The organism is Psychrobacter sp. APC 3279 (assembly GCF_030407795.1).
Classification (GTDB): domain Bacteria; phylum Pseudomonadota; class Gammaproteobacteria; order Pseudomonadales; family Moraxellaceae; genus Psychrobacter.
Map to the genome: position 1 here is coordinate 1 of NZ_JASDCR010000025.1, position 52,272 is coordinate 52,272.

Sequence of the window (52,272 nt, forward strand, 5' to 3'; positions counted from 1 at the left end):
TGACTAAGCTGATAGCTTCAAGTTTGAATTCTCGGGTGTATTCTCTGCGTTTGGTAGTCATACTAGTTTTCCTCTTTGAGTTAGTATAACCCCTTATAGACTGTCCAATTTTATTATGCCACTACAATTCAGCCCATATAGGTCCCAAAAAACTTTAGAGCAAGTAAGTTACGCAACTCTAGGAGATGCTAGAAGTACGAATTATTCAGTCACAATAGCTCTTGATATTAAACAATCATGATTTACCGATGTCTAAATCACTAATACAATTAAATCAGCCGAATAAGACATAGCAATGAGAGAAAGATTGTCTAGATAGAAGACTATCTGACTTGCTGAACAATTTTATTACTACTGATAGGAGCTAGTATGGAAGATTCTAAATTTGAAGCATCGATTACCGATGATCGTCCTATCCTCGTTAGCAAACAAGAAATAGAAAAGCGCCGCCGCATTAACTTTGATACTTTGGGCAGCTTCGCAGTCGATAATATTCCTATTAACCCAGATACTCAGCACATCTTTCAAGACTTTGAGGAAGGTAAAATTGCAACTAGCAAGGAAGTAAAAGCTTTGCTACATGCTCACTATACTAAGATAGCGCTCGAAGATAATTAGCTCTTATAGTTTGAGCCCGACGTTGCTAAGCTATTATAGTATTGCTTTTCACAGCCAGTATCGAAAGATGAAACATAATTAATTGTGCTATTCAATCATATTTATCAAATCATTTCACCTATGTAAGATTACTAGTCCAGTATCACTAACTCTCGTCCAGCCATCTCCGAAATAAAGAATAACTATTCTGCCCACAAACATAATAATGCTATAGCTAGTCAGCTTATTCGCTTAGTGAATAGATAAGCATTAAGACCTAATATCACCGTGGTGAATTACATCCTTGGGTCTGCTTCTATCTACACTCGCGTGCTTTAATATTACCATCATTATATCCGTGTTCATATGATTCGATATCTTGCAACTGACAATACTATGTGCAAAGACGTTAATGATAAACATGAATAGCAGAAAACTACTTTTACTTCTACCTATCTGACATAGATAAAATCTACTGGATTAGAGGATGGTACGATTGATCAAAAGTAACCATTAATAGATAGACGTAGCGAAGCGCATCATGTCCGCGTTTATAGCTTAGATAGGATGATATTAGAAAGAATGCTTCTGAAGATGTGAAAGATACCTGAAAAACTTAATTGTTATGATACCTAATTGATAGAACGACCATTATCTTTTGGATAGGTAAAAGTGATTTGTTCTGATAGGTTGTAATAATCACCGAAGTGATAGTTTTAATTTAGATGCCTACAAATAATATAGCGATGTACACTATTAGAATAAGAGGTTTCTAGCATGTCAACCTATAAGGAGATGTGTGAATTTCATGTAAAGCACTGGCGAAAAAGCCATGAGCGAACTCAATTCTGGCAGGTTTATCATTTTGAGCTGGAAAATACTCGGGTTCTCCATCACTACGAACCAATATAACTTGCTGATCAACGAATAAAGTATTAAATAAATGTATGAGCCAATCGGTAGCTAGTCGTTCGCTATCAATTATCAATTCTGCTGTGTGAGTATTATCAAATTGAGTAATAGACAACTCTTGCCACTGACTTCTGCATTCATTTAAATACTTATCTTTATCAAGATGCAGTTTGTTATTGGCTGAATTTTCAGTATGACTCCCTAACTGAGTAAGCTGTTGCAGCAAAGAACTTGCTTCAGCAGGAGGAAGTAAGTCAGAAAAATTAATTTTGTTATCGGATAGATTCATAGAGAAGACATTGACTTAATAAATACTAAAGACAAAAAACTTTAGGTAAAAAGGTAAGTAGTAAAAGAGCTTAAACAAATTTACTATCAAAAAATCTTAACATACTAGCGCTAGCAGAATATGGCACTTTCCGTTAGTATGGCAGGCAATATTATACACCGTTTTTATGAATGAGGCCGCGCATGTCAAGCACTCCAGAAACTAAACCGTCAACACCTCACGCTGACAATAAAAAAGCGCCTGTATCTACTGGCATGCCTGAGCATATTTCTTTAGATAAGTGGGCAGACACTGGTTATGAATGGTCAGGAGAGGTAAAACCAAGCTCGTTTGATCGTCTTGCTACTACTCTGAGCACTGAACATGAGCAGTCAGATATACAGCTCAACGCTAACTTGTATCGTCGTAACAACGTCTTGCATTTAGCATTTACTTTGACAGGTGATGTTTGGCTAACTTGTCAGCGCTGTTTACAACCAATCGCTATAGACTTGTCTGATGATTATGACATCGCGCTACTCGAAAACGATAGCCAGGTTCGCCTAGTCAAAGATGAACAAGATTATTTATTACTGGATGAAATCGTCACCGAGCAATCTCCAGAGCGTCTTCTACCATTTAAGAAATTGGTAGAAGACGAGATCTTGCTCAAAACACCAATGGCACCAAAGCACGACGATTGTGAGATGTCTGTTGAGCAGTTTGGTGAAATACCAGAAGAAGAGGAAGGTGAAAATCCTTTTGCTGCTTTAGCTTCGCTAAAAGGCAAACTATAAGCGCCAAAACTATCTACTCGATGCATTTAAAAAACCTTTTATCAGCTTTGTACAGAAGAGTGCGAGGCAGGGCTTTATTAATTTAATAAACATGCGTATAATGTCCGGTTTATTGCATTCGAGCAACCTGTTGCTTGCTGATAGAAACTGACTGGGTAAATTTTTTATAAAATTCAGCCTTGGTCAGTGCTTTATGTGAGTGGCAATCTATTTAACTAATGATGCTTAAGACTTAGGTTGTTGTGATTATATAGCCTCTGTCAGTATCGACTTAAGCTGAATTTCAAGCTTATCCCTTTTAAGTATAGGAGCTATATCATGGCTGTTCAAAAAAGTCGTAAAAGCCGTTCTCGTCGTGACATGCGCCGTTCACATCACCGTATGGAAATTGCTGAACTAAGCGTAGATGCTACTACTGGTGAAAAACATCGTCGTCATCACATGACTAAAGATGGTTTCTACCGTGGTCGTCAACTGTTCAAAGTCAGCCAAGACGCCTAAGACATTGGCTCTATGATAGCTTAGGCGAAGATGATAATAGTACTGGTGACTATTATTGTTTTTGCCTAGTTATTATTAGTCAATAAGCTTTGAGCTAAAAAAAGCCAAGTTATTTCGCTATCATATATTATGTGGCTGGATAACTTGGCTTTTTGTTATTTATAACTAGACTTATTGCTTAATTCGCTTGTTATTTTTAGTAGATTTAAAAATGTGCTGATATAATCTGCTCGTTTAATTTGGGCAGCGTTACTCTTGCTGTTTGGTTTGCGTCCGCTATGATAATCGTGTCTGTCAGTGTATAGTTTACTGACAATCCGTTTTCTTGCATAAATATTTGAAGTAGCGGATTTGTATAACATCTAATAATATAATACACCCCATTGTTTTTAGGGATATTTCTAATCAGATAAGGAATATTGGTTATGGCTTCTGTACCCGATATGGTAAAAAAGCAACCCGCTCGTATCGCGGTTATTTTTCCTGGACAAGGATCTCAAGCAGTCGCAATGACGAGTGAGCTTGCCGAAATCTATCCAGAGATACGTGATACATTTACCGAAGCGAGTGATGCGCTTGGCGAGGATTTGTGGGCAATCTGTCAGGACGAAGAAAAACTCAATCAAACCCAATATACTCAGCCTGCGCTTTTGACAGCTAGTATTGCTATTTGGCGTGTCCTACAACAAAAAATAGAAGAGACGCCTTGTTATTTAGCTGGTCACTCTCTGGGCGAGTACAGTGCCCTGTGTGCTGCCAATGTGATATCGCTGGGTGATGCAGTCACTTTAGTACATAAGCGCGGTCAGTTGATGCAAGAGGCCGTTGTAGGTGTTGATACTGCTATGGCTGCAGTATTAGGACTAGAAGATAACCGAGTCGAAAACCTGTGTGAGCAAGCAACCGAACACGTCGAAGATGCGGTAGTCGGTGCAGCCAATTTCAATAGTCCAGGACAAGTGGTTATCTCGGGTAACGCTGCTGGTGTTAATGCTGTTATTGATAAAGTCAAAAACACGGGCAAAAAATCTGTTCCTCTAAAAGTGAGTGTGCCATCTCATTGCGCACTTATGGAACCTGCCAGCAATGCATTGGCTGAGATACTAGCGGGTATCAAGTTTGATCAGGCAACCATTCCTGTTATACAAAATCGCTATGCACGCGTTGAAACCAGTGCGGTCGGTATTAAGCAAGCATTGACTGAACAGCTGAGCGAGCCAGTACTGTGGTCAAAAACCATGCAAGAGTTAGCTGACAAGCAAATCAATATCTTAATCGAATGTGGCAGTGGTAATGTACTGAGCAATTTGGCGAAGCGTCAGGCGCAGCCAATCGCCAGCTATCCTACTGACAAGCCTGCCCGTCTAGAAAAATTATTGGAGGTGTTATCATGAGCCGTACGATTACATTAGTGACTGGCGCTAGCCGAGGTATCGGCAAGGCAGTGGCCAAGCGTTTTGCTAAAGAAGGACATTTTGTCATTGGAACTGCGACCACTGAAAAAGGCGCTGAGCTTATCGATGACTACCTTCATGATACTGGTGGTATTGGTCGTGTTTTAGACGTACGTGATACTGCTCAAATTGACAAACTGTTTGAAGAGATTGAAAGCGTCTATGGTGCGGTACAAGTATTGGTTAACAATGCAGGTATCACCCAAGATGGTTTATTGATGCGCATGAAAGATGAAGATTGGGAAAATGTTATCGATACCAATCTGACATCAGTATATCGTATGAGTAAACGTGCCGTACGCGGTATGATGAAAGCACGCCGCGGCCGTATTATTAATATTACCTCTGTCGTCGCTCAAATGGGCAATGCAGGCCAATCTAACTATGCGGCGACCAAAGCTGGCGTAGAAGGGTTTAGCCGTACGCTTGCACGTGAGATTGGTTCACGCCAAGTGACCATCAACTGCGTGGCACCAGGTTTGATCGAAACGGATATGACAGATGAGCTTGATGAGCGCCTATTGAACTCTATGTTAGATGCTGTACCTATCAGTCGTCTTGGTCAGCCAGAGGACATCGCTGCAGCTGTACATTTCCTAGCTAGCGATGAGGCCAGTTATATCACAGGTGCTGTCATTCCTGTCAATGGTGGGATGTATATGTAGTCAATATACGAGCGTTACATAGTTATAATAAAAAACTGTGTGAACGAGTGTAAACTATAATAAAGGGTGCTATAATGACGGATACTTTTGAGTCAAAGCCCTGTATGATAACAGGGCTTTATTAGACATCAGACAGACTGTATAACATGTCATAGAGTACTCAGACAGCATTGCTGGTCTGGCAAACGCATTTTATATACCATGCTATAGCGTTAAATAAGGCGATATAGCAGTTTATTAAAAATAATAGATGATAACGGAGTGATCTACATGAGTAATGATATCGAGCTAAGAGTAAAAGCAGCAGTAGCTGAGCAACTAGGTATGAATGTTGAAGACATCAACAACGATGCTTCATTCATGGAAGACCTAGGTGCAGATTCTTTAGACCTAGTTGAATTGGTTATGTCATTTGAAAGTGATTTTGGTATCACTATTCCTGATGAAGATTCTGCAGAATTGACTACTGTTCAAAAAGCAATCGATTACGTACAAGCCCAACTATAATCTGCTACTTATTTAGCAGATTTATAATGCCGCTTATCTGATTAGATAGGCGGTTTTTTTATGGGCGCGTGATTACTATCTTTAAACGCAGCAATCGAATTTAACATTGACTACGTCAATTCAACATTATTCAACATACTATTACTATCTACATCGACTCCTTTTATCTATACTCATAATAGTAAGTCGTAGAAAAAGATGCCAGTTAGATTTTCAGTATATTGTCTGACTATGTGTTTTATTAAAAGAATGATAAATAATAATATTTCAAGGAGTAGATATATGGGTATGTTTAGCTTTGCAAAAGATATCGGTGATAAGATTTTTAACCGTGATGACGAAAAGCATGATGCTAAGACAGAAACGAAAGCAGATGCTAATACACCAGTACAAAGCAGTGAGCCGAGTGCACAATCAGTGGCTAATATTTTGTTGCGCCGTATTCAGCAGCAGAACCTCAATATCAGTAACCTAAAAATCAAATATAATGGTTCTACAGATACTGCAGAAATCAGTGGTAATGCTAAAACTCAAGCTGATCGTGAAAAAGCAATTATCGCTATCGGTAACGTGCAAAACGTTGCCAAAGTTATTGATAACATTGATATCGAAGAAGATGCACCTGAATCTACGATGTATACGGTAAAGTCTGGTGACAGTTTGTCTAAAATTGCTAAAGAAGTTTATGGTTCATCTGGCGATTATATGAAGATATTCGAAGCGAACAAGCCAATGTTATCTGATCCAGATAAAATCTATCCAGGTCAAGTATTACGCATTCCTAAGCCATAGCTCTAGAAGAAGCGTATAGAAAAATAGTATTTTAAATATGAAATTCTAATAAAAAAAGCCTCTTATTATTAAGAGGCTTTTTTTATTTTTTACACTTCAAATAAACACTTTATCTCAGGGATATTTGATAGTTATAAAGTGATTGGTTGATTGGTTGATTGGTTGATTGGTTGATTGGTTGATTGGTTGAGTCTAGCTTATTGTGCTGCTCAGCTAGAGCCCATTCGATATGCTCATCTAGCATGTCATTATGTAAGGTCAATTTAGATTTTAATTGTTCGACTACTTCTAAGTTGGCATTAGCGTTGCCAAGTCCGATAGCGATATTACGTAAAAAATTCACATAGCCGGTACGTCTAAGCGGGCTACCTTGAGTGTTATTCATAAAGTCGGCTTCTTGCCACTGCCATAGTTCAAGCAAGCTACTATTATCTAATCCATGCCTTGGTGCGAAGTCATCAACAGTAGTTAGATTGGCATAACGATTCCATGGACAGATTAACTGGCAATCATCACAGCCAAAAACCCGATTGCCTATAGCGCGTCTATATTTGGTATCGATGACGCCATCATGCTCGATAGTCAAATAAGAGATACAAGCAGAAGCGTTGAGCTCATGGGGCGCTACAATTGCTTGAGTAGGGCATATGTCAATACAAGCGCTACAACTACCGCAATGCTCCTTGACTGGTTTGTCATCGGGTAGCTCAAGGCTCAAAAATAGCTCACCGAGTACAAAAAATGAGCCAGCTTGCTTATTTATAAGTAGTGTATGTTTACCTGTCCAACCGAGACCTGCTGCATCTGCAATCGGCCGCTCAAAGATGGGCGCCGAATCGCTAAAAGGTCTAAACACAAATTCTTTCTCTGAACCGATATCCAAATGTTGCCATTCAGGAAGCATTGTTTCTATCTTCAAAGCCAATTGCTTTAAACGGCTACGCATTATCTTATGGTAGTCGCGCCCTCTTGCATAACGCGCGATGATGCCTTTATTAGGATGATCGTTATCAGTGACAGCACGCGGCGTCGGTGATTGAGTTAGATAATCCATACGTACGCTGATGATGGTCTTTGCGCCTTCGACTAGCTGATCAGGATGAGCGCGCAGATCATGATTATTATGCATAAACTGCAGTTGACCCTCATAACCTTTATCTAGCCACTTTTTTAGCTGTTCAATCTGCTGAGTAAACAAAGGATGATGCACAGATAAAAAACCACAATCAGCAAATCCTAGTGCCTGTGCTTGTGCTTTGATCCATTGCTTAACATCAGCTGTGGTTGCAAATACAGTTGGGTTCGTAATGGTAATTCTGTTTTTATCAGTAGGCATAGAGAGTAGGTACTTATTAGATGGTTTTCTCATTTGTTTTAATCAGATTATTCATATCTGACAATCAGAGATAATGTAAATACGGCTATGATAAGCCAGTGAGCAATGAGTGCAAGTATAAAAGAAAATAAACTCACATTCATATTGATACATAAGTCGAGGTAAGCTTTTGCTAAGCTGATATGAGAGATGAGCAACCAAATTTAGATAAAATAAAAAATGAGTAGAAACACCAAGGATAAGTTATGAGAAATAATATCAATCTATCACCTATAAAAAATACAAAACCTATTGCGCTATATAATAGTGAGCAGGTTTATGCGATGGAACAGGCTTGGTTTGCAGAGGGGTACGACAGTTTTGGTTTGATGAAACAAGCCGCTTGGCAAATGACACAGCAAATAGAGCAGATTTATGAGCAAAGAAACGTCAGTGCTAGCCATTCTGCCAATACTAACGTTTATCACCGTAGTGCTCATCCACGTCGAGCAAGTATCTGGGTAGGGAAAGGTAACAATGGTGGTGATGGCTGGCTTATCGCTCATTATTTACAGCAAGCTGGCTGGCAGGTAGAAGTAATAACAGTTGGCTTTAGTGAAAATGATTTTGTTATCGATGATCAATCAGTAACTTCTAAAACTCTTAGCGATAAAGGTAGCGACAGTGAAAATATAGCGGACGCGACAAAGGCATTACAGATAGCTTTAGCTAGCAGTTGTCACTATCAACGATTTGAAGATATTATTGATGACGATGATGTAAATAAAAGAAACTTGCTAGCTGATGTTTATATCGATGCATTATTTGGTATTGGCTTAGATCGCGCACCAGAAGGCGTTTATGAATTAGCTATCAATACCTTCAATAGTCTTACTCAGAAAAATAACGCACTGGCAATAGCAGTTGATATTCCGAGTGGGTTAGTGGCCTCTACTGGTGAAGTGTTCGAGCGCATAGCAATACAAGCTGACGTGACTCTATGTTTGATTGCGCGTAAGTTTGGTCTGCATACCAAAGATGGTACAGACTATAGCGGAGACATAGTCGATATACCGTTGATACCTCATCAAGAGGTGTGTCAGCAAACAGCTAGCCATCATATGATAGCTCAGAAAAATGCCAGTCAAGCATTTGAGCCAGTTGCTACGCTGCTGACGGCTGCACATAGTATGAAGCCGCGTCGCCAAAACAGCTATAAAGGTAGCTATGGTCATGTGCTAGTCGTTGGCGGAAATCGTGTTGATGGCTCTCAAGGTATGGGCGGTGCTGCCATACTGTCTGCGGCCAGTACGATGGCGACAGGTGCCGGTAAAATAACAGTTGCCTGTCATGAGGCTTTTCATGGGTCACTATTGACCTCATTGCCAGATGCGATGACTATTAGTTTACATGACGCAAGTGGCGTAAAAGGTCTGATTAAGCAGGCCAGTGTCATTGCTATTGGGATGGGGCTTGGCCGTGATAAAAAAGCCAAAGCATTATTTATTGATTATGTACAGGCTGCTATAGAGAATAAAAAATCAATTGTGATCGATGCTGATGGTCTTTATCACTTGGCATCGCTGCACATGGATAATCATGAGCTAATAACAGAGCTACGAGAATACAGTACTAATCATAGGGTTTGCTTGACGCCACATAGTGGGGAAGCAGCTAGACTACTTGATCAAAAGATAAGTAAGATTGAGTCAAATAGACTACAAGCTATAAAACAGTGTGCTGCAACATATGGTGGTAACTGGGTATTAAAAGGGGCAGGATCGCTAGTGCTAGAACAAGAAGAGAGAAAAGAGCAAGTATACGTCTGTGATGTAGGGAATGCTGGCATGGCAACCGCTGGCATGGGTGATGTGTTATCTGGAGTGACCGCTGGACTATTGGCACAGCAAGATTTATCAGTAGAGGCGCGTAGCTTGCATCAAGCGGTTCTTATACATGGGTTTGCAGGAGATGTATTAGTCAATCAAGCGAATAGCAACACCAATACATTGCTAGTAGGGCAACGAGGGCTACAAGCTCAAGATATGCCAGCAGCCATTCGTCACGTAATGCAGCTTATGATAATTTGATATTTGCTTTCAGTAGGTCTGACTAGGTAGAAGGGTTGGAGCAATACTGAGTAATCGCTTGCTGAACGCGCTCGCGCTTAAGCTCAATCTCACGACCATCTAGATACTGACGTTTACCGTTAGCATCCATCTCATAGATACGGCCGCCTACATTTAGGTTGGTCAAGTTATTACGTAATGATTGGCAGCGCTGAGCATTAGCCTGAGCTTCTTGTTCTTTAATACGTGCTTCAAGTGCTGCTACTCGTTGTTCTTCTGCCGTTTGAGAATTGCTGCTTTGGTTAGGATCTGTTTTCCCTGCCATTTGTCCTGCGTTGTTCTGTCTACCGTCACTACGAAACTCAATCAGTTCAATATTTTTACCGACTTGGGGCGCATGTTGGCTATATTTTACTTCACCATGTGCACCAATAGATTTATAAACTTGAATGGCCTGACTGGCATTCATGGACAGCATTAGCATACACGCGGTACTCATCAACAGTTTGGCAGCGGTATATATCTTAGACGCATATGCCATAGTAGCAATCCTCTTATTTAATAAAAATCAAATGTATATGGGTGTAAATATAACACTTGAACATTTTATTGGTAGTAATAATGTATCGACTATCGATTCTAGCAAATAATACTTATCAATGTGTATTATTTAATAACTATTAGTTTGGGATAGGCTTTAGAAGTTTTTCTTGACAATAACTCGTAAACCATCGAATATAATAGCAGTTGATTGGTCAGTGAGCGGCTTTTACGATGTTGCCGTGGCACTTGAGAAAGAGAACTACAAGTTACTTATCGGTAGCTTACGCAGTTTTATTTCCTTTGTGATAATGATATAGCAAGCATAGTGGCATAACGACCACTATTGATAGCGTTACATTGTCTCCGGACTTATCTGTCTACAATGACTAAGATAAACTTATTATTTGGAATGTGCTAAATGTGTTTTTAGCAGTTGTATCAAACGCGATATAGTATGCTGTTAAGAGATTTCCCCAAAGCCTATTGTAAGTTTTAAAAATCTTATAATTTAGCATTGGCTATGAAGTTTTTTTGCTTGTGTATATCGATGCATCTGTACAAATAAAGTCACAATAGGTACTTGCTAGTATCGAACTTCAATAATAAGCGCCTTCTTTTATAGATGCACTCGCATTTTGTCACTGTATATCGATAAACATCCATCACAAAGCTGACCTAAAATACACTGCTATGTTTGATTAGTATTGTCCTATGAGACAGTTTTAATTAAACCTACTAGGCAGATATTCTTGATATGGACAAGGATTAGCGATGATTCAGTAAGTGAAAATAACGACAGCAAGTAATTATTTTTACTCATAGAATCCCGCAAATTCTCGCCGCAAAAAAAGGTGATGACAGTGACGCAAACCACGCAAAGTCCGAACATGACGGGACATACCCAAACGGGTAATGCCGCCAAAAATTTTGAACAAAAGCAACAACGTCTTGCAGAAGGTAGCGCACAGCCTGTGATGCTATCGGGCGCTGAAATGCTGGTGCAAGCACTGACTGACGAAGGTGTCGAATACATCTTTGGTTATCCAGGTGGCGCGGTCTTACACATTTATGATGCGCTGTTTCAGCAAGAAGATATTGAGCACATCTTAGTACGTCACGAGCAAGCAGCTGGCCACATGGCCGATGCTTATTCGCGAGTGACTGGTAATACTGGCGTCGTGTTGGCCACATCAGGCCCTGGTGCGACCAATACCGTGACAGCTATTGCTACTGCCTTTATGGACTCTGTACCAATGGTTGTAATCGCAGGACAGGTGCCAAGCAGCCTAATCGGCGAAGATGCTTTCCAAGAAACAGATATGGTAGGCGTATCACGTCCTATCGTTAAGCATAGCTTCCAAGTACGCCATGCTAGCGAAATTCCAATGATTGTAAAAAAGGCATTTTATATTGCCCAGACTGGTCGCCCAGGCCCTGTTGTCATTGATGTGCCAAAAGACATGACTGCGCCTAGCGAAAAATTCGCTTACGAATATCCAGAAGAAGTTTTTATACGCTCGTATCAGCCATCACTCAAAGGCCATAGCGGTCAAATCAAAAAAGCTATTGAAACGCTGTTAGCAGCGCAGCGTCCTGTTGTATATGCAGGCGGCGGTGTGATTTGGAGCAATGCGCACGAAGAGTTAACAGATCTTGCACATCGTCTGAATTTACCAGTGACCAATACCTTGATGGGTCTTGGTACATTCCCTGGCTCTGATCGTCAGTTTTTAGGTATGCTTGGCATGCACGGTACTTACGAAGCCAATATGAGCATGCATCATGCTGATGTGATTTTGGCTGTCGGCGCGCGTTTCGATGATCGTGTGACTAACAACGTTAAAAAATTCTGCCCTAATGCAACCATCATTCATATCGATATCGATCCTGCGTCAATTTCAAAAACGATTCTTGCGCACATTCCTATCGTAGGCGATGTGAAGTCGGTCTTAACGGACATGCTAGAGATTGTTGGTCAAGACAAGCAGTTAGAGCAGCACGCACTGCTCGATTGGTGGTCACAAATTAATGAGTGGCGTAAGCGTCATGGTTTGCGCTATGACACCAGCACAGATAATGGGATTAAGCCACAAAGTGTCGTACAAGCTCTAGATAAAGTGACTAACAGTAACGCTATTATCACAAGTGACGTCGGTCAGCATCAGATGTTTGCGGCACTTTACTACACTTACAATGAGCCACGTCAATGGCTGAATTCAGGTGGTCTTGGTACCATGGGTGTTGGTCTGCCGTATGCAATGGCTGCCAAACTTGCCAATCCTGAGCGTGATGTGGTTTGTATCACGGGTGAAGGCTCTATTCAGATGAATATCCAAGAGCTATCAACCTGCTTGCAATATAACTTACCAGTTAAAATTCTGAACATTAACAATGCGCAGCTAGGTATGGTGAAGCAGTGGCAAGATATGCTGTATGAAGGTCGTCATGCCCAGTCTTATATGAATTCCTTACCAGACTTTGTCAAATTGGCTGAAAGCTATGGTCATGTCGGTATCAAAATTACTGACCCTGCGACTATGGAAGCACAATTGGCTGAAGCAATGGCTATGAAAGACAAACTGGTATTTATCGATGTTTACGTCGATCGTAATGAGCATGTATATCCAATGCAAATCGCTGGACAGGCCATGCGTGATATGTGGTTAACAAAAGGGGAGCGTACCTAATGCAACAACAACATCTGATTTCGGTATTGATGGAAAACGAAGCGGGTTCGTTGTCGCGGTTAGTCGGCTTGTTCTCACAACGTGGCTACAATATCGAAACTTTGAACGTCGCACCTACTGATGACCCAAGTATTTCACGTCTAACGGTTACGACCATTACGTCACCTGAAAGAATTGAGCAGATCACCAAACAATTGCATAAATTGATTGAAGTGGTTAAAGTGCTTAATCTGACAGAGAACGTACACGTTGAGCGTGAATTGATGCTCATTAAAGTCCGTGCAACAGGCGGTGTTCGTGAAGAGATCAAACGTAGCGCAGATATTTTCCGCGCACAAATCGTCGATGTAAATTCGAACTTATATACGATTCAAATCGTGGGTGACAAAGCCAAACTTGATGGTTTTATCGATGTGATTGGCCGTGAGCGCATTATGGAAGTGGTTCGCTCAGGTGTGATTGGTATTGCCCGCGGTGAAAAGACTCTAAGCATTTAATTATTTATCAAACCAGTTTAAACCAATATTTATTTATATAATCAACAAAGCGCTTATCTTAGTTATTATATTGACTACAGCATAAGCGTTTACTATCCATGGCAAGCCATGATTGAGAACAAGGACTCTATTTATGAACGTTTATTATGACAAAGATTGTGACCTATCTATTATCCAAGGTAAAAAAGTTGCCATTATCGGTTATGGTTCACAAGGCCATGCACACGCGCTTAACCTACAAGATTCAGACGTCGATGTAACTGTTGGTCTACGTGCAAACTCAAGCTCATGGAAAAAAGCTGAAAATGCTGGCCTAAAAGTCGCTGAAGTGGAAGAAGCGGTAAAAGCTGCTGACGTTATCATGATTTTGACGCCTGATGAGTTCCAAAAAGAGCTTTATAATGATGTGATCGAGCCAAACATCAAAGAAGGCGCTACACTAGCTTTTGCTCACGGTTTTGCAATCCATTACAACCAAGTGGTACCACGTGGCGATCTTGATGTCATCATGGTTGCACCAAAAGCACCAGGTCATACTGTACGTTCAGAGTTCGCTAAAGGCGGTGGTATCCCTGATCTTATCGCTATCTATCAAGACGCTTCTGGTCAAGCCAAACAGTTAGCATTATCGTATGCTGCTGGCGTTGGTGGTGGTCGTTCAGGCATCATTGAAACAACGTTCAAAGATGAGACTGAAACGGATCTATTCGGTGAGCAAGCCGTACTTTGTGGTGGTGCAGTAGAGCTAGTTAAAATGGGCTTTGAGACGCTAACAGAAGCGGGCTATGCACCAGAAATGGCTTATTTCGAATGCCTACATGAGCTAAAGCTTATTGTTGACTTGATGTATGAAGGCGGCATCGCTGACATGAACTACTCAATCAGTAACAACGCTGAATACGGCGAATATGTTACTGGCCCTGAGGTTATCAATGAGCAGTCACGTGAAGCCATGCGTAATGCACTAAAACGCATCCAGTCTGGTGAATACGCGAAGATGTTCATCTCTGAAGGCGCAACCAACTACCCATCAATGACTGCGCGTCGTCGTAACAACGCTGATCATCAAATCGAAATCACTGGTGCTAAGCTACGTGGCATGATGCCATGGATCGGTGGTAACAAAATCATCGATAAAGACAAAAACTAAATCTTATTCAGATAAAAGTTTTATTCAGATAAAAATCTGATTTAGATGCAGTAGCCCGTGTTATCACTTGATAGCATGGGTTTTTTTATGCAAAGTATTTGATAGATGCTTTTCGCTTTTATTTGAATCAGGGTTATCGGTTGAAAACCATTAATTGCTACCCAATATAAGCAGGCACCTTAACATTGGCAAAAGTGCCTTTACGATCAAAATTCATCGTTGTTCTTACCCGTTTCTAATTATTCGAAGCGGGCGGATGCTTTATTCTCACTTTCTATAGATAATAGGTTGTATGCTGTGCAAATATCTTATTCAGACTGGCTAACGCCGCAATTCGTATATATTACTCTTAGCGCTGTGGTAGCAGTTTTAATTTGGATAGAAGGGGAGATGCTCAAACAGACCGACGGTAAACTGCCTCAATCTAAATTCTTCAAAGTCAGTTCATTGTTAGATACCCTATGGTTCTTCATATCAGTGGTAATTTTATACATTATTGATTTGACCCCATTAGCTATTGCAGTACCTGCTGCATATGGCATATACACGACCTTTGGTTGGATATATGGTACCAAGCTACTTAAGCGCAAAGGCATCCCTGACTCTCCTAAAGACTTAGTCATTCCATCAAAATATATTGCCTATAGTCAGTCATTTTCATTGGTGTTTTTTGCGTTATGTTTGCTCGTATTGAGTTCAGCATGGCTACCGACATCACCATTGCAATGATTGATATTCCAACCTACTATCATCTATGTCGACTTATTTCATTAGTGGTTTGCTGATGAAGTTGTAGTAAATCTATAAATAAAAACTATTTTATATCAATAGGATATGGAACTGATTACTATCGATGTTAGCTTGTAACAATGGTTAGTATTTATTTACAAAAATCAGCAATTTAGACTGTTCCTACCATGGAAAACTGTTATAATCAGACTGTACTCAAAATATTTGAGGTAAAAAATACAGATTTTCTTTAAGATTATCTAGCGTTTTTGGCCGCCGCATTTAGCAGAAAATATTAGGGTATATATCAATTAATCGGTGATGACACAAGTCTCGCCAACAGTTAAAGAGTCAGGAAAATTTATGTCAGATAAAGTTGAAGGCACTGTAAAGTGGTTTAATGAAGCTAAAGGTTTTGGTTTTATCGCTCAAGACAACGGCGGACAAGACGTATTCGCTCACTACAGCGCTATCCAAGGTAACGGTTTCAAAACTCTAGCCGAAGGCCAAAAAGTGTCTTTCATCTTAGGTGATGGCAAAAAAGGCCCACAAGCTGAGCAAATCGAAGCTATCTAATCTCATTTATTATTAGGTTAACTGCTTGTCAGTAAACTTAATGACAATAAGATTATCAATATGCATTGATTACTTTGTTTGTTAAAACAATAAAAATACTGTATCGACTTTAAAAAGAAGCAACCTCTTATCAGGTTGCTTTTTTTATGGGACTTGTTTGGTATGACAAAGTGTTGCTAATGTAAAGTGCTATTGATTTTGACGGTTAACATCATCAGGTAATAACGAACAATAATTTAATAAAGATGTAATAGATAAGGTTGTATTATGAAGTGGGAAAACTGGCTTTCAATTGACTGGCAACAGGTGCTCGGGATTTCCTTATCCGCTATAGGCTTTTATGTAGGGCTGATGTTGTTTACTCGATTGATGGGTTTACGCAGTTTTTCCAAGTTATCAAGCCATGATTTTGCAATGACGGTGGGTATTGGTAGTATATTGGCGTCGACGGTATTGTCAGATAAGCCCTCTCTATTTCAAGGGTTATTTGCTGTCGCAGTATTATTCTTGATTCAGGGCGTTATCTCAGTTATCAGACGCAAAATAAAACCGCTAAAAGCTTTGATAGATAATCAAGCTATTATCCTAATGGCTCATGGTGAATATTTAGAAAATAACTTAAAAGAGGCTAATCTTAGCACTAGTGATGTTCAGGAAGTGCTACGTAAAAATGGTATCAAAGCGAAAACAGAAGTGTTTGCAGTGATTATGGAGACGACAGGTGATATGAGTGTCATCAAGAATAACGACGTTGAACCTGATTGGTCTTTATTTGACGATATACGTGATAGCGAATTATTGCTTGGTGCTAGTAAGAATGGTAAGCCGCAGGTCTGACTCGATTAACTATTCTTATCCGTTAACTTTGAAGAGATAAATAATAACAAAATATTAAGTAAACCTAAGGTTTAGAATGCTATAAAGGTACAAGCATTTTGAGCTGTTGAACCATGAAAATCATGAAATGATGCGCTTATAGACTATTTATTATAGAGTGTTGACAAATTTATGACGCATTATTCACGGCGTTGTCTTGACCTTATCTGCCTGCTGACGCAAGATACATAGGTCTGATAATAACGGTTGGCTTAGCTTTAGCAGATTTCATTAGTAAGAGATACAATGCTAATATGCTCTTAGATATTGGCTTATCTTTCTTAGTTAACAATATTCTGTTGATGTAGTAATAACCTTGAGCAGTATTTTGAACGACAATTTGAACCACAACGAACCTTTGGTTCTTAACTGACAATTTTTAACTCATAACATTAATAAACGAGGAACGTATGAAAGCATTAGTAGCGGTCAAGCGTGTCATTGATTATAACGTAAAAGTTCGTGTAAAAGCCGACAACTCTGGTGTTGACTTATCAAACACTAAAATGTCAATCAACCCTTTTGATGAAATCGCAGTAGAAGAAGCGGTTCGTCTGAAAGAAGCTGGCGTCATTGATGAGATCATTGTTGCTTCAATCGGTCCAAAAGAGTCACAAGAGCAGATTCGTGCAGCCCTAGCGCTAGGTGCAGACCGTGGTGTGTTAGTCGTAAGTGACGAAAAACCATATCCACTACAAGTTGCTAAGATTCTAAAAAGTATTGCTGAAGCTGAAAGCACTGATATTATCTTATTAGGTAAGCAAGCGATTGATGATGACAACAACCAAACTGGTCAGATGCTAGCGGCATTGATGGGTATCGGTCAGGGCACATTTGCATCAGAAGTAAAAGTTGAAGGCGACAAAGTAAACGTAACGCGTGAAATCGATGGCGGCCTACAAACAGTTGCTCTTGATTTGCCAGCAGTCATCACGACTGACCTCCGTTTGAATGAGCCACGTTATGCTAAATTGCCTAACATCATGAAAGCAAAGAAAAAGCCACTTGATGAGAAAACGCCAGCTGATTTCGGTGTTGATATGACATCTAAGCAAGAGATTATTAAAGTCGTGCCACCTGCTGACCGTAAAGCTGGTATTACAGTAGGGTCAGTTGATGAGTTGGTCGATAAGCTAAGAAACGAAGCAAAAGTCATTTAATGTTTTAATGATTGGATACTTCGCTACGGCATATCCTGTACAAGGTTAAGAATTTGAAGGCTATAAGTTTGACTGCTTTATTTCATATTAAACGATAGTTGCTTAAATAGCTTTGTACACAAACAACCGCATGAATAGATAATACGAATATATAAAGGACTAAAACCATGGCAATTTTGGTATATGCAGAACATGACAATGCCAGTCTCAAAAAGGCAACTTTAAACACCATCGCTGCTGCTAAACAAATGGGTGATGATATCCATGTATTGGTTGCTGGTAGTGGTAGCCAAGCTGTTGCGGATGAAGCGGCAAAAGCAGAAGGCGTGACTAAAGTACTATTGGCTGACAATGCTGCTTATGAGCATCAATTGGCAGGTAACGTGGCGCTATTAGTTGCTGATATCGCTGGTGATTACAGCCATATCCTAGCGGCTGCGACCACGACTGGCAAAAACTTTATGCCACGCGTTGCTGCGTTACTTGACGTCAGCATGTTGTCTGAAATCTCAGGTGTAGTAGATGCGCAAACGTTTGAGCGTCCTATCTATGCAGGTAATGCAACGGCGACAGTAAAAACCACAGAAGACAAAGTGGTACTAACAGTACGTACCACTGCGTTTGACCCAGTGGCAAGCGAAGGCGGTTCAGCTACTGTTGAAACTATCGACAATGTACAAGAAACTGGTAAAGCTAGCTTCGTTAACGAAGAAATGGCTAAGTCTGATCGTCCAGAATTGACGTCAGCTGGTATCGTTGTTTCTGGTGGTCGTGCATTGGCAAACGGTGAAAACTTTACCAAGTACATTGAGCCATTGGCTGACAAGCTAGGCGCTGCTGTTGGTGCATCACGTGCCGCTGTTGACGCAGGCTATGTACCAAATGATATGCAGGTCGGTCAAACGGGTAAAATCGTTGCACCGCAGCTATATATCGCAGCTGGTATCTCAGGCGCGATTCAGCATTTGGCTGGTATGAAAGATTCTAAAGTCATCGTTGCTATCAACAATGACCCAGAAGCACCTATTGCTAGCGTTGCTGATTACTTCTTAGAAGCTGATCTATTCGAAGCATTACCTGAGCTAACTAGTAAGGTTTAATATATAGTCACAGAACTACTAAACGGCTATGGCGTTACCCTCCTTAGATGTACTACTTGTACAATCTGCAGTCGGCTGCCTTGTATCCGTTTTAGACTTCTTTGACTATATCAGTAGTAGACAGATAATAAAAAACCCACTATCAATTGGTAGTGGGTTTTTTTATGCTTGATAGATTGGGTTCTGATAGTAGTTATAAATGCAGGCTAAGAGTATTGTCTTTGGCGTAAGGTCTCATACAGGCATAAAGACCCTGCAATCGCTACATTTAAGCTCTCTTGACCATTTGGCTGCGGTAAGGCTATCGGCGTGGCACATTGCATTAGCTCATCGCTAACGCCTTGACCTTCATGACCCATAATCCAAGCCACAGGCGCAGATAAGTCGTGCTCGTAAATGATAGTATCTGTATGTGAGCTAGTCGCCAAAAGCGGCACTTGTACTTGATCCAAAATATCTTGCGTACTCAAGCCCTCATAGATAGTCAGGGCAAACTGTGCACCCATACCTGCTCGTAGCGTCTTGGGAGACCAAGCTTGAGCAGTCGCACTGGTACATAAGATATTGCGGATACCAACGGCTGCAGCTGTGCGTAGTAGCGTACCAACATTCCCACTATCCTGCACGTCGTTCAAGATTAAGCAGTCCTCATCGATCATCGATAGGCTAGGCGTTGGTACTTTGATTATCGCCATGATATCGATGCCAGTACCCAAGCTACGAATACTCTCATAAAGTGCGTCTGACAAAGTAAGAATAGGCGTATAAGTGGGCAGGCGAGTCAATACCTGCTGAACTTCAGGGTGGCTACGCGCTGACTCAGACAGTAGTATCTGGACGAAAGGATAGTCACTACGCAGCGCAGCATCTATCAAATGGACGCCTTCTATGACTGTCTGACCGTTCTTTTTACGCTGGCGTGCTTGGGACAACAGTGCTTTTACAAGCTTCACAGTTGTGTTCTTATCTGAGGTAATCAGCTCGGTGGGATTTAATACCATAGTGGATCGCTTAGAGAAGGGTAAAGGAGTCGTTTAAATAACCAGCACAATGCTTATTAATTTAGTATTCTGCTGGCTGTTCTTAACAGGTGCGCTAATCAATTATTTTTCACAATAATTGACGTGTAAGTCTTTCACGTAATTGACTTCGTTTTTGCTACCGAGTACCACAGGAACACGTTGATGGATATCAGTCGGTTCGATATCTAAGATACGATTGACAGCGTCTGTCGCACCGCCACCCGCGCGCTCAATCAATAAGCTCATTGGGTTAGCTTCATACATCAAGCGTAGTTTACCCGCTTTATGAGCGTATTTGGTATCAAACGGATAAGTGAACAGACCACCGCGGCATAAAATACGATGGACGTCACCAACCATGGCGGCTACCCAACGCGTATTAAAATCGCGTCCACGTACACCTGTTTCACCAGCGATAAGTTCATCAATATATTGCTGCATCGGTGCACGCCAGTAGCGATAATTTGAGCTATTGATCGCATATTCGCTCGTATCGGCAGCGATTTGCACGTTATCTTCTATCAGCACATAGTCTTCAGTCTCTGGATCTAGGCTAAACATCACGACTTTGTCTGCGATGGTTAATGCCAGTACCGTAGAGGTGCCATACAGCAGATAACCGGCTGCTAACTGTTTGTTACCTGCCTGTAGATAGTCGCTATTTTCACTGGTTTGACCTTGGCGCTCATACGGTAGAACAGAAAAAATCGTACCTACTGCCATATTGATGTCGATATTTGATGAGCCATCTAGTGGGTCAAATAACACCAGTAGGCTACCATCATCATTAGCAGGAGTCGCGTCATCGAGCTCTTCTGAAGCGACACCAGCGCAATGGGTATTCTTTGCCAATGCATCTAGCAGTAAGTCATTGGCCAGTACGTCTAGTTTTTTCTGATCTTCGCCTTGGACGTTTTGGTTACCGGCTTCGCCCAAAATGTCTGCTAAAGCGCCCTTTCTGAGCAGTTGTGAGATGGTTTTACCAACATCAGTGACAGTGGTAATCACGTCGTTAAGTGCAGGGCTAGTGGCATGTTGGTTTAGATAGTCTGCTAAGGTCGTCATAAGGCTTCCTAATAAAGGGTATGGAAAGTGAAAGAACGGATAGGTATCAAAGTAAAGAAGTAGGTGGCATTTAGCACACCTGAAATAGGTAAATTCTTAAATAGCTAATACGGCATCTTTGTCCCGACCACAAAATCGGCTACACTATATCTATTGTTATTCATTTATAGTTTTGTCAGAATTATTCTCTATGAGAATAAAGCATGTCTACTCACGCTTTCTGAGTGTCTGCTGATGCTATTTTTTGGTCGAATTTGATTACGGTAAATTGTAGCAAATAAGCGTCAAAATGTCCTTTGTATCTATGCCTATCAGTGATAAATGATCGAACAAAGATGAATAAGTGATTACTATAGACTCATATAAACCCACAATAAAGACTCGCCATTATGTCAAATTCTATCGATAGTAGCGCTACACAACCAGTCTCACCGACTGATTATGCAAAATTTGATCCCAATACGATTCATCAAAGGCTCAATACCTCATTGAGTCGTCCGCAGCTCAACACCGATGGCAGTATCAGGCATTTCTTAGGTGTTGAAGGTCTTAATAAAGCACAGCTCAAAGCTATTATCGCAAAAGCAGAGACTTTCTTTGATGAAAACGGACAGCTAATCAATCGTCCTGAGTTAGACGGTTATACGGTCATGAATTTGTTTTTTGAACCATCGACGCGTACACGGACGACATTCGAGGTGGCAGAAAAACGCTTGGGTGCCAATGTACTCAATATCGATATCGAACGTTCTAGTACCAAAAAAGGCGAGAGTCTGCGTGATACGCTGTGGAATCTACAGGCAATGACCGCAGATATCTTTGTAGTACGCCATTCAGCATCAGGTGCTGCGCATTTTATGGCAACAGAAGTGACGCCTGATATCGCTATCATTAACGGCGGTGATGGCTGGCATGCGCATCCTACTCAAGGAATGCTCGACATGTTGACTATTCACCGTGAAGCGCCGCGCCCATTCGAAGAGCTGTCTATCGCAATCGTTGGTGATATTAAGCATTCACGCGTGGCACGCTCTGATATCAGTGCACTACAAACGCTAGGTGTGACAGATATCCGTGTTTGTGCGCCGCGTACTCTACTGCCAAAAGGTATTGAGCGTTTCGGTGTGCAGGTATACGAAAACATGGACGAGTGTGTCACCGACTGTGATGTGATTATGGGATTAAGAATACAAAATGAGCGTATTGGTTCGCCGCTATTGGCATCCTCAAGTGAATACTATAAGCATTATGGGATCACGCCAGAGCGGGTAGCTCTCGCTAAGCCTGATGCATTGGTAATGCATCCGGGGCCGATGAATCGCGGTGTTGAAATTGCCTCTAGTGTGGCTGATGGCGCACAATCCGTTATCTTAAAGCAGGTAAATAACGGCATTGCCATTCGCATGGCGGTCTTGTCGCTTGCAATGGAAGGTCAGCGTGCTCATCAAGCGGCTGGCAAATAATAGCCTGCCGCGCGACTTATTCTTATTTATTTCATTTTATTGATACGGTAATAACGTTATGTCTACCACGCTTAATACGGATGCACCCATTCTTGACCATTTACCAAAAGCATTTAAAGATGCATTGCCACAAACTGCAACAGAAAGACTATCTACACTTGAATCTGGCCGTGAGATGTGGTTGCTACCACCTTTGGTAGATCTGTGCGCGCGCTTGCGTGAACCAGGCCAACAGCAACACGGTACGCTAAAATCAGAAGGCAGCGCAGCTCGTGGTAATGGATTCTTGCATGTAGTCACACCGCCTGACACCAATCCTATTTTAGAAAATGGCTCACTATTAAAAGGTTTACGTGAGCGAGCCTTGAGTGATGGCGGGATTTACTTGCATATTTTGGGTGCATTGACCACAGGGTTAGAGGGTGAACGACCGTCTAATATCGCAGGGCTTAAAAAGGGTGGCTGTATCGCAGTATCCAATGCGCGTAGACCTTTTCGCAATGACTTAGTATTGCTGCGTACACTAGAATACGCGGCGACTTTTGGTATGAAAGTATTCTTTTATCCTGATGAGCCAAGTCTGTCTGGAGACGGCGTTGCACATGAGGGCTATATTGCTTCTTATCATGGTCTACAAGGGATTCCTTGGATTGCAGAAACTGTTGCATTGTCTACGCAGCTACTGATGGTTGAAGAGACCGGAATCGCTGCTCATTTTAGCCAGCTATCATGTAAGTCTTCCATTGAGCTCATGCGTTGGGCAAAAGACAAAGGCTTGCCTGTTACGTGTGATGTTGCGATGCATCAGCTATATTTAACCGATGACAACCTTGAAGGCTTTAATGCTCAGGCATATGTGTTGCCACCGCTACGTAGTAATACGGATCAGCAGGCAATCCGCCGTGGGTTAAAGGATGGCACTATCGATGCTATCTGTAGTCATCACGAGCCACTAAATAGTACCGCCAAAAAAGCACCATTTGCTGAAAGTACGCCAGGTATCTCAAACTTTGATACGTTTATGGCGCTGGCTTGTCAGCTAGTAAATGACGAGGTGTTAACACTCTCGCAACTGGTAGATAAAATTTGCCTGAATCCTGCAAAAATCGCAGGTATTAGTGAGCAGTATGAAGCTATCGGCGGTGCAGTATTGGTCGATCCTAATCTTGAGTGGCAAGTAACCGCGCAATCTATGTTATCGAATGGTAAGAACACGCCGTTTTTCAATCAGCAGTTGCAAGGACGTGTTGTGGAGACATTCTTTGGCTAATTTGCCCCGACAGGATGACCGTCTGCCGCCATCCTCGAAGGATAAAGGGGTTACCATGAATGGTCAGCAAGAAAAATCGCGCAGTACGGCGAGTGAGTCTATCAAAGCAGTGGCCATTTATGAGGTAGTGAAAGGTGTTGGTGCGTTACTAGGAGCAGGGGCATTATGGTGGTGGCATACCAATCTTGAGCATTGGCTGACGACGGCAACCGTTACTTGGCAGCGCAGCTTCGGCCATATGCTTGCCCCGCAAATCGATAGTGCTGTACGTATTGCTCAGCAAGCAAGTAAGAACTGGCCGATGTTTTTATTATTGATATTTGCTTACGCTAGCCTGCGCTTCCTCGAAGCCTATGGCTTATGGCATGACAAAACATGGGCGTATTGGTTTGGGGTGCTGGGCTACGGGGTATTTATTCCTATAGAAATCTACTATTTGATCGTTAGCCCATTTGACTGGTTTAAGCTTGGAATATTGGTTTCTAATCTGCTCATTATTATTGTGGTTTATCGCAATATGAAACGTAAGGGCTTAATATAACGTTTAAATTTAAGTTAAAAAATCCAGCATAAGACAAGTATCTGATGCTGGATTTTTTGTGCCTGCTATATTTTTAGCTTATACGTCTACTGTTTTTTCATCCTTACGAATGCTTTTAGCGACTTTTCCAACGCTCAGACCTTGTACCAAGATGGAGAATATCACCACTGCATAAGTGAGTGCCAATAAAATCTCTCGTTCAGCCCCGATTGGTAACTGTAATACTAGCGCGACTGAGATACCACCGCGTAAGCCGCCCCATGTCAGGACCTTCCACGCGCCCGTAGGTAAATCAAGCTGACGGTGAAATGTTTTGGTCGTCATGCCTACCACGATAAATCGAGCAATCAGCGCAATCAAAATCGTCAAACCACTCGCAATAAATAAATTGCCTGAATAAGCAATCATCACCACTTCTAGACCGATGAGCACAAACAAAATGGCATTTAAAATCTCATCAATCAATTCCCAGAACAAATCAATATAGTGCCGTGTCTTATCACTCATGGCTAGCTCGCGACCACGATTGCCAACCATTAGGCCCATCATCACCATGGCAAGTGGCCCTGATAAATGCCAATGGCTGGCCAGCGCATAGCCACCGATGACGCCTGCTAATGTTAATAGTACTTCTTCTTGATAGCTATCGATGCTTTTGAGCAAGTAGTACAAAATTGCGCCAAGTACCAGTCCGAATACAACGCCGCCACCAGCTTCAACCGCCAAAGTATGTGCGACGTAGTTGGCAGTAGGAATATCACCGCTAGATAAAATCCCTAGCAATAAGACGAAGATGACCACGCCGATACCATCATTGAACAATGACTCGCCAGCGATCACAGTCTCGATACTCTTTGGAGCGCCTGCTGACGACAAAATACCCATGACAGCAATAGGATCGGTAGGGGAGATAAGCGCCCCAAACAACAGACACCAGAGAAATGGCAGGCCGAAACCAAACAACGGCAGCATAAAATAAATCGCGGTCGCAATGAGCATCGCCGATATGACCGTGCCAAGACCCGCAAGGATGCCGATAGGTAGCTTGTAGCGTCTTAAGTCACCAATATTGACGTGTAATGCGCCTGCGAATAGCAACATCGATAGCATACCGTCTAAGAGCACTTCGGTAAAATCAAGTTGCTCCAATAAACTGACTTCGTAATCAATCAGCTGATCAAACCCTAAGAAACCCAAAAATATCGCACCGATTGACAATAAGATAGAGATGACCATGACACCGATAGTGGTCGGCAAACCGATAAAGCGGTGGTTAATATAAGTTAGTGAAGCAGTAATCGACAAAAATATGGCGCTGATTTCTAGGATGGTAAGGCTGGTTGCAGATGCCATAAAAAGTAGGTCTCATATGAATATAAAAAGTATCTAAAGCGCAGGGCTTATAGGGATGTTATAAGTGTTGTTGGCTATAGGGGTTGTGATTATAAGTAATGTGTTTATAAAGACTGATATTGCCATCTATTTAAACAGTTAATTGGTCATATCATTAACTAGACTGTGTCTGTAACGCTTGACGAATATCCGCTTCAAACTCACTGACATAATTAAAATGCTTGTGCTGAGCATCCTTATCAAGGATAAATTGCTGGGCTTGTTCGCACATAGCGACCAAATCATTGACCAGCTCTTGATAATTTAAATTCTCTTCTCCGGCGCGCTGAATCAGATGCAATTCATGTAATAGCGTTTGCTGCTGTGCACGGTTTACCCGTGCATAATTTAAATTTACCATTGCCTGACACAGTGCTTTTAATACCATCAAGTCAGCCGCTGCATAACGACGTATCTCACCAAGTGATACATTGATAAAATCAGATATTTGGGGAGTATGAGTGACTAGTGCTAATATGGCCAGTCGCTTCTGTTTGATAGTAGTTTCAGAGCTATCGTTAGTCTCTGATTGCGGTATATGGAAATGATAAGGGCTCGGTGGCTGACGACGCATCATAATACTCAGGCAGCTAGTTAGAGACTGGACGCAATTGACCGCAGTCTTTGGATCATTGATACCAGGGGATAGTGCGCGCACAGCAATCTCCGTCATCTGACCTAAGCTATAGGCGATGTCGTTGGAGTGCGCCAATCGTTGCTCAAGTCGCAGGCAACTTGCCAGTCGTTGCCAAAACAGTCCATCAGGCGCTCTCGGAATTACTGCCAGATGCGGGGTTGCTGTCTTCTGTTGATTATTTGGATGAGATGCAGGTCGCTGATAAAAGTAACCAATGACGTTTTTGTCAGTGACGTAATTACCGAGGTTGACATGCATCTGTACCACGCCACCATAATCTTGTGACAGCGCAATCAATGACTCAAGATAAATCTGCTGTAGATAACCGGAATTTGGTGAATAAATTGGCATAGCAGGCCAGTTTTGGAACTGCTCGATATCATGGTGCTCAGCATCGCGTTGATGTTGAATGTCACATCGATCGTTATACCAGTAGTAAATGTTTACAATTGCATCGTTGCTAGCATTTTGAATGACGTGTGACGCTTGAATGGCATGTACCATATGCTGTACAAAATAAACTAAAAGCAGCGCACAGATAATTGCCATGATAATGGCAAAGGTCACTGCCAATTGCGGTACGCCAAAAGCTACGTCAGACTTATGGATAGACTTCAATACCAGTAAGCTATAGCTAAATGTACCGATAAAAGCGCCAAGGACAAACTGATTTGGAGTATCAGTCAAAAAGTTACGTAGCAGTCTTGGACCAAACTGTGAAGATGCCATCGACAGGACGGCGATTGTAATCGAAAACGTCGTACCTGCCACGCCCAGTACCGCACCAGCGATGGCAGTCATAATCGCGCGCGCAGCCTCGTTATCACCAGTAAAGGCGAAGGAGATCTCTTTTACCGTTTCACGATCAAAATGTTGATCAATCGCGACTAGCAAAGGAGCAAGTAAAATACCGACGATGACACAAGCGGTTGGAATAAACCAATAAGAGCCAATCAGCCATTGCCACAAATTATTTAAGCGATCAGGCAAGTCGGTCAGCGTTTGTATCGACCACAACTTAGTGAACTGCTTGAGCCTGTTTTGACCTGCATTGATCGTACGTGTCCAGACACTGTCTCCATCATTTTTATTCACTGTGATGAGCCTTAGGGTTATCTGCTTCTGTAATAATAGCGTTTTTATGCGCACGTCTGGTCATATCTGTCTTAGTATGACTCTCACTAGTCCCTAGAGGTATGATGGCCTCATTGTCGTGATCGTCATATTCAATATCACTGTCTTTGTCATAAGCCATCGGTTCTAGGTGCGGTGATGCTTCTAGATGTGGATCATTACCGTTGTAAGCACTCTCACCATGTCTATCTAGATTATCATGTCGTTGTACGTTTTCAGTGGCGGCAGAGGTTTTTCTAAATAATTTATGGTCATCGCCATGCTTACTATTAGATTGTTTACGAGGTTCACTATTGGCAAAGATAGCATTTAGCGGCAGATGCAGTTGCTGTTTGGCGTACGCTTCAGTATTCTCAAAACGTTTGACCAATAAACTCAGCCAAGGCTTTTGACCTTCCAATTTCATCTCATCCAACTCGTCCTTGATAGGAAGTGGATAGGGCAAGGTACGATAAAAGTCCCATAACGTCATCCTACTCAGGTCTCTTTTGAGTACATAGTCGTCATCATCTGTCATGGTAATCAGATTGCTGTCTTGTAGGTAGTTGATATAGGTATACCATTTTGGCAGCTCTTTGCGACCTAAGACATTACGCAGTGCTTGCTCGCTAACAGCTTCACCTTTTAAGTGGTGGGTATAAACCAAATTCAACATGTCTAACAAGCTGAGTAACGGGTGACGAGGGTAGACTTCTTCTGTCTCAAAAATCGTCAAGGTATAACTGATTTCAACGCCTAATAAAATCAAATTCCACGACAGATAAATCCATAGTAGAAAGATAGGCAGTGCAGCAAAGGCACCGTAAATCGCTTCGTAGCTGGTAAAGTTAGCCATTACTGTACCAAACAGATGCTTCATTAATTCAAAGACAATGGCCACAAACACGCCAGCGATGGCTGCATTTTTTGCCGGTACGCGCGCCTTTGGAATAAACCAGTACATACCGATAAAGCCCGCCATCGTAATACCAATCGATGCCATTTGTACCCAAAAGCTCCAGTCGATACCGTAGCCTGCAATTTGACGATTGAGAAAGCTCAGACTCTGTACAGTACTGGAAGCGATAAAAGCGGTACCCAATACCAAAGGTCCCAAAGTAACGATAGTCCAATAGCGCAGCATGCTTTTGATACCACCCGAGCGGTCTTCTACTCGCCAAATCTGGTTAAACGCGCGCTCAATAGTGGTCAAGGTCATGATAGTCGTAAAGAATAAAATCATGGCACCGATGATGGTTAGATTGGATGACTTTTCGGCGAAGCTATTAATATACTCACTAACTTGCATGCTCGATTGCGGTAACAGATTGCTATAGATGACGTCATAAATCTGCGCTCTAACCGATGCGAGTGCTGGTACGGATGACAAAATCATCAGTAATACCGTCAATACAGGCACGATCGACAGCATAGTAGTGTATGTCAGTGAAGCTGCCTTTTGCTGGCAATTATCTTCAAAAAAATGCCGAGTCAAAAACCGTAAAAACTGAAACCAGCGCTGTTGTAAAAACGGGAGTTTTTGAGATAATTTTTCCATGTCGACCATTAAGCAAAAGTAAGAGTGACAATAGTGTAACAAAGATGAACGGTTATCATCTGCGGTTTAATTGTGTCAAAATGCACCGCGTAGCACATCAGATACAATATAAGTCAGGTTATCAATCATGGTTATTTGCATGACAGTGAATGACTCGGGCATAATGTGCACATATTCTACAATGCCAGTTAGTCGTATATTTCGCCGCATTTTTGGTGACTAGTATGGCTAACGATTTTATAAGGAAGCTTTGCTAATGAGTCAGACCGACCCTTATGTTTTGGTGCTTTATTATTCTAATTACGGTACGACTAAGACATTAGCATATGCTATCGCTCAAGGTATTGAAGATGCTGGCATGACCGCGCGTATCCGTACGGTACCGACAGTGGCACCTGAAACCACGTCAAGTAAGCCTGCGATACCTGATGAGGGTGACTTGTACTGTACGATGGATGATCTCAAGGACTGTAGCGGTCTAGTGCTTGGTAGCCCAACGCACTTTGGTAATATGGCCGCACCCATGAAGTATTTTTGGGACAATACCGTGACCTTATGGCTGGCAGGGAACCTACAAAACAAGCCTGCATCAGTGTTTACCGCGACAGGCTCTATGCATGGTGGCCAAGAAACGACATTGTTGACGATGATGTTGCCACTGATGCATCACGGTATGGTCATCGTAGGTGTGCCCTATGCAGAGCCAGCACTGAACCGTACTCATCGCGGCGGTACACCTTATGGTGCCAGCCATGTCAGCGGTGCATCGCATGATCAGCCAATATCTGCTGACGAGCGAGATTTGGGTATTGCGCAGGGACGCCGTTTAGCGATTACGGCAGCTGCATTAGCACAGGCTAATTGGGGTTGATAAGTAACTTTTATAAACCTGCTGTCTATAAGCGTCTGAGTCTCAAAATCTATGGTTGAATGGTTATAACCAAGTGGTTATAACAACGAGCTACTTATTCATCTTCAGCAGTATATTATTCATTTAGGAAATCAAAATATCTAATGGCCACAACCCGCTCTCATACAAAGCCTCTTAAAACGGTTAAGCCTATCGCACCTATTGCACAGCGCTTGAAGGTTACGTGGTTAATTTGGCTCGTTTATAGACTGCTCGGATTGCCTATCTTTATTAGTATCTTTAATCCTAGTAGCCCTGATATCGTTGGCGGTATTGCTTGGCAGGCATTATGGCTCGTGCCCGCGTTAATTCTGACGCCATGGATATTACGCGGTCGTTCACCTTATGCATTGTTAATAAGCAGTATGTTTACCCTAGTATATTTGGGCGCGAGTGGCGTGGTGCTGTTTACTCGTATATATGGCAGTAGCTGGGCAGAAATCGCCGTATACTTAGCGGATTTCTTACTATTGCTTGCTATCAATGTTTGGCTATTTATTTTGCTCAAACGTTTGCCTTCGATGAACAATGTTGTGAAGAAACCTCGTCAATAATTGAAGTTATCTAAAGCCTAATAAATTCTATCTATCAATCTAAAACCATAAAAAAAGCGGCACTCCATCTGGGGCGCCGCTTTTTTGTTTATAACTTTCAAGATAAGTAGATTAGTTAATCTTAGTTAATTCTAAATCCATTTTCTTACCATCGTTAATTTGGCTAACTTTAACTGGCATATAGTCCAAGCTTGGGGCTAACCAAAAGCTGGTAGAACGGCTATCGTCATCGTGGACACGGTCAACACGTACCGTATCAAAGGTACCTGCTGGTACGGTAATTTTAGTGCTGCCTGATTTTTTAAATGGCGTCTTCTCGATTTTGTCTTTTTTCGCCATGTAGTAGTTACCAGAGAACTTACCGTTTAATAAATCTTGACGAATCTGTACCTCAAGGCTCAAGTCATCAAAGGCTTGTTGCGACATATTCATAGTCGTCGACTTGCCCTTATAGCTACTGGTGACTTTTTTGCTGCTTGGGTTAAAGTCTAGTTTGTGTGTGCGCCCCATGCCAAGCAGTTTGTACGTGGTGCTCGCCTGCGTGGGGCTAACGTTGTTGCCATTAAGCGTAAAAGTGCTGTTTTGCGAGGCACTCGCCACACCAGCGACGCGAGCCTTAACGTTATATTTCCACGTATTACCAGATTTGCTTAGCGTACGAGTTGCTGTGCCTTTGTACTTGTCCTCAACGGTAAAACTATAATCGGCAGTTGATGGTTGGACGGTTTTTGCGCTGGCAAGGGTAGGTGCGGTCATACTCAAAGCTCCAACGGTAGAGATACTGATGCCTGTCACTAAGGCAGATAAAAATTTAGATGGACTGCGTTTTGCGTTATTAGCATTATCAACATTGTCGCTTGATGACTTCTTGTGCATTGATGAAAAACTCATAGATACCCCTTCATTAATTTATTGCCGATATGGCAATTTTTTTCGTTCGTTCTTATTATGTTTACCAGACCTATAATGGTCATACGCTGTTACATTTTCAAGCGTGATGTCATACCGCTTCGTGTAGAGCTTGTAGCAAATGTTTCTATAGTTGATTTGGTATTGGTCAAAATATAAATTTAGCTCGCTAATATTTTTAAATATTCTTACTTCTCGTCCTTTGTCTAACTAGCATATTGGCTTTACTAAACCTCATTCATTTATATGAAACGTTGATTGAGAAATTTTTGCAAAATAATCTTGTAAATTTTTGGACTTTACACTTGAACCGAACTCACCTTGCCCCCACTTTTTGTTACAAGCTCAAGGCTTATCTATAAAGCGTTGTTTTCGGCAGTGTTCCCTATAGATACTGGTATTGAGACCATTAATTCAAATAAACCCTTAATTTTATTAACCAACTTTTGGAGTCATATCGATGAACATTCGTCCTTTACATGACCGTATTGTCGTCCGCCGCATAGAAGAAGAAACAAAGACAGCTGGTGGTATCTTGCTTCCTGGTTCAGCACAAGAGAAACCTTCACAAGGTGAAGTGCTTGCAGTTGGTAATGGTCAAGTTCGTGACAACGGTGAAACTCGTGCGTTAGATGTAAAAGCTGGCGACAAAGTTTTGTTCGGTCAATATGCTGGTCAAACCGTAAAGGTTGACGGTGAAGAACTATTGATTATGAAAGAGTCTGATGTATTGGGTGTGCTAGAAGGCTAGTCCTTTTGAGTATTATTTTATACTCAGCACATTTTGATAGCAGTTTCTGATAATCGCTTTTGATAAGCAACTATCAAATCAATCAATTGTATTCTCATACTTATAATAGTGGAGTAATTTAACATGGCAAAAGACGTAAAATTCGGCATTGATGCCCGTAAACAAATGATGGACGGCGTAAACGTTCTAGCAAACGCAGTACGTGTAACACTAGGCCCTAAAGGTCGTAACGTTGTTATCGACAAATCATTTGGCGCACCTACCATCACTAAAGATGGTGTTTCAGTTGCCAAAGAAATCGAGCTAGAAAACAAATTTGAAAACATGGGTGCACAGTTGGTACGTGAAGTAGCTAGTCGCACTAATGATGTCGCTGGTGATGGTACAACCACTGCGACTGTATTGGCTCAGTCAATCTTGCAAGAAGGCATGAAGTCAGTTGCTGCTGGCATGAACCCAATGGATCTTAAGCGCGGTATCGACAAAGCGGTACGTGAAGCGGTTAAAGAAATCCATAAATTATCAACGCCAGCTGACGATCACAAAGCAATCGCTCAAGTTGGTTCTATCTCTGCAAACTCAGACACCAAAATCGGTGAGCTGATCTCGCAAGCGATGGAAAAAGTAGGCAAGCAAGGCGTTATTACTGTTGAAGAAGGTTCAAGCTTCGAAGATACCCTAGAAGTTGTAGAAGGTATGCAGTTTGACCGTGGTTATATCAGCCCATACTTTGCCAACAAGCAAGACAGCCTAACTGCTGAATTTGAAAACCCATATATCTTGCTAGTTGACAAAAAAATCAGCAACATCCGTGAGATCGTGCCATTACTTGAGCAAGTAATGCAGCAGAGCAAGCCGTTGCTAATCATCGCTGAAGATGTAGAAAACGAAGCACTAGCGACACTAGTTGTAAACAACATGCGTGGCGGCTTGAAAACTTGTGCTGTTAAGGCACCAGGTTTCGGCGATCGTCGTAAAGCAATGCTAGAAGACATCGCAACGCTAACTGGCGGTACTGTAATCTCTGAAGAGATTGGCCTAAGCTTAGAGACTGCTACTCTAGAGCAACTTGGTACTGCTAAGAAAGTGACTGTCGGTAAAGAAAACACCGTTATCGTTGATGGCGCTGGCAACAAAGCTGACATCGAAAACCGTGTTGAGTCTATCAACCGTCAAATCGAAGAATCTACTTCTGACTATGACAAAGAAAAGCTACAAGAGCGTGTTGCTAAACTAGCAGGCGGCGTAGCAGTGATCAAAGTCGGCGCAGCAACTGAAACTGAAATGAAAGAGAAGAAAGACCGTGTTGACGATGCGCTACATGCAACTCGTGCAGCGGTTGAAGAAGGTGTTGTACCTGGCGGCGGTGTTGCCTTAGTTCGTGCGATGAATGCATTGTCTGAACTACGCGGTGATAACGATGATCAAAACGCTGGTATGAACATCCTACGTCGCGCGATGGAAGCACCACTACGTCAAATCGTAACCAACGCTGGCGAAGAAGCTTCAGTTGTGGTTAACGAAGTGAAGAGTGGCAGTGGTAACTACGGTTACAACGCAGCGACTGGCGAATATGGCGATATGCTAGAGATGGGTATTCTTGATCCAGCTAAAGTTGCTCGTTCAGCACTAGAAAATGCTGCATCTGTTGCAGGCTTAATGCTAACGACTGAAGTTATGATCACTGACTTACCGCAAGGTGATGACGGTATGGCTGCTATGGGCGGTGGTGCTGGAATGGGCGGTATGGGTGGAATGGGCGGCATGATGTAATTTTACTTCTGCTGCAAAGCGATTTATCTTTGTCAGATACGCTCAATGTACAACAAGTACTATTTTTGCCTACCTTCCTTGATAAATCACTTTTCGCTAAAAGTATGATTTTGTCATAAAGTCTATTTGACTATTAAAGGCTCTGTTATCGAAAGATAGCAGGGCTTTTTTGTGTTTGATTTAAAGTAATAATTGGCATTGTGCAGAAAATCAGAATAGGGATAACTGACTAAAATTACCCATTACTTAACAAGATTAGTATTACTAATATTAATTTAAATTTTCAATTAATAATTTATTAGGATATAGTTGATATAGCGAATATATTCGCTAACAGTGTTTTAACTTAGAAGGAATAAATTAACTCAAAAGGAATCCAAAATGAAGATTTTATCGATTGCGATGGTAGCATCAGTCCTAGTGTTAGCTTCTGCTAGTAGTTCAGCTGATCCTAGTTTAGATAGGTTTAAAATGCAAAAACCGATGGAGATGTCTAGCGTCGCCTATTCTAAAGTTATGCAGTTATCATTCAACAATAAAGAGCGCTACACAAGCGAAAAAGAAATTTATGAAAAAGTGATGAGAGGTGCCAAAGCAAACGGCTTTGAGCTTAAAGAAGTAGAAGCAATGAAAATCGCTCACATCGTTGACGGTGCTTTAGACAATGAGCCACCAGAAGCGGCTTCTATTAATATAACAGTTACTATCCATTTAAAACGACCAATCAAAATAGAAGTTGAGATTTCCCTATAATACGGTGAATACAAATCTATTGTTAATAAGCTACTTACTATGAATGACTTACTTATCCCTCTAAAATAAAGTCCTAGTAATATTTTCTATATTAGGACTTTGTAGTTAAAGCTCACCAAATTCTCTATTAATCTGCTGTATCACGTCTAAACGTCCACGTCTTATCAACAGATGCTTCTTTGTAATAGCAATATTCTGTCAAATTCAAATGAACTCATTGTGGATCTTGCTACTCACAAATGATCGAGCGAGACATTTTTCTCCTAATCTGTATAAAAGAGTCTCAAACAAAAATAGGTAGAGTCGTCTTATTGATTACCTTTCTCACCGATAAATGAGTGTGTATGTCTTTTACGCTAGCAAGCTTGTGTAGCTTACGTGTGAACCGCTCATAACCATCGAGATTGGGGCTCACTACTTCTAATAAATAATCATAAGAACCCGATACCACATGTCCATTAATCACCTCGTCCATATTGGAAAGGGCACGTTCGAAAGCTGCGATAGATTCTTCTTGGTGGCTGTTGAGACTGACCTCCACAAAGAAACTCATCGCAATACCCGCTTTGGCTTTATTTACGTTTGCTTGATAGTTCTCTATATAACCTTCATCTTCCAAACGTTTTAGGCGTCGCGCGCAAGGAGAAGGCGACAGCCCTATACGTTCGGACAATTCCGCCGTAGATAAGCGCGCTTCTTTTTGGAGCACTTCCAAGATATGGCGATCGATTTTGTCCATAATTTACCTTTTGGCTTTTTATGCCAATAATTTTTATTTAGTTAGCATTATCCACCAAATATTCGCAAAATTGCAATGAATAAATAGAGATAAAAGCGCGTATTTTAATCGATAATTGGTCTTTGTATACCAGCATAAGACACGACTATGAATACGATATTCCATCCCTCATCGCGCAAAAATCCTTTGTTTGTAATGTCGCCACTAACCAAAGGCTATGTGGCGATGAGCGTCGTATTATTGATTTGGTCAGGCTTTGCGTTGACTGTACGAGCGGTTGGAGCATCGTCGCTAACTATTGCCGATGTCATGCTTATTCGCTTTAGTGTACCGCTGGTTTTGTTGACTCCTTGGGTACTCTCTAGTTTGAATGAAGTCAAAAATATCAGACTGCCAGATATCATGTTTGTTTTACTTGGTGGCGTGCCTTTTCTTTTATTGGCCGCTTTTGGTGCAAGTACGGTACCAGCAGCTTATGTTGGTACTATTTTGACAGGGACGCCAGTTTTCTTTGCCGCAATATTGTCTTTTATTTTTTATCGTCAACGAATATCATTAAGAAAATTTGCCGCATTAATTCTTATTCTCTTTGGTATCGCTACTATGATTGGCGGGCGTGCACAGTCAATACCTAATAGTCTTCTGTACGGTGTGGGGTTATTGTTGATGGCAAGCCTGATTTGGGCGGGTTATACCTTAGGGTTAAAAAGCACCAAACTGAGTCCAATAGCTATTGCGATCGTGCTCTCTTATACCTCGTTTTTTCTGACATTGATGATGGTTCTGTCTGGTATTGTAGAGACGAATATAGGTTCTGTATCTTTTGATGAAGCGCTTCCGTTTATCCTAGTACAAGGACTTGGTGTAGGGGTGGTATCAACCATTGCGTTTTCTTATGCAGTCAAACAGCTGGGCTCCATTCGTACCTTATTACTTGGCTCTTTATCCCCAGGATTAACCGCTATACTGGCTACGCTGATACTTAATGAGTCTCTATCAGTCATTATGATATGTGGCATCGTACTCAGTACCATTGGTGTCATCTTGTCCAATCGAGCGACATAAATTAATTAAGGAAGTATCATGATGTTAGATAATATGCCTGTTATCAATGGTGATCCACTGTGGGCATTGTTAGGTAGGTTTCGCGCTGACCAACGCAAACATAAAATAGATTTATTGGTTGGTGTCTATCGAGACGAGCATGGCAATACGCCTGTAATGAAAACCGTGCAAGATGCAGAAATACATCTTGCTCACCAAGCGCATTCAAAAGCTTATGGCATGTTATCGGGCAACGCTAATTTTAACCAGCAAATGGCAAAATTTGTACTAGGTGACAGTCCAAGTCTAAAAAACCAATGCACGATTCAGACGGTTGGGGCATCAGGTGCGTTACGACTCATTGCTGACTTTATCGCCACGCTCTCTCCAGATTCAACCGTTTGGATCAGCGACCCTGGCTATATCAATCATCGTCCGCTGATGGAAGGTGCTGGGTTAGCGGTTAATACGTATCCATGGCAAAATAAAAACGGTCAATTAGATATCGATGCGTGTTTTGCCACGCTAGAAAAAGCAAAAGAAGGAGACGTGTTGTTATTACATGCGTGCTGCCATAATCCTACCGGTATAGACCCTTCTCTAGAGCAGTGGCAACTGTTTTCTGATAAATGTAAACAGAAAAATGTTGTCCCGTTTATTGATATGGCGTATCAAGGTTTTGGAGATGATCCTGATGCCGATGCTGCAGGGCTTCGTCTAATCATTGAAGACGCTGACTTTGCATTTATTGCCGCCAGCTGTTCAAAGAACATGGGTCTATACAATGAGCGGACGGGTATTGCCTCGGTGATGACGACGAACCATGAGCGTCACGCAGATATACAGACACTCTTAGAAACCATCACACGCGCCAACTACTCTATGCCGCCCAATCACGGTGCCGCAGTGGCATCTTATTTGCTAGACAAACCAGACGCTTGGTTAGTCGAGCTGGCAAGCTACCGTGATAGGGTAGATACTATTCGCCAAGCATTAGGCGCAGCATTAAAAGATAAAGATGCACCTGCAGAGTTTTTAGACATTTCGCACCAAAAAGGCATGTTTTCTCTATTACCGCTAACCAAAAATCAAATGCTGATATTGCAAGATGAGTTCGCTATCTACGGCATGCCAAATGGTAGAATCAATATTGCCGGTTTGAAAATGACAGAAATCCCTCAACTGGCGGACGCTATCATGTCGATTATTTCACGTTAGAGAATAATTTTTATAACTCAGTGCAATGGTTTTATCCATCAATCGCCACAGCAAGAAGGACACGACTATTTATACTTTATATTGGGATAAAGGTGGCGCCAATATGGCTACCCATGCTGTCTTTGAGGAGCTAGGCGTTTCTTATGAAATGATAGAAATAGACCTGTCTAAAAACATGCAAAAATCAGCTGAGTATCTAGCCATTAATCCAAATGGCAAAGTACCTACGTTGGTGCATCAGGGACAGGTTATTTATGAGTCTGCTGCAATTTTAATGTATGTGTTAGATCAACACCCAGAGTCTGGGCTAGCACCTGATATAGGATGCTCTAGGCGCGGTGTCTATTACCAGTATTTGTTTTGGATGTCTTCTACACTGCAAGAAGCTGCTAATCGCTGGGCGCATCCCGAGCAGTACATCAGTGACGAGCACAATTTGCAACAAGTGAAAAATAAAGCGAATGATGTGCTAACCCACTGCTGGGATATTGTTGAAAAGGGATTGGCGAGTCATGGTCCATGGTTGTTAGGCAATAAATTAAGTGGGGCTGATTTTCATTTATTTATGATTGCTCACTGGAGTCAGCGATATGCGAGTCGAGCACAGGATTGGACACATTTAAACGCACATTATCAAGCCATGCTAAACCGTGCCTCGGTACAAGAAATGATGGCACAAGAAAGGTTGTTGTAATCTGTTCATATGTTCAACTAAAAGATATTGGATGACTGGGCTAGAATCACTGAATGCAATGCTTCTAGTGACTTCTAGCGATTGTAGTAAACATAGTTTTTATATCAAGCTACTGGCTTGATTCGTCTCGTCTAAACGTCCACGTCTTGTCATCAGAGGTTGCTTTACAATAATATCCTGCCAAATCAAACTGCTTTAACTGTTCAGCCTTTCACTTTATATTGACCGTTTTCTCACCTTTCTCGATGAATCGCGTTTCGCTAAAAGTATGATTTTGTCATAAAGTCTATCTGGCTATTAGAATTTCTGTTATCGAAAGATAGCAGGGCTTGTTTGTGTCTAATTTTAATGGTGAGTTTCTTTTAACATGTACTACTATATATGTTATTATTTGAATATATAATGGAATGACACTTTACTTAAAAGGAGTTTGGACACGTGTTGCGGGTCAGAAATCGCAAAATATCGTGTGCCATTTAATGTGATCACGATGAAAAAAATTAGGCTTGGAATCTTTGTAGAAGATGAAACATTAGCATGGCACAAATTTATGCCATTAAAGTCTTTAGTAGATGAAGGTATAGTTGAGGTTTGTATTGCTATCCAACGCAGTGCAGACCACCAATCTAATCCCTCTCATATATCTAAAATTATACCGTCTATCAATCAAAAGTTATTTTCTATTCTTTCTCACGCTAAAAAGACTACCAAGCGTTATTCTATTCATGATTTAGTTCCCAATGGCGAAATGCCTGTCGTTACATCAATACCAAGACAGGATAAATCCAATAATGAAATTGAAGACTCAGTGATTAAAAGATTGCAGGCAACAGATTTAGATTACCTGCTGAGTATGGATTTTCGAAACTTAATAGGGAAAGCGCTAGGTGTTACGAAGCATGGCATTCTCCTACTTCATTATGGTGATGAAAGGATACAGCGAGGTGAGCCTGCGTTGTATTGGCAGTTTGCTGAACAATGGGAGAACAGCGTCGTGACACTGCAATTATTGAGTAATGACCATGATGTACACAAAGTGGTAGGTAGGGGTTATGGCAGTTTGTTTTACTGGGACTATAATTTGACGGAGGATAAGTTAAAAGGGGTTGCAGCATCAATACTGTATTGGTACTTCCGTAAAAATAAAATTGGCGTCGAGAGTGGGGATTTTATTAATTTAATTAACGATCGCACACTTTATAAAACGCCTCCACAGTTAACGGCCATACGACATTTGCAAAATTTTCTAAAAAACTACATGATAAAAAGATTTTATAAAAGACTTTATCTAAACAACTGGAGTATTTTTATTGGTTCTATTGATCAGCCGATACAAACATACACGGAGATACTACCTGAAAAGGGATGTTTTTGGGCCGATCCTTTTTATATTGAACACGACTCAAGACGTTACATATTTTTTGAAAGCTTAAATTACAAAGAGAATGTTGGTCGAATAGAGTGGATAGAGCTGAATGAAAGCCATCAAGTGATTGGTTCAGGACAAGCTGATTTGGGTATTAGCACGCACTTAAGCTTTCCCAATGTATTCGAGTATGAAGATGCTGTCTATATGATTCCAGAGGCTGCAAAAACCAGTTGTATTAGCTTATTAAAAGCGACAGACTTTCCGTGTAAGTGGGAAAAAGTTCATGAGTTAGTTTCAGGCGTTCAGGCAGTAGATAGCGCCGTGATTGAGCATAATGGATTATGGTATCTTTTCACAACTCACGGTTCAATTTCAGCATTTACTATGGATTTAGAGCTGTATATTTATACCTCTGACAAGCTGCAAGCAGATAATTGGACCATTCATCCCTCAGCGCCTCTAAAAATTGACGTGCGTGGTTCTCGATTAGCAGGCGCATTATTCCAAAAAAACGGTCAGCTCTTTCGTACTGCTCAGGATGGCACTCTTAGATATGGGCGTAGGGTGGCTTTATACCTAGTAGAAGAGTTAACACCGACCTCTTATAAAGAAACCTTTGTACGTTATATTGAACCGAATTGGGAGACTGATATTGATCGTCTCCATACCTATAATGTTTATAATGAAACAGTAGTACTGGATGTTTCAAGGGATAAGTTGCGCTTTAGAGTATAGGACCTAAAATTTTTAGTGGTTGGAGAATAACAAACCCATCATAAGTTTCGGCTTATGATGGGTTCTTTATAATTTTGACTCATATTATATCAAGCTACTGATCCACCGCATCTCTTCTAAACGTCCAAGTCTTATCATCAGACGCGTCTTCACAGTAATAATATCCTGCCAAGTCAAACTGCTTTAGCTGCTCAGCATTGGTCAGCTTGTTATCTGCTGCATATTTCACCATTAGTCCACGTGCTTTTTTGGCATAAAAGCTAATCACTTTATATTGACCATTTTTCTCGTCTTCAAATCGTGGCGTAATGATATCTGCCTTCAGTGCTTTTTTCTTTACCGCCTTAAAGTATTCATTGGAAGCTAAATTAACCAATGTTTTGTCATCGCTGTCAGCCATACGCGCATTGATAACGTTAGTCACTTCCTCGCCCCAAAACTCATAAAGATTGCCACCGCGCTTATTTTTCAGCTTGGTACCCATCTCTAAACGATATGGCTGGATAAGATCGAGCGGCTTTAGTACTCCATACAATCCAGACAAAATGCCTAAATGCTCATTAACATAAGTAGCGGTATCTTTGTCCATATGATACATGTCAAGCCCAGTATAGACATCACCATCGAACAAATAGCCTGCAGGTTTGGCGGCGTTATCAGAGGCATCGTTAGTAAATGGCTGCTCTTCGCTCCAATGCCATTGTTGATTGCGCGTGGCATTAAGCTGAGCCAAATCGTCAGATATACTCATCAATTCTTGTAGGTCAACAGGCTCTTTTGACTTCAGTACTTTCATCAGTTCTTGTGAGCGTTCGATTAGCTCGGGCTGACTATAATAATTGCCTAAATTTAGTGGTATAGCGTCTGTTTCGTTCAGGGATTTTGCAGGGGAGAGCAAAAAATACATGGTTATTCCTTATTATAATGAATCGATGACGGGTTTTTTCGAGTGTCAAGTATTCTTATTATACGGTATGCATGGGTGGAACTTGACTTCACCTTGCTCATTTTATGTTCATTGACGTTATATTTTTAACAAAAGAACAGATTTAACATTAGGAAATAAATGAAGGTAGGCCTGTATTTATAAGGCTTAAGCGTCTTTTGGAAAAATAAAAGGCTTTAATATACCAACAAAAAGTATGCCAATGGTGTAAATACCTAAATTTTTATTTTACTTGTGGGTCATCATTAGACAATGAAACTTGACGAACGATATCTCTATAATAAAAAGGCATGATGGTAAAGTAGCTATCATTTATTAAATTGATAACCTTTGGTCGCTGTAATGGATTAATTATGATCAATGGGTTTTGTCCCCTGTGCTTTTTAGATGTGCGTTGAGGGTATTAAAGGTAGTCGTGAGACGTAAATATAGTCATTGGACGTAAGTAAGGAGACGGTATGAAAATCGGTGTAATCAGTGCAGATATCACGAGCGAGAGCCGTGTAGCCATAACCCCAGACGCAGTCAAAAAATTGCGTAAACTTGGGTTTGAAGTCGTCGTTCAGTCAGGTGCAGGCCAAGCAGCATACTATGCTGATGAGTTGTATCAGGCTGCGGGTGCCGACATTGCCAGTAGTCGTACCGAGGTGATTACCCAGTCTAAGATTATTACCACCGTCAATGACTTACCAGCGGAAGCCACTGAAAGCTTATCGTCTGGTCAGATCGTCATTGGCATGCTCGACCCGTATCGCAACACTCAGCTTGACACTTATGCAGCCAAAGGCGCAACAGTCTTTGCGATGGAGTTATTGCCTCGTACACTGTCACGCGCACAGAATATGGATGTATTGTCATCACAAGCCAACCTTGCTGGTTATAAAGCCGTGTTACTAGCGGCCAATGAATATTCGCGTCCTTTCCCAATGTTTATGACGTCAGCGGGTACCGTTAAGCCGGCCAAAGTCGTTATCCTAGGTGTGGGTGTTGCAGGTCTACAAGCGATTGCGACAGCAAAGCGTTTGGGTGCAGTGGTAGAAGCCAGTGACCTACGTCCGACTGCTCGCGAGCAAGTGGAGTCACTCGGTGGTAAATGGCTTGATGTGCCGATGAGCGCAGAGGAGGCTGAAACAGCCAAGTCTACCGGTGGTTATGCGTGGACACCATCAGAGCAATATGTCAAAGATCAAGCGGCTGTCGTGGACAAAGCACTCAGTAATGCTGACATCGTTATTACCACAGCTCAGATTCCTGGTCGCAACGCACCGCGTCTGGTACATGCCGCAACGCTTGCCAAAATGAAGGCAGGTTCTGTACTGATCGATATGGCTGCTGGTACCGGTGGTAACGTCGAAGGCAGCGTGCCTAACGAAACCATCACCACAGACAACGGCGTACGTATCGTTGGTGCCGCCAATATCCCATCTATGCTAGCCGCACAGTCTTCAGATTTGTATGCCAATAACCTTGTTAACTTTATTACGACATTGATTGCACCTGCTGGCGATGACGCATCAGCTAGCTTGGCACTTAACTTAGACATGGAAGACGAGATTCAGGGCGCACTGGCAGTGACACATGACAGTCAGGTACGACTGGCCAAACGCTAGTTTGAACAGTCTATTACCACATATTTTGTCACTACACATTTGCCAGTAATGAATAAATTTTTAGGAGGATTAGATGATTGCCACTATTTTAGCTGCAGCGCCAGCCGGTGCGGCCATGAGTAGCACACCATTTGTAGCGATTTTCACTGTATTTGTGCTCGCTATTTTTGTCGGATACTACGTGGTTTGGGGCGTGACGCCTGCATTACATACGCCATTGATGGCGGTAACCAACGCTTTATCAAGTATCGTCATCGTGGGTGCGATGCTACAAACCGTCACGATTGATGGTTCAATGTTTACACCGACCAGTTTGCTTGGTGCCTTTGCGGTATTTTTAGCCAGTATCAATATCTTCGGTGGCTTTGCTGTGACTGAGCGTATGCTTGCGATGTTTAAACCGAAAGTGAAAAAAGCACCAGTAGCAACCACTGATGCCGGAGGTGACGCATGAACGATTTCTCAGCAATGATTGCAGCAAATGCAGATTGGTTCTATCTAGTCGGCGCTATTCTCTTTGTTTTAACGTTACGTGGTTTGTCTAGTCCAAAGACAGCGATTCGCGGTAACCGTTTTGGTATGGCAGCGATGGCGATTGCCGTTGTGACAACCTTCTTTTTAGCAGAAGGCCCTGTGCTTTGGTTGATCATCGGTGCGATGGTGTTGGGTGCTCTCGTTGGTATGTGGAAAGCAAAAACGGTCGCGATGACGCAAATGCCAGAAACAGTCGCTTTAATGCATTCATTCGTCGGTTTGGCAGCGGTTGCGATTGCACTTGCGACGGTATTACACACTGAACAACAGCATGGTGCCGTTGCTCGCATCGAGCTATTTATCGGTTGCTTCATCGGTGCAATTACGTTCTCAGCCTCGGTCTTTGCCTTTGGTAAATTGGCCGCGAAAAGCTGGGCGAAAACATTGGTTGGCGGCTGGGTAAAACCGGTCCAAGCGCTACTATTCATTGCGATGATTGGGTTCGGTGGGGTGTATTTCGTCACTGACTCACTACCAGCATTTTATGCGATGGCAGTGATTGCCGTTATCTTTGGTTGGATGTGGATTGCGCCAATCGGTGGCGGTGACATGCCAGTAGTCGTATCACTACTGAACTCATTCTCAGGTTGGGCAGCAGCAGGTATTGGTTTTACGCTTGGCAACTCGATGCTGATTATCGCAGGTTCTCTAGTCGGTTCATCAGGTGCGATCTTGTCTTACATCATGTGTAAAGCCATGAACCGCTCACTGCTTAATGTATTGTTCGGTGGCATGGGTACGTCAGCTGTGGCAGCAGGCGGCGAAGATGGGGCACCGAAGAACTACAAAGCGGGCTCAGCAGAAGACGCAGGGTTCCTGATGTCTAATGCTAGCAGCGTAGTCATTGTACCAGGTTATGGTATGGCACAAGGCCGTGCACAGAATGCAGTAAAAGAGCTATATGAGCTATTAAAAGAAGAAGGCGTTAATGTACGCTTTGCCATCCATCCAGTTGCGGGTCGTATGCCAGGTCACATGAACGTCCTATTGGCTGAAGCTGATGTCCCTTATGATGATATTTTAGAAATGGACGAGATTAACTCAGACTTTGCAAGTACAGATGTGGTCTTGGTTATCGGCGCAAACGACGTTGTAAACCCATCTGCGAAAGATGATCCTACTTCTCCAATCTTTGGTATGCCGATTCTAGAAGTCAGCAAAGCCCAGACGGTCATGGTCATCAAGCGTTCAATGAGTACCGGTTATGCAGGTCTTGATAACAGCTTGTTCTACATGGACAAAACGATGATGATCTTTGGCGATGCTAAGAAAATGGTAGAAGAGATGGTACGTACTATCAATGGCGGCGGTCATTAATCTCTAAGCTATGTTTTTAACCATTATTAGCAGATAAGTTTTTAGATAAAGAAAGTCACTGAGGTGGCTTTTTTTGCGTTAAAGTGGGCGGCATTTATGAACTGACTATGGACTGAGGTTATTTCTAATTATGGTCAGTTTTTAATGATCACAATATTAACTGCGCTTTATGTACTCAGTATACGATTTGCGCTTGATTAACCTTTTAACCCATCTGAACAGCTTCAACGTTAGACGATTACCAATTATAAATACGATGAAATAAGAGAAAGATATTATGAATATGCTACTGCGTTTTTTTATTATGGTCAGCTTACTTAAACAACAGCTCAAGCATCAATCGACGAGCGAAACTATCAGTCTAGACACGTTGACTGCACCGACCGTCCGCCATTATCGAATTTTGCCACACGATATGGGGTTTCGCGATCATTTACCCAATTACCGTTATTTATCATTTATTGAGCTAAACGTGACACGTTGGGTAAAGGCGTGTTGTCACGAAAAAGGTATTAAGCCGCTCAATTGGGTGATTGCCATGCAAGAGATGATTTATCTTAAGCAAATTAAATTTTTGGATAAAATGACGCTTAGCAGTGCAGTTGCAGGATGGGATCATAAGTATGTGTATTTTGAGCATCGGTTCTTTGTTGAAAATCAGCTGATGGGCGTTGGGATGACCAAGTTTGTTTTTACAGATAGTAAAGGTATGCGCACACCAAAAGTATTAGACATGATGGGCGAGCAGTTGACAGATACGATTAACACATGGAATGAGCACCAAGTCGCGGTAAAATCGACTAAATCAGCCTAAGCCATATCGCAAACTATTATTGAAACCCAGTATGGAAAAACAACATCGTAAAGTAACTTGGCTATAATCATTTGCTGAATTTTGGTAGGATAGAGCCCATCAAGTCGTCAGTATTAGGACGATGGCATCGTTTTTAAAATGATGATTCTCAAAACGACTAAAAAAAGGTACCGTTATGACACCACAAAAATTAAAATGGACAGACAGCTTAGATATCGCGATTGAGCTTTATGAAAAATTCCCAGAAACAGATCCGCAGTATATTCGTTTTACTGATTTGCATCGCTGGGTAACTGAGCTTGAAGGCTTTGATGACGATCCACAAAAATCAAATGAAGGCATCTTAGAAGCCATTCAAATGAACTGGATTGATGAAGCGGATTAATTGACTCGGTCTGCCAGCATTGCTACAAACAGAAAACTAAATAAACAGATAGAAAAGGCCGCATCATGACCTCACAAATTAAAGAGCTACCAGAAGCGATAGCTTGTCGCGGTATCAGCGTTCGTACCACCAACAATGCTGAGATAAGCCATGACACTGCCAAGCTTGGCAGATTATGGCAGAAGTTTTATCAAAATCATGCGGGTGAACTCCCTGAAGGTGAAGACATTTATGGTGTCTATCACAACTATGAAAGCGATGATCTGGCAGGAGCGTTTGACGTTGTGGCCAGTTGGAAAGTAGACAGCGAGCAAGATTCTCAGTCAGACAGCGATAGTGTCGCCAATGCTAGTAACGTAGTGACGGTTGATATTCCTGCAGGAAAGTACTTGGTATTTTCTGAAGAAGGTTATATGCCTAACACTGTGATGAATGCATGGGAAAGTGCTTGGGAATATTTCAATGCACCAGATTGCGAGCATACCCGAACGTTTAACGTAGACTTTGAGCATTATATCGGTGGTAACTTAGAATACGGTCAAGTTGATGTCTATATTGGTATCGAGTAAAGTTAGCAATTGGCTTAAGTAACTTAAGCTGCTCGATCCATTATCGATAAAACAATGACAAAAAAAGCGCTAACCTAAATCAGGTAGCGCTTTTTCTTTGGATAGATGTAATCAATTAGACAGGCGTAATTAATCTTATAATTAATCCAACAATAAATTTTCCAAAATGCCTTCGTAAATTTGGGCAAGCTTTCCTAGATCATCGACTTCTACTTTTTCATCTACTTGATGAATCGTTGCATTACGCACACCCAGTTCGACCACTTGGGCACCAGTTGGTGCGATGAAGCGTCCATCGGAAGTACCACCAGAGGTTGATAAGGTGGTGTCGACATCGGTTACTTTTTTGATGGCATTTTGACATGCCGAAACCAGTTTTCCTTCAGGGGTCAAAAACGGCTGACCAGATAACTTCCAATGAATATCGTAGCTCGCTTTACTGTTGGCAAAGTGCTTATCAAAGATAGCATGCGTTTTTGCCTTTAGTTCATCTTCAGTCGTTTCAGTTGAGAAACGGAAGTTAAAAACCACGTTTAGCGTTTCAGGAATGACATTGGTTGCGCCAGTGCCGCCATTGATATTTGATATTTGCAATGACGTGGCTGGGAAGTAGTCATTGCCATTGTCCCATGCGGTAGACGTCAATTCAGCAAGAGCAGACATCGCCGCATGAATTGGATTAGATGCTAGATGTGGATAGGCGACATGGCCTTGTTTACCTGTAACGGTAAGCTCTGCACCTAGCGAGCCACGACGACCGTTTTTGATAATATCACCTAACGTATCGGTACTTGATGGCTCACCAACGAGACAGTAGGTGATTTTTTCTTGACGAGCTTCTAAAGTTTCGATCACTTTGACCGTACCATTAATTGACGGCCCTTCTTCGTCCGAAGTGATTAAAAAAGCAATAGAGCCATTGTGCTCAGGATGATTAGCAACGAAACGTTCGGCTGCAACAGTAAAAGCTGCAATACCCGTTTTCATATCGGCGGCACCGCGTGCCCACAGATACCCATCAGCGATAGTTGGAGTAAACGGAGGGTATGTCCAGTTTTTTTCGTCACCTGTTGGTACGACATCAGTATGACCAGCAAAGCAAATCACTGGATCGCTAGTACCGCGGCGTGCCCATAAGTTTTTGACTTCGGCATGTTCACCGCTTTGTTTTCTATCACCAAAATACATAAACTCGCAATCAAAGCCTGCTTGTTCTAACCGTGCTGACAACATATCTTGGCAACCATCGTCATCGGGCGTTACTGAAGGGCGCTCTAACAGTGCAATACTTAAGTCTAATGTTTCTTGCTGGTGGGTTTTACTATTGTTTTCTGAACTCATGACAGTCCTAGTTAAGTTGAGTTAATGTTTTTTGCTATAAAAGATAGCTTGTTTCTTAGCAGGTCTATTTGGTACTAATTATTTATACGTTGCAAATATATAAAGGTTAATCGATTTCTATAGCTAAAAAAATATTAGTCTCTGTCTAAGTAAATTTTTTCATAATCACCATAAAATTTTGCTAAATACTCTGTAATACATTTTTCGGCTAGAGTATTGCTATAAGTTTTAGCTTTGTCTCTGTCATAATTACTGATATTGCCACCAGCAAAAACAACTTCGCCCATTTGATAACTTATTCCTAATAATTCTAAAGTTTTATTACTAATATCGAAAGTGGCATGTCCTTCTGGAAATACTGGCGTCATCCATCTTGTTCCATCAAATGCAAGTAGACACCCGTTCTCATACTTGAACTCAGTAGTGATAGCAGTTGGTGTAACTATTACAGGTTTTTCAGAGGTGGATTTTGGTAGGTGATAGGTAAAGAAAGGCTCACTGATTTGTTGAATTGAGGCTTGATGATCAATAGTCGTACAGCTTGCAAGCAAAGGTAACATAATAAGTAAAACAGAATGGTTGAATAGATTCTTACGCATTATTATTGTCCTTAATTAACAAAGCTTACTCAGAGTCATAGCAAATGATAGATATACTCAGGGCGCAGCAAACAAAACTACAGCATCATCACGTCTTAGCCAAGTGGCGATAGAGTAGCGTTGGCGATGCGCAGTTTGTACTTGATGACGTAAATCACTATCGAAAATAATCAGTCTATTGGCAACTGGCATCACTTCATGGTGCGTGCCATGCTTATCCACGACTTCTAGTGCACCGCCGTCAGTGGCTTCCCAATCATCATTGAGATAAAACACTGCTGAGATAATACGTTCATCACGTCCAGCAGGGTTGTCACTGTGCCATTGATAGCCAAGGCCAGTCGGATAACACGCATAATGCGCTTCACTATGGCGAATACCAGCGAATAAACTACGATTGAATAGCGAGGCCAAAGCATTGATGCTTTGCAGATAGTAATAGCCTGCAAAAAAGTCTTCAGTAATCCAGCGTATTCTATCACCGCGAATATCACTGATGCGAACACCCGCGGTCAGCTCTGCATCACGATAGTCAATAAAACCGCTTTCTGCTTGTAGTGCTAATAAGGCAGTACTATTGAATACATCATCAATAATGAGCCAGCCGTCAGCGACAAAGGTATCAAGCTGTTTATCCGTCAGCTTATCTTCCCAGTTAACCGCAAAGTCAGACATTTGCAATACATGCTGAGTAGGAATTTCTTGGCTAACATTCTGAGTATCTGGCAGCAGTAATGGTGGATTATCCTGACCTATCGGATGATCAACGACCAACGCTGTCTTGTTAAGGTTGCTAATAATCTGCGTCATTTCATCTCATTATTATCAATCAGCTGTCAATATACCGTCATTCAATGCGTTTTTATTGAAAGCACTTACTAAAACCACATTATCTTTTACTCTGCCTATGCTACCATAGATGCAATTTTTCTTATTTAAACTTTTGAGATTATGAACTATAAACACGCCTACCACGCTGGTAACTTTGCTGATGTGGTTAAACACATTTTATTGGTACAACTGCTTAATCAACTGGGGCAGAAAAACAAACCTTTTTATGTGCTTGACGCTTATGGCGGTCGTGGACTGTATTCACTAAGCAGTGAAGAAGCGCGCAAAACAGGTGAGGCCAAAGGTGGTATTCAAGCTTTTCTGAAAGCAGATACCGAAAAGGCCCCAGCTGCTGTCAAAGATTATATGGAAGGCATCAAGCAAGCCAAATTCACTTACGACAATAAAGTCTATCCTGGTTCGCCATGGTGGGTGGCCCATCATGTCGAAAAAACCGCCGCTAAAAAGCCTGATGCTGGCGTGCGTGCTGAGGCTTTTGAAGCCAAAGCGACTGAATACGATGCGTTGAACTATCAGCTACATAAGTTGCCAATTGGTATTCAGCATCGTGATGCTTTTGAAGGTATCACCGCTGTTATTCCACCAAAAGAAAAGCGCGGTTTGATTTTCCTTGATCCCCCTTATGAGCAAGAGCACAAAGATTTTACGCGCCTTATCGACCTATTGGTCGCGGCTTATAACAAATGGCCACAAGGAACTTATGCGCTTTGGTTCCCAATCAAAAACATCGAAGCTGTAGAGCTCTTCTATAAAAAGCTCAAACGTACTGAAATGAGACGTCAGTTGGTTTGTGAGCTAAACATTTATCCTAATGATGTTGCAGTTGGTCTGAACGGTACAGGTCTACTGGTTATCAATCCGCCATGGCAGTTTGATAATCATGCACGTGAGATACTACGTTTCTTACAGCCAGTACTAAAAGTAGAAGACGCGCCAAACTTGACGCCTGATAGTGCGACCAATGTGCGCTGGCTCGTCGGCGAATAGCAATAACGGCCAATAAGGATATTAAGATGACGACTCAGCCACCTATCGGCCAGCCGAATAATGCACCTGTGAACAATGCGTCCTTAAATGACGGCTCGCTGCAAGATAATGCAGCGACTCAGCCACCGTTTATTGATGAGCACGAGTTTAATATCCGCCTAGCGGATAACGACAGCTATGATGGTTTGACATTTGAGGTGATTGAAGCTGAAGTAGCCGAAGGTAAGCGAGTGGTTAGTCGCGGTGTTTATTTAGCACCCAATTTGATCACAACCTTATCGCTACTGTCAGGCTTTTACTCGATTTTGGCGAGTACCCAAGGCGAGTTCTATAAGGCGGCTTTGGCTATCTTTTTATCCGCTATTCTTGATGGCGCAGATGGACGTGTCGCACGTATGCTAAATGCGCAAAGCCCATTTGGTGAACAATATGACTCCTTAGCAGATATGCTAGCATTTGGTGTTGCCCCTGCTATTTTGATTTATAGCTTTGCTCTAGAGCCGTTGGGTCGTATCGGCATTGGCTGTGCATTTGTCTTTACCGCCTGTGCTGCTTTTCGTCTTGCACGCTTTAACGTTCAGGTCGGCATCGTCGATAAAAAGTACTTTGTTGGCTTGGCAAGTCCGCTTGCTGCCATATTGGTGACGTCCGCTGTGATGGTCGCAGTCGATCATAACGAGTGGATTGGTCAATATGATACAGCCGTCATGCTACTGTTTGCGGCTTGGGTCGTCACTTGTGGTCTACTGATGGTCAGCAATGTCAAATACTACAGCTTTAAAGAATTTGACAAAAAGAAAGTGCCTTTTGTAGTGCTTATCATTGGGGTGTTAGTCATGAGCATCGTGCTCTATGATATTCCTGTTGGTATCTTAGCGATCGGCATTATCTACGCGTTATCAGGTATCGTGACTACGATTAAAACGAAAGTGAAAAGCTAAACGCTGTATTTAGGTTTTAAAAAAAGGAACTTACCGTCAGGTAAGTTCCTTTTTTCATATGTTCTGTATACTGCTGAAATACGTTGGCCAATATAAACAAGATCAATCTATAGATATAAAAGACAGTATTTAAAGTTTGATAGCGATAACAATGGGTTAGGTTGATACGATATCACTGATAGAAAATAACTGAGATTATTTATAGAGTTTCCTTGTTTTCTATCTAAAACTCCGTATAATGCCACCCAGTCGAAAGGGAAGTGGCTTACTGATTTGGACGATGTAAATTGTTTAAATTAAATAGAAAATACTTCTTGACTAAATAAATATAGCGTCTATAATACGCACCTCATCAGGACGAGCTGGAAGTAGCTAGTGTGTAGATTACACATTAATAACCCAGTTAACTTGTTGAAACAAATTAAAAAAAAGAAGTTGACAGACTATTAAAACATGATATGATGGTCAGCTCGCTAAATAGGATAAGCCACATTGGCTAGCTTATTTAGTTTGAAATACTAGCACTGGACGACAGTGTCAGACATTATTTAAAAGCATAACTAAAGAACAACTTGTGTGGATTTTTGCTGATTCAGAATGCTAAAAAATAAAGTTGACTATCTTTTCTTTTCGGAAAGATTATTAACTATAAAAATTATCATTTAAGACAGC

Annotated in this window: 49 protein-coding genes and 1 pseudogene; 36 read left to right on the plus strand and 14 right to left on the minus strand. The window is 41.7% G+C overall.

The window, feature by feature from the left end:
• Window positions 1-369: 369 nt before the first annotated feature.
• On the plus strand, window positions 370-618 hold the full coding sequence (locus QL898_RS12585) for an antitoxin VbhA family protein (protein WP_057758803.1): 249 nt from the start codon (window positions 370-372) through the stop codon (window positions 616-618).
• A gap of 781 nt (window positions 619-1,399) precedes the next feature.
• Here the strand turns inward: QL898_RS12585 and QL898_RS12590 are convergent.
• Window positions 1,400-1,555 (minus strand): annotated as a pseudogene (locus QL898_RS12590) (elongation factor P hydroxylase); the annotation flags it as partial.
• Window positions 1,556-1,980: 425 nt separating this feature from the next.
• Between QL898_RS12590 and QL898_RS12595 the strand changes: the two are divergent.
• The 6 genes from QL898_RS12595 to lysM all read left to right on the plus strand — a co-directional run bounded on the left by QL898_RS12595 (window position 1,981) and on the right by lysM (window position 6,493).
• Window positions 1,981-2,574 (plus strand): YceD family protein, encoded by a 594-nt coding sequence (locus QL898_RS12595; protein ID WP_290177054.1) that lies wholly within the window; start codon window positions 1,981-1,983, stop codon window positions 2,572-2,574.
• A 318-nt stretch (window positions 2,575-2,892) separates the two neighbouring features.
• The gene (gene rpmF / locus QL898_RS12600; RefSeq protein ID WP_057758809.1) at window positions 2,893-3,075 is read left to right on the plus strand and encodes a 50S ribosomal protein L32; all 183 of its coding nucleotides are present in this window, start codon (window positions 2,893-2,895) and stop codon (window positions 3,073-3,075) included.
• Between the two features lie 425 nt (window positions 3,076-3,500).
• Window positions 3,501-4,469: an ACP S-malonyltransferase gene (fabD, locus tag QL898_RS12605; RefSeq protein ID WP_191114795.1), complete on the plus strand. Its 969-nt coding sequence runs from the start codon at window positions 3,501-3,503 to the stop codon at window positions 4,467-4,469.
• Entirely contained in the window at window positions 4,466-5,194 is a 729-nt protein-coding gene (gene fabG, locus QL898_RS12610; protein WP_057758813.1) for a 3-oxoacyl-ACP reductase FabG, read from the plus strand. The genes fabD and fabG overlap by 4 nt, the downstream gene beginning before the upstream one ends.
• 270 nt (window positions 5,195-5,464) lie before the next feature.
• Window positions 5,465-5,701, plus strand: coding sequence for an acyl carrier protein (gene acpP, locus QL898_RS12615; protein ID WP_057758815.1), 237 nt, complete (start codon window positions 5,465-5,467; stop codon window positions 5,699-5,701).
• A 282-nt stretch (window positions 5,702-5,983) separates the two neighbouring features.
• On the plus strand, window positions 5,984-6,493 hold the full coding sequence (gene lysM / locus QL898_RS12620; RefSeq protein ID WP_057758817.1) for a peptidoglycan-binding protein LysM: 510 nt from the start codon (window positions 5,984-5,986) through the stop codon (window positions 6,491-6,493).
• A 109-nt stretch (window positions 6,494-6,602) separates the two neighbouring features.
• On the opposite strand, the gene queG is transcribed toward lysM, so the two are convergent.
• The gene (gene queG, locus QL898_RS12625; protein ID WP_290177083.1) at window positions 6,603-7,829 is read right to left on the minus strand and encodes a tRNA epoxyqueuosine(34) reductase QueG; all 1,227 of its coding nucleotides are present in this window, start codon (window positions 7,827-7,829) and stop codon (window positions 6,603-6,605) included.
• Window positions 7,830-8,074: 245 nt separating this feature from the next.
• On the opposite strand from queG, the gene QL898_RS12630 reads away from it, so the two are divergent.
• On the plus strand, window positions 8,075-9,898 hold the full coding sequence (locus QL898_RS12630) for an NAD(P)H-hydrate dehydratase (RefSeq protein WP_290177055.1): 1,824 nt from the start codon (window positions 8,075-8,077) through the stop codon (window positions 9,896-9,898).
• Window positions 9,899-9,920: 22 nt separating this feature from the next.
• Here the strand turns inward: QL898_RS12630 and QL898_RS12635 are convergent, their stop codons facing one another.
• The gene (locus QL898_RS12635) at window positions 9,921-10,418 is read right to left on the minus strand and encodes a DUF4124 domain-containing protein (protein WP_290177056.1); all 498 of its coding nucleotides are present in this window, start codon (window positions 10,416-10,418) and stop codon (window positions 9,921-9,923) included.
• Between the two features lie 976 nt (window positions 10,419-11,394).
• Between QL898_RS12635 and QL898_RS12640 the strand changes: the two genes are divergently transcribed.
• The 8 genes from QL898_RS12640 to QL898_RS12675 all read left to right on the plus strand — a co-directional run bounded on the left by QL898_RS12640 (window position 11,395) and on the right by QL898_RS12675 (window position 19,195).
• Window positions 11,395-13,107, plus strand: coding sequence for an acetolactate synthase 3 large subunit (locus QL898_RS12640; protein ID WP_290177084.1), 1,713 nt, complete (start codon window positions 11,395-11,397; stop codon window positions 13,105-13,107).
• Window positions 13,107-13,604 carry an acetolactate synthase small subunit gene (gene ilvN, locus QL898_RS12645; protein WP_057758828.1) on the plus strand — a complete coding sequence of 166 codons (498 nt, stop codon included), beginning with the start codon at window positions 13,107-13,109 and terminating at the stop codon, window positions 13,602-13,604. Before QL898_RS12640 ends, ilvN begins: the two co-directional genes overlap by 1 nt.
• A 133-nt stretch (window positions 13,605-13,737) precedes the next feature.
• On the plus strand, window positions 13,738-14,754 hold the full coding sequence (gene ilvC, locus QL898_RS12650; RefSeq protein ID WP_101204856.1) for a ketol-acid reductoisomerase: 1,017 nt from the start codon (window positions 13,738-13,740) through the stop codon (window positions 14,752-14,754).
• Between the two features lie 297 nt (window positions 14,755-15,051).
• On the plus strand, window positions 15,052-15,483 hold the full coding sequence (locus QL898_RS12655; RefSeq protein ID WP_290177057.1) for a hypothetical protein: 432 nt from the start codon (window positions 15,052-15,054) through the stop codon (window positions 15,481-15,483).
• 363 nt (window positions 15,484-15,846) lie between these two features.
• A complete protein-coding gene (locus tag QL898_RS12660) occupies window positions 15,847-16,059 on the plus strand; it encodes a cold-shock protein (protein ID WP_057758834.1) in 213 nt (70 codons plus the stop codon).
• A 267-nt stretch (window positions 16,060-16,326) separates the two neighbouring features.
• A complete protein-coding gene (locus tag QL898_RS12665; RefSeq protein ID WP_290177058.1) occupies window positions 16,327-16,896 on the plus strand; it encodes a YetF domain-containing protein in 570 nt (189 codons plus the stop codon).
• A 449-nt stretch (window positions 16,897-17,345) separates the two neighbouring features.
• On the plus strand, window positions 17,346-18,095 hold the full coding sequence (locus QL898_RS12670) for an electron transfer flavoprotein subunit beta/FixA family protein (RefSeq protein WP_057758837.1): 750 nt from the start codon (window positions 17,346-17,348) through the stop codon (window positions 18,093-18,095).
• Between the two features lie 167 nt (window positions 18,096-18,262).
• On the plus strand, window positions 18,263-19,195 hold the full coding sequence (locus QL898_RS12675; protein ID WP_057758839.1) for an FAD-binding protein: 933 nt from the start codon (window positions 18,263-18,265) through the stop codon (window positions 19,193-19,195).
• Window positions 19,196-19,401: 206 nt separating this feature from the next.
• Here QL898_RS12675 and QL898_RS12680 read toward each other — a convergent pair whose 3' ends face one another.
• Together QL898_RS12680 and QL898_RS12685 are read right to left on the minus strand one after the other, a co-directional pair.
• Entirely contained in the window at window positions 19,402-20,196 is a 795-nt protein-coding gene (locus tag QL898_RS12680) for an RNA methyltransferase (protein WP_290177060.1), read from the minus strand.
• Between the two features lie 102 nt (window positions 20,197-20,298).
• On the minus strand, window positions 20,299-21,282 hold the full coding sequence (locus QL898_RS12685; protein ID WP_290177061.1) for a class 1 fructose-bisphosphatase: 984 nt from the start codon (window positions 21,280-21,282) through the stop codon (window positions 20,299-20,301).
• A 389-nt stretch (window positions 21,283-21,671) separates the two neighbouring features.
• Between QL898_RS12685 and QL898_RS12690 the strand changes: the two genes are divergently transcribed.
• From QL898_RS12690 to QL898_RS12700, 3 genes are read left to right on the plus strand one after another with little or no spacing between them, the layout of a single operon-like run.
• Window positions 21,672-22,745, plus strand: coding sequence for an aspartate carbamoyltransferase catalytic subunit (locus QL898_RS12690; RefSeq protein WP_114701674.1), 1,074 nt, complete (start codon window positions 21,672-21,674; stop codon window positions 22,743-22,745).
• A 58-nt stretch (window positions 22,746-22,803) separates the two neighbouring features.
• Window positions 22,804-24,015, plus strand: a complete 1,212-nt coding sequence (locus QL898_RS12695; protein ID WP_290177062.1) for a dihydroorotase — start codon at window positions 22,804-22,806, stop codon at window positions 24,013-24,015.
• On the plus strand, window positions 24,008-24,556 hold the full coding sequence (locus QL898_RS12700; protein WP_290177063.1) for a DUF2127 domain-containing protein: 549 nt from the start codon (window positions 24,008-24,010) through the stop codon (window positions 24,554-24,556). The genes QL898_RS12695 and QL898_RS12700 overlap by 8 nt, the downstream gene beginning before the upstream one ends.
• A gap of 78 nt (window positions 24,557-24,634) precedes the next feature.
• On the opposite strand, the gene QL898_RS12705 is transcribed toward QL898_RS12700, so the two are convergent.
• The 3 genes from QL898_RS12705 to QL898_RS12715 all read right to left on the minus strand — a co-directional run bounded on the left by QL898_RS12705 (window position 24,635) and on the right by QL898_RS12715 (window position 29,256).
• On the minus strand, window positions 24,635-25,909 hold the full coding sequence (locus tag QL898_RS12705; protein ID WP_290177064.1) for a sodium:proton antiporter: 1,275 nt from the start codon (window positions 25,907-25,909) through the stop codon (window positions 24,635-24,637).
• A gap of 154 nt (window positions 25,910-26,063) precedes the next feature.
• Window positions 26,064-27,680: a DUF2254 domain-containing protein gene (locus tag QL898_RS12710; RefSeq protein ID WP_290177065.1), complete on the minus strand. Its 1,617-nt coding sequence runs from the start codon at window positions 27,678-27,680 to the stop codon at window positions 26,064-26,066.
• Window positions 27,673-29,256: a YhjD/YihY/BrkB family envelope integrity protein gene (locus tag QL898_RS12715; RefSeq protein ID WP_290177066.1), complete on the minus strand. Its 1,584-nt coding sequence runs from the start codon at window positions 29,254-29,256 to the stop codon at window positions 27,673-27,675. The genes QL898_RS12710 and QL898_RS12715 overlap by 8 nt, the downstream gene beginning before the upstream one ends.
• A gap of 256 nt (window positions 29,257-29,512) precedes the next feature.
• Between QL898_RS12715 and wrbA the strand changes: the two genes are divergently transcribed.
• Together wrbA and QL898_RS12725 are read left to right on the plus strand one after the other, a co-directional pair.
• Window positions 29,513-30,127: an NAD(P)H:quinone oxidoreductase gene (wrbA, locus tag QL898_RS12720; protein ID WP_290177067.1), complete on the plus strand. Its 615-nt coding sequence runs from the start codon at window positions 29,513-29,515 to the stop codon at window positions 30,125-30,127.
• A gap of 143 nt (window positions 30,128-30,270) precedes the next feature.
• The gene (locus tag QL898_RS12725; protein WP_290177068.1) at window positions 30,271-30,720 is read left to right on the plus strand and encodes a hypothetical protein; all 450 of its coding nucleotides are present in this window, start codon (window positions 30,271-30,273) and stop codon (window positions 30,718-30,720) included.
• A gap of 111 nt (window positions 30,721-30,831) precedes the next feature.
• Here the strand turns inward: QL898_RS12725 and QL898_RS12730 are convergent, their stop codons facing one another.
• On the minus strand, window positions 30,832-31,611 hold the full coding sequence (locus tag QL898_RS12730; protein WP_290177069.1) for a DUF3108 domain-containing protein: 780 nt from the start codon (window positions 31,609-31,611) through the stop codon (window positions 30,832-30,834).
• Window positions 31,612-32,089: 478 nt separating this feature from the next.
• On the opposite strand from QL898_RS12730, the gene groES reads away from it, so the two are divergent.
• The 3 genes from groES to QL898_RS12745 all read left to right on the plus strand — a co-directional run bounded on the left by groES (window position 32,090) and on the right by QL898_RS12745 (window position 34,906).
• Complete coding sequence (groES, locus tag QL898_RS12735) at window positions 32,090-32,380, plus strand: co-chaperone GroES (RefSeq protein WP_057758860.1); 291 nt, start codon at window positions 32,090-32,092, stop codon at window positions 32,378-32,380.
• A gap of 123 nt (window positions 32,381-32,503) precedes the next feature.
• Window positions 32,504-34,153, plus strand: coding sequence for a chaperonin GroEL (groL, locus tag QL898_RS12740; RefSeq protein WP_101204842.1), 1,650 nt, complete (start codon window positions 32,504-32,506; stop codon window positions 34,151-34,153).
• A gap of 381 nt (window positions 34,154-34,534) precedes the next feature.
• Window positions 34,535-34,906 (plus strand): hypothetical protein, encoded by a 372-nt coding sequence (locus tag QL898_RS12745; protein ID WP_290177070.1) that lies wholly within the window; start codon window positions 34,535-34,537, stop codon window positions 34,904-34,906.
• Window positions 34,907-35,189: 283 nt separating this feature from the next.
• Here the strand turns inward: QL898_RS12745 and QL898_RS12750 are convergent, their stop codons facing one another.
• Window positions 35,190-35,645 (minus strand): Lrp/AsnC family transcriptional regulator, encoded by a 456-nt coding sequence (locus QL898_RS12750; RefSeq protein WP_057758867.1) that lies wholly within the window; start codon window positions 35,643-35,645, stop codon window positions 35,190-35,192.
• Window positions 35,646-35,792: 147 nt separating this feature from the next.
• On the opposite strand from QL898_RS12750, the gene QL898_RS12755 reads away from it, so the two are divergent.
• From QL898_RS12755 to QL898_RS12770, 4 genes are all read left to right on the plus strand, one after another.
• The gene (locus QL898_RS12755; protein WP_290177071.1) at window positions 35,793-36,710 is read left to right on the plus strand and encodes a DMT family transporter; all 918 of its coding nucleotides are present in this window, start codon (window positions 35,793-35,795) and stop codon (window positions 36,708-36,710) included.
• 18 nt (window positions 36,711-36,728) lie between these two features.
• Entirely contained in the window at window positions 36,729-37,907 is a 1,179-nt protein-coding gene (locus QL898_RS12760) for an aromatic amino acid transaminase (protein ID WP_290177072.1), read from the plus strand.
• 25 nt (window positions 37,908-37,932) lie between these two features.
• Window positions 37,933-38,601, plus strand: coding sequence for a glutathione S-transferase family protein (locus QL898_RS12765; protein ID WP_290177073.1), 669 nt, complete (start codon window positions 37,933-37,935; stop codon window positions 38,599-38,601).
• Between the two features lie 490 nt (window positions 38,602-39,091).
• Window positions 39,092-40,705, plus strand: coding sequence for a hypothetical protein (locus tag QL898_RS12770; RefSeq protein ID WP_290177074.1), 1,614 nt, complete (start codon window positions 39,092-39,094; stop codon window positions 40,703-40,705).
• Between the two features lie 94 nt (window positions 40,706-40,799).
• Here the strand turns inward: QL898_RS12770 and yaaA are convergent, their stop codons facing one another.
• Window positions 40,800-41,612 (minus strand): peroxide stress protein YaaA, encoded by an 813-nt coding sequence (gene yaaA, locus QL898_RS12775; protein ID WP_290177075.1) that lies wholly within the window; start codon window positions 41,610-41,612, stop codon window positions 40,800-40,802.
• Between the two features lie 497 nt (window positions 41,613-42,109).
• Between yaaA and QL898_RS12780 the strand changes: the two genes are divergently transcribed.
• From QL898_RS12780 to QL898_RS12805, 6 genes are all read left to right on the plus strand, one after another.
• Window positions 42,110-43,261 (plus strand): Re/Si-specific NAD(P)(+) transhydrogenase subunit alpha, encoded by a 1,152-nt coding sequence (locus tag QL898_RS12780; RefSeq protein ID WP_290177076.1) that lies wholly within the window; start codon window positions 42,110-42,112, stop codon window positions 43,259-43,261.
• Between the two features lie 115 nt (window positions 43,262-43,376).
• A complete protein-coding gene (locus QL898_RS12785; RefSeq protein WP_197707696.1) occupies window positions 43,377-43,715 on the plus strand; it encodes a proton-translocating transhydrogenase family protein in 339 nt (112 codons plus the stop codon).
• Between the two features lie 14 nt (window positions 43,716-43,729).
• Window positions 43,730-45,112 carry an NAD(P)(+) transhydrogenase (Re/Si-specific) subunit beta gene (locus QL898_RS12790; protein ID WP_290177085.1) on the plus strand — a complete coding sequence of 461 codons (1,383 nt, stop codon included), beginning with the start codon at window positions 43,730-43,732 and terminating at the stop codon, window positions 45,110-45,112.
• Window positions 45,113-45,389: 277 nt separating this feature from the next.
• The gene (locus QL898_RS12795) at window positions 45,390-45,926 is read left to right on the plus strand and encodes an acyl-CoA thioesterase (protein ID WP_290177077.1); all 537 of its coding nucleotides are present in this window, start codon (window positions 45,390-45,392) and stop codon (window positions 45,924-45,926) included.
• 175 nt (window positions 45,927-46,101) lie between these two features.
• On the plus strand, window positions 46,102-46,311 hold the full coding sequence (gene iscX / locus QL898_RS12800) for a Fe-S cluster assembly protein IscX (protein WP_021812734.1): 210 nt from the start codon (window positions 46,102-46,104) through the stop codon (window positions 46,309-46,311).
• A gap of 65 nt (window positions 46,312-46,376) precedes the next feature.
• Window positions 46,377-46,880, plus strand: coding sequence for a GyrI-like domain-containing protein (locus tag QL898_RS12805; RefSeq protein WP_290177078.1), 504 nt, complete (start codon window positions 46,377-46,379; stop codon window positions 46,878-46,880).
• 141 nt (window positions 46,881-47,021) lie between these two features.
• Here the strand turns inward: QL898_RS12805 and dapE are convergent, their stop codons facing one another.
• The 3 genes from dapE to QL898_RS12820 all read right to left on the minus strand — a co-directional run bounded on the left by dapE (window position 47,022) and on the right by QL898_RS12820 (window position 49,630).
• Window positions 47,022-48,221, minus strand: coding sequence for a succinyl-diaminopimelate desuccinylase (gene dapE, locus QL898_RS12810; RefSeq protein ID WP_290177079.1), 1,200 nt, complete (start codon window positions 48,219-48,221; stop codon window positions 47,022-47,024).
• A gap of 134 nt (window positions 48,222-48,355) precedes the next feature.
• A complete protein-coding gene (locus QL898_RS12815) occupies window positions 48,356-48,820 on the minus strand; it encodes a hypothetical protein (protein WP_290177080.1) in 465 nt (154 codons plus the stop codon).
• Between the two features lie 57 nt (window positions 48,821-48,877).
• On the minus strand, window positions 48,878-49,630 hold the full coding sequence (locus QL898_RS12820; protein WP_290177081.1) for a 2OG-Fe(II) oxygenase: 753 nt from the start codon (window positions 49,628-49,630) through the stop codon (window positions 48,878-48,880).
• Window positions 49,631-49,771: 141 nt separating this feature from the next.
• On the opposite strand from QL898_RS12820, the gene rlmJ reads away from it, so the two are divergent.
• Both rlmJ and pssA read left to right on the plus strand, forming a co-directional pair.
• Window positions 49,772-50,659 carry a 23S rRNA (adenine(2030)-N(6))-methyltransferase RlmJ gene (rlmJ, locus tag QL898_RS12825; RefSeq protein ID WP_057758888.1) on the plus strand — a complete coding sequence of 296 codons (888 nt, stop codon included), beginning with the start codon at window positions 49,772-49,774 and terminating at the stop codon, window positions 50,657-50,659.
• A gap of 26 nt (window positions 50,660-50,685) precedes the next feature.
• The gene (gene pssA / locus QL898_RS12830; RefSeq protein ID WP_290177082.1) at window positions 50,686-51,600 is read left to right on the plus strand and encodes a CDP-diacylglycerol--serine O-phosphatidyltransferase; all 915 of its coding nucleotides are present in this window, start codon (window positions 50,686-50,688) and stop codon (window positions 51,598-51,600) included.
• Window positions 51,601-52,272: the final 672 nt, after the last annotated feature.

Bases quoted from the DNA above. Each gene is read 5' to 3' on its own strand.
- QL898_RS12585 (WP_057758803.1), top strand. From the start codon at position 370: ATGGAAGATTCTAAATTTGAAGCATCGATTACCGATGATCGTCCTATC.
- QL898_RS12595 (WP_290177054.1), top strand. From the start codon at position 1,981: ATGTCAAGCACTCCAGAAACTAAACCGTCAACACCTCACGCTGACAAT.
- rpmF (WP_057758809.1), top strand. From the start codon at position 2,893: ATGGCTGTTCAAAAAAGTCGTAAAAGCCGTTCTCGTCGTGACATGCGC.
- fabD (WP_191114795.1), top strand. From the start codon at position 3,501: ATGGCTTCTGTACCCGATATGGTAAAAAAGCAACCCGCTCGTATCGCG.
- fabG (WP_057758813.1), top strand. From the start codon at position 4,466: ATGAGCCGTACGATTACATTAGTGACTGGCGCTAGCCGAGGTATCGGC.
- acpP (WP_057758815.1), top strand. From the start codon at position 5,465: ATGAGTAATGATATCGAGCTAAGAGTAAAAGCAGCAGTAGCTGAGCAA.
- lysM (WP_057758817.1), top strand. From the start codon at position 5,984: ATGGGTATGTTTAGCTTTGCAAAAGATATCGGTGATAAGATTTTTAAC.
- queG (WP_290177083.1), bottom strand. From the start codon at position 7,829: ATGCCTACTGATAAAAACAGAATTACCATTACGAACCCAACTGTATTT.
- QL898_RS12630 (WP_290177055.1), top strand. From the start codon at position 8,075: ATGAGAAATAATATCAATCTATCACCTATAAAAAATACAAAACCTATT.
- QL898_RS12635 (WP_290177056.1), bottom strand. From the start codon at position 10,418: ATGGCATATGCGTCTAAGATATATACCGCTGCCAAACTGTTGATGAGT.
- QL898_RS12640 (WP_290177084.1), top strand. From the start codon at position 11,395: ATGCTATCGGGCGCTGAAATGCTGGTGCAAGCACTGACTGACGAAGGT.
- ilvN (WP_057758828.1), top strand. From the start codon at position 13,107: ATGCAACAACAACATCTGATTTCGGTATTGATGGAAAACGAAGCGGGT.
- ilvC (WP_101204856.1), top strand. From the start codon at position 13,738: ATGAACGTTTATTATGACAAAGATTGTGACCTATCTATTATCCAAGGT.
- QL898_RS12660 (WP_057758834.1), top strand. From the start codon at position 15,847: ATGTCAGATAAAGTTGAAGGCACTGTAAAGTGGTTTAATGAAGCTAAA.
- QL898_RS12665 (WP_290177058.1), top strand. From the start codon at position 16,327: ATGAAGTGGGAAAACTGGCTTTCAATTGACTGGCAACAGGTGCTCGGG.
- QL898_RS12670 (WP_057758837.1), top strand. From the start codon at position 17,346: ATGAAAGCATTAGTAGCGGTCAAGCGTGTCATTGATTATAACGTAAAA.
- QL898_RS12675 (WP_057758839.1), top strand. From the start codon at position 18,263: ATGGCAATTTTGGTATATGCAGAACATGACAATGCCAGTCTCAAAAAG.
- QL898_RS12680 (WP_290177060.1), bottom strand. From the start codon at position 20,196: ATGGTATTAAATCCCACCGAGCTGATTACCTCAGATAAGAACACAACT.
- QL898_RS12685 (WP_290177061.1), bottom strand. From the start codon at position 21,282: ATGACGACCTTAGCAGACTATCTAAACCAACATGCCACTAGCCCTGCA.
- QL898_RS12690 (WP_114701674.1), top strand. From the start codon at position 21,672: ATGTCAAATTCTATCGATAGTAGCGCTACACAACCAGTCTCACCGACT.
- QL898_RS12695 (WP_290177062.1), top strand. From the start codon at position 22,804: ATGTCTACCACGCTTAATACGGATGCACCCATTCTTGACCATTTACCA.
- QL898_RS12705 (WP_290177064.1), bottom strand. From the start codon at position 25,909: ATGGCATCTGCAACCAGCCTTACCATCCTAGAAATCAGCGCCATATTT.
- QL898_RS12715 (WP_290177066.1), bottom strand. From the start codon at position 29,256: ATGGAAAAATTATCTCAAAAACTCCCGTTTTTACAACAGCGCTGGTTT.
- wrbA (WP_290177067.1), top strand. From the start codon at position 29,513: ATGAGTCAGACCGACCCTTATGTTTTGGTGCTTTATTATTCTAATTAC.
- QL898_RS12725 (WP_290177068.1), top strand. From the start codon at position 30,271: ATGGCCACAACCCGCTCTCATACAAAGCCTCTTAAAACGGTTAAGCCT.
- QL898_RS12730 (WP_290177069.1), bottom strand. From the start codon at position 31,611: ATGAGTTTTTCATCAATGCACAAGAAGTCATCAAGCGACAATGTTGAT.
- groES (WP_057758860.1), top strand. From the start codon at position 32,090: ATGAACATTCGTCCTTTACATGACCGTATTGTCGTCCGCCGCATAGAA.
- groL (WP_101204842.1), top strand. From the start codon at position 32,504: ATGGCAAAAGACGTAAAATTCGGCATTGATGCCCGTAAACAAATGATG.
- QL898_RS12745 (WP_290177070.1), top strand. From the start codon at position 34,535: ATGAAGATTTTATCGATTGCGATGGTAGCATCAGTCCTAGTGTTAGCT.
- QL898_RS12750 (WP_057758867.1), bottom strand. From the start codon at position 35,645: ATGGACAAAATCGATCGCCATATCTTGGAAGTGCTCCAAAAAGAAGCG.
- QL898_RS12755 (WP_290177071.1), top strand. From the start codon at position 35,793: ATGAATACGATATTCCATCCCTCATCGCGCAAAAATCCTTTGTTTGTA.
- QL898_RS12760 (WP_290177072.1), top strand. From the start codon at position 36,729: ATGATGTTAGATAATATGCCTGTTATCAATGGTGATCCACTGTGGGCA.
- QL898_RS12765 (WP_290177073.1), top strand. From the start codon at position 37,933: ATGGTTTTATCCATCAATCGCCACAGCAAGAAGGACACGACTATTTAT.
- QL898_RS12770 (WP_290177074.1), top strand. From the start codon at position 39,092: ATGAAAAAAATTAGGCTTGGAATCTTTGTAGAAGATGAAACATTAGCA.
- yaaA (WP_290177075.1), bottom strand. From the start codon at position 41,612: ATGTATTTTTTGCTCTCCCCTGCAAAATCCCTGAACGAAACAGACGCT.
- QL898_RS12780 (WP_290177076.1), top strand. From the start codon at position 42,110: ATGAAAATCGGTGTAATCAGTGCAGATATCACGAGCGAGAGCCGTGTA.
- QL898_RS12785 (WP_197707696.1), top strand. From the start codon at position 43,377: ATGAGTAGCACACCATTTGTAGCGATTTTCACTGTATTTGTGCTCGCT.
- QL898_RS12790 (WP_290177085.1), top strand. From the start codon at position 43,730: ATGATTGCAGCAAATGCAGATTGGTTCTATCTAGTCGGCGCTATTCTC.
- QL898_RS12795 (WP_290177077.1), top strand. From the start codon at position 45,390: ATGAATATGCTACTGCGTTTTTTTATTATGGTCAGCTTACTTAAACAA.
- iscX (WP_021812734.1), top strand. From the start codon at position 46,102: ATGACACCACAAAAATTAAAATGGACAGACAGCTTAGATATCGCGATT.
- QL898_RS12805 (WP_290177078.1), top strand. From the start codon at position 46,377: ATGACCTCACAAATTAAAGAGCTACCAGAAGCGATAGCTTGTCGCGGT.
- dapE (WP_290177079.1), bottom strand. From the start codon at position 48,221: ATGAGTTCAGAAAACAATAGTAAAACCCACCAGCAAGAAACATTAGAC.
- QL898_RS12815 (WP_290177080.1), bottom strand. From the start codon at position 48,820: ATGCGTAAGAATCTATTCAACCATTCTGTTTTACTTATTATGTTACCT.
- QL898_RS12820 (WP_290177081.1), bottom strand. From the start codon at position 49,630: ATGACGCAGATTATTAGCAACCTTAACAAGACAGCGTTGGTCGTTGAT.
- rlmJ (WP_057758888.1), top strand. From the start codon at position 49,772: ATGAACTATAAACACGCCTACCACGCTGGTAACTTTGCTGATGTGGTT.
- pssA (WP_290177082.1), top strand. From the start codon at position 50,686: ATGACGACTCAGCCACCTATCGGCCAGCCGAATAATGCACCTGTGAAC.